The sequence below is a fragment of the Flavobacterium sp. PL11 genome, from assembly GCF_035985025.1.
Lineage (GTDB): Bacteria > Bacteroidota > Bacteroidia > Flavobacteriales > Flavobacteriaceae > Flavobacterium.
Genome location: NZ_JAXCIA010000028.1, coordinates 1 through 47,853 on the forward strand (window position 1 = coordinate 1; position 47,853 = coordinate 47,853).

A 47,853-nucleotide genomic window follows, 5' to 3' on the forward strand; every position below is an offset into this window, starting at 1 on the left:
AAATGATCGAATGGAAATAAGCTATTATAATTTTATCAGGTCACTTCGAGTGTTTTTGGCTATCGAGATTTTGAATAGAAAAGAAATGATGTAGCTAAAAAAGTACCGAGAAGTCGATACATTTTTATACAACCGCTAGCGCTAACGTATAAAAACACTCGAACAGACGGGCGTTCATCATGTCTAATTAAATGATCGAATGGGAATAAGCTATTATAATTTTATCGCGTCACTTCGAGTGTTTTTGGCTAGCACAATTATTAACAGGAAAAAATTCTCGTAGCCAAAAAAGTACCGAGAAGTCGATACGTTTTTATACAACCGCTAGCGCTAGTGTATAAAACACTCGAATAGACGGTGGCTTATCATGATGTTTTGTTGAATAATGGAATAAGAATACGTTGTCAGTTTTATCGCGTCCCTTCGAGTGTTTTTGGCTAGCAGGATTTTGAATAGAAAAGAAATGATGTAGCCAAAAAAGTACCGAGAAGCCGATACATTTATATCCAACCGCTAGCGCTAATGTATAAAAACACTCGAACAGACGGGCGTTCATCATGTCTAATTAAATGATCGAATGGAAATAAGCTATTATAATTTTATCAGGTCACTTCGAGTGTTTTTGGCTATCGAGATTTTGAATAGAAAAGAAATGATGTAGCCAAAAAAGTACCGAGAAGTCGATACATTTTTATACAACCGCTAGCGCTAACGTATAAAAACACTCGAACAGACGGGCGTTCATCATGTCTAATTAAATGATCGAATGGAAATAAGCTATTATAATTTTATCAGATCACTTCGAGTGTTTTTGGCTATCGAGATTTTGAATAGAAAAGAAATGATGTAGCCAAAAAAGTACCGAGAAGTCGATACATTTTTATACAACCGCTAGCGCTAATGTATAAAAACACTCGAACAGACGGGCGTTCATCATGTCTAATTAAATGATCGAATGGAAATAAGCTATTATAATTTTATCAGGTCACTTCGAGTGTTTTTGGCTATCGAGATTTTGAATAGAAGAGAAATGATGTAGCCAAAAAAGTACCGAGAAGTCGATACATTTTTATACAACCGCTAGCGCTAATGTATAAAAACACTCGAACAGACGGTGGCTTATCATGATGTTTTGTTGAATAATGGAATAAGAATACGTTGTCAGTTCTATCGCGTCACTTCGAGTGTTTTTGGCTAGCAGAATTTTGAATAGAAAAGAAATGATGTAGCCAAAAAAGTACCGAGAAGTCGATAAGTTGTGATTTCATATCATCTAAAAAATATTCTTCACAAATAAATAGAGGTAAATCTTTTGATTTATTTTAAACAAAAAAAAGACCTCAATTTCTTGAAGCCTTTTACTTTATAAGGAAACTTTATTTTTAACTACTAATCTAAATCCTTCTCCATGAATGTTTAGAATTTCAACATCTTCATCCAGTTTTAAGTATTTTCTTAATTTGGCTATATAAACATCCATACTTCTAGATGTAAAATAATTATCATCTCTCCATATTTTAGTCAATGCTAATTCTCTTGGCATTAGATCATTCTCATGTAAAATGAGCATTTTTAATAGCTCATTTTCTTTTGGAGATAATTTTATTGGCTCTTCTTTATTAAAAGTTAAGAAACGAAGTTTAGAATTCAAATGGAATTTACCAATGTTAAATTCAAACTGTACTTGCTCTGGTTTAGTATCAGATGATTTTCTCTGAATTATTGCCTTAATTTTCATTAATAAAACTTCAGAGTCAAATGGTTTATTAAGATAATCATCAGCTCCAGCTTTATATCCTTTTAACACATCCTCTTTCATAGATTTAGCTGTTAAAAATATGATAGGCACTTCGGTGTTTTTTTCTCTTATTTCTTTGGCTAATGTATACCCATCTTTATACGGCATCATCACATCTAGAATACATAAATCGAAAGTGTCTTTTTTGAATTTCTCAAATCCTTCCATCCCATTTTTAGCTAAAGTGACATCAAAGTCATTTAGCATTAAATAATCTTTTAAAACTGCTCCAAAATTAAGATCATCTTCAACTAGAAGAATTCTTTTATTTACATTTTCCATATTTTTAATTTATTAATGGTAATTTTATTATAAAGGTACTGCCTTTTCCCTTCTCGCTTTCCACATATACTTGACCGTTATGGTCGTCTACTATTCTTTTTACATACGCTAATCCTAAGCCGTGTCCTTTCACATTATGTATATCACCCGTGTGTTCTCTATAAAATTTTTCAAATACTCTTTTTTGAGCCACTTTACTCATTCCTAATCCTTTATCCTTAATTTTGATAATAATCATATCCTTTATATTCTCCGTAGTAATTTCAATATAAGGAATATTAGGCGAATATTTTATTGCGTTCTCTAAAATATTGACAATGACATTAGTAAAATGAACATCATTGATTAAAACAGTATTTCTTAATGCATGAAAATGATTGATTACCGTTCCCTGTCTATCTTCTAATATTAAATTTACATGTTCAATTGCATCATTAATTACTTCGTGCATATTGTGTGATTCTTTTGCAATATCTAATTCTCTTTTCTCTAATTTAGAGATACGCAATACATTTTCTACCTGTGCATGCATTCTTTTATTCTCATCTTTAATCATTTGCAAATAGCGCAAAACCTTTTCTTTATCGTCAATAATTTTTGGATTTCTAATAGCGTCCAAAGCTAAATTGATAGTCGCAATAGGAGTCTTAAACTCATGTGTCATATTATTAATAAAGTCATTTTTAATCTCAGATATTTGACGTTGTCTTATTAATTGATTTAAAGCACTGGTATAAGCAATCAAAATAATCAATGTAAAAACTATAGAAAGAATAGTAATACTAACTAATTCAGATAATAAGAATTTCTTTTTTAAAGGAAAGGTAACCAATAATTCATACCTACTATTTCCTTCATTATCAGAAAATATAGGCATTGAATAGGTTGTTTCTTTATCGTATTTAAAATTCTTGGACTCTACTTTAGTTGCTTTACTATTGTTATGAACACTAAATTCAAATGTGGTATTTACACCAGAAGCTAAAAGTTCTTTTTTTATCAGCGCATTTAATATTTCTTTAGAAACGCGTTCCTCAATGGGTAAAACAGCAGCAAAATCTTTATAATAAATTTCAAATGAAGCGTTATCTAAGACATCTAAATTTCCTGATTTCTCAATTCGTACATCTGGTATTAAACTTCTAGTCACTGAGGATTTATCTAATGATTTATCATTATAAACCTCTGTCACTCTCTTAGAACTAAAACTTTTGAAATTATCGCTATTAAATTTTTTATCAAAGAACGTTGGCGAAATATTATAATCTTCAGAAATGATGCTATTTGAATAAATAATAGTTTTTTTAGTCTTTGGATTTTTTTGAATATAATAGAATTCTAAAATATCATTCTTCTCTGGAATTTTTCCTGTACTGTCTTTAAGCTGATTTATTTTATCGTAAAAATTATAAGCTTCCTGTTTTTGTATTTTATTAGCAACATCACTAATTACTTGCTTTACATGAAATTTAAATTGCTCGTCATTATTTTTAAAAGAAGTATTAAACCAATACACTTGAACAAGGATAATCCCAATTAAGGATAAGCTCATTAATAAAACTAATAATCTAAAAAAAAGTTTGTTCATTTAAACAAATTTATGATTTTAACAATATATTAAATAATGCATTAACCAAACATTAACATTTAAGACTGTTATTGTTTAATCCCTATTATTTTAAGAATTTCGGTAGCTTGTTGTTTAGCAATATCTAAATTACTATTTTCAATTACAAAGTCGCTCTTGGCAATTCGCTCTTCATCAGTCCATTGTGCTTTCATTCTTTTTAACACATTTTCACGAGTGGTATTATCGCGGGCAATAACACGCTCGATTCTGGTCTCAACAGCTGCTGTTACTGAAATAACATAATCACAATTTTTATAATTCCCACTTTCAAATAAAATTGCCGCTTCATAAATAATAAATTCTACATCCTTTTTTGTCAGTACCCAATCTTGAAAATGTTTCTTAACCGCTGGATGAATAATTGAATTCAGTTTTTTTAAGGACTCTGGATCGTTAAACACAATTTGGGATAACTTTTCTCTATTAAGAACTTCCCCATCAAAAATTGCATCACCAAATGATGTTCTAATATTTATCATAATTTCAGATGTTTGCATTAATTGCCTAGCCTCATCATCAGCAATATATATTGGTACACCCAAGGACTCAAAATATTTAGCCACTGTGGTTTTACCACTTCCTATACCACCCGTTAAACCTATAATTTTTGTCATATTATATCTTAAAGAATAATTCAGGAAATGCTTCCTGAGGTTTTTGTTTTAAAATAATTACTTTAAAGTAAGATTGTATAAATCCTATACCATAGCCGTAAAACTGTTTCCAAACTGCTATTATGGATAAATAGCCAATTTTTATGCTTTTATTTTGATACGTTGACACTATAAATAGCATTAAAAAATACAAAAAATACAACTGCAATAATAAATCAATATTAAAAAATAGCATCAATAGAAACGCTACTAAGAATCCCATAATAAATACCGAAGGAAAAAAAAAGGTAACTTTATTGTATTTAGGATACCAACTATTTAATATTGGTCTCGCTTTTCCAAACTTATTCACTTGAACAGAGAATTTATCCCAGTCAATTCTACGTTTGTGATAAACATAAGCAGCGGGGAAAAGTCTGGATTCAAAACCCAAATTCCATAATCGAATTGTTAAATCAGGATCTTCACCGGGATGAATATTTCCAAAACCCTGCGATGCTTCAAAGGCTTTTTTAGACAATCCCATATTAAAACTTCTCGGCTGAAACTTGCCTACTTTTTCTGATCCACCTCTTATTCCGCCAGTAGTTAGAAAGGAAGTCATTGCAAAGTTAATTGCTTTTTGAATATCCGAAAAACTATCTAAAGCTTGATCTGGCCCACCAAAACAATCGACATATTCCCGCTTTAAAGCATGATCAACTTCAGTTAAATATTGTTTTGGAATAATGCAATCGGAGTCAAAAATAATAAAGTAATCTCCCGTGGCTTTTTTCATTCCATAATTTCTAGAAGCACCAGGACCAGAATTACTTTTGTAATAGTAAGAAATGTCTAGTTGGTTACCATATTTCTCGGCTACATCTTTACATAATAGCGTGGACCCATCCTCAATTAAAACAATTTCAAAAATCTCTTTATAAGTTGAATGCGTTAAACTTTCTAAAAGTTCATCTACTTCATCAGGTCTATTGTAAACGGGAATTATTAAGGAAAACAACATAAATTAGGGAATATATTTTTATGGGAATAGACTTGAAAATTCTAACAAATATAAACTTTATCGATAAAAAAACCACCAACTACAAGTTGATGGTTTTCCTAATATTTAAACTTAAAATTTATATGTTGTTATTATGTAATTTAATTAAGCGATACTTTCAATAAGCATCATTTCATTAGCATCCGCTTTATAATCTACGCCTTCAACATCAAACCCAAATAAGTTATAAAAATCTTTTCTATATCCTTCTAAATCTCCTATTTCACCAAGATTTTCACTTACTGCTTCATTCCATAACGTCGCTATTTTGGCTTGCACATCGGGACGCATTTCTAAATCATCAATGCGAATTCTACCTTTTTCATCTACAGGCACTTCATTGCCAGTAAACAATCTATCTTGATATAAACGTTGAATTTGTTCAATACAACCTTCATGAATACCTTGCTCTTTCATTATTTTATACAACAAAGAAATATATAAAGGAATTACTGGTATTGCTGAACTAGCTTGCGTTACTAAGGCTTTATTCACAGATACAAAAGCTTTTCCAGCAATAGCTTTTAAACTTTCAGTGATAGAAAACGCTGTTGCTTCTAAATGATCTTTAGCGCGACCAATTGTTCCTTTTCTATATACAGCCTCAGTTAATGATGGTCCAATATATGAATAAGCAACTGTTGTAGCTCCATTAGCTAATAAGTTTTCGGCTTTTAAAGCTTCAATCCACATCGACCAATCATCACCACCCATTACAGCAACAGTATTTTCGATATCATCACCACTGCTGGGTTGAATTGATATTTCAGAAACTATTCCAGAATGAAAATCAACCGTTTTATTTGTAAATGTATCCCCTATTGGTTTTAGCGTCGAGCGATGCAAAACTCCCGTTTCAGGATGCATACGTACTGGTGAAGCTAAACTATAAATTACTAAATCAACTTGACCTAAATCAGCTTTGATTAATGCTAAAGTTTGTTTTTTTATCTCATTAGAAAAAGCGTCACCATTTATACTTTTGGCATACAAACCGGCTTTATGTGCTTCTGTTTCAAATGCGGCAGAATTGTACCAACCTGGAGAAGCTGTTTTCCCTTCTGCTGGTTCTTTTTCAAAAAATACACCTATAGTGGCTGCGTCACAACCAAAAGCACTTGTAATTCGAGAAGCTAAACCAAAGCCTGTAGAAGCACCTATTACTAAAACTTTTTTTGCGCCATCAATAGCTCCCTTAGATTTTATATATTCTATCTGATTTTTAACATTTTGCTCGCATCCTTTCGGGTGAGATGTCGTACAAATAAATCCTCTCATTCTAGGTTCAATAATCATATATGGTATTCTTTGAATTAAGTAAAATGTATCAATTTCCAGGCTTTCGCCAAATTATTTAAAAAGACAAATATAACAGAAAATATTAGTTAAGCAACGCTTTAGCATGATTTAAGGCTGATTCAGAAACCGTAGTTCCTGATAACATCTGGGCTATTTCAATCACTCTATTTTCATCACTTAATAATGTTAATTCAGATTGTGTATCATCACCCACTGTAGATTTAGCTACTTTAAAATGAGCATCACCTTTAGCGGCAATTTGTGGTAGATGCGTTATTGCAAATATTTGCATTTCACCACTCATTTGCTTCATAATTTCTCCCATTCGAATTGCAATCTCACCAGATACTCCCGTGTCAATTTCATCAAAAATAAGAGTAGGCAATTTTGAATATTGCGCTAATATTGCTTTTACAGCTAGCATAATTCGTGACATTTCGCCGCCTGATGCTACTTTTTTAAGCAATCCAAAATCAGATCCTTTATTAGCCGAAAATAAAAACTGAAGTTCATCTTTTCCATTTGAAAAATAAACTAGACTTGGATTTAAATCAATTTTAAACCGAACATTTGGCATTCCCAGTGTTCCTAAAATCGCAATCAACTTCTCTGATAATAAGGGAATTGATTTTAGTCTGTTTTTATTGATTTTAACGGCTAGAGAATCTAAACTTTTTACTTTTTGATCAATTGTTTTAGTCAGTTTTGCTATTTCTTCTTCCATATTTCCAAGTTCTAAAACTTGATTTTCCAGATTATTTTGAATTACCAGTAATTCATCAACTGATTTTACTTGATGCTTTTTTTGCAAATTAAAAATAAGCTGTAGCTTTTGACTAATCAACTCCAACTGTTCGGGATCACTCATCACTTTTTCTGAACTGCGATTTAACTCCTCGGAGACATCATCAAATTCAATAGTAATACTAGAAATTCTTTCTAACAAAGCATTGTATTCTGGCGCAAAAGGAGCAATTTTTTGTAGTGAAATTTTAATCTCTTTTAAATTATTCAGTACACCCAAATGTTCATCATTGGCAATAGCCAAAGCCTTATCGATAGATTCTTTAATAATTTCAACGTTATTCAGTTGTTCAAAATCAGTTTCAAGCGTTTCTTGTTCACCTGATTTCAATTTGGCTATCACTAATTCATTTAATAAAAATGTATTGTACTCTTGCTCTTTATTAGAATCGCTTTGTTTCTTAAGCAGCGTATTGAGTTTTGTATTATCTGATTTATAGGTTTTTAATAAAGTTTGATACTCGATAACCAATTCCTTATTAGCAGCAATTGCATCAATAATATTAAACTGGACATTTTCATCAGAAAGTTCTTGAGTTTGCTGTTGCGAATGAATGTCTATCAAAAACAAACTCAATTCCTGAAGTTCTTGCAAATTTACTGGACTATCATTTATAAAAGCCCTAGATTTCCCCGATGGTAAAATTTCACGTCTAATGATCGTTTCATTTTCATAATCTAAGTCGTGAGCTTCAAAAAAAGGCTTTAAATTATATTTAGAGATTTCAAAATGCGCTTCGATGATGCATTTTTCTTCTTTATTTTTTAATGAAGTTAAATCGGCTCTCTTTCCTAAAACGAGTCCAATAGCCCCTAAAATTATAGATTTACCCGCACCCGTTTCTCCAGTAATTGTAGAGAAACCTTTAGAAAAATTGATTGTCAATTTTTCAATTAAAGCGTAGTTTTTTATCGAAAGTGACGTTATCATTTATTTATTTTATTTTGTAATTAGGTGTAGCAGGATCTATTAATATTTAATTTCTGCCCATTTACTTGCATTCAATGGTGATAATTTATTCAAATTATCTGTTAAGTCAGATATAGTAATATTTGGCCCGCCTGAGAATATCGATACAATCTCATCTGATTTGGCATCAAAAAACACTCTGGTCATATAAGCATTTGGCCGTGAATTATTCAATTCAGACAAATTTGATAAAGCAGTTTTAATTTTTTCCTTTGCCTTTTTTAAGTCGTTTGTCATTAAGTCTAAACCTGTGTGATAGTCAAACATAGTATTTCTAATTTGGCTAAATGTGGGCGATAATAAATCATTTATTAAAAAATAACGACTTTGTAATCCATCCGATTGACTCCAACCTTTTGCACCACTTTGCTGAGCTACATTAGATATGTTTTGAGCAATTTTAAGCAAAGGATTTCCGCCTTCTAAAATAAATGTATCGTTATCTATACCTAAAATTAAATAACTGTAAAAAGAAAGAACAGAAACTAAATTAGATTCATACACATCAGCATTAACAACGAGATTCTCAAATTCAGTATATTTAAAATTAAAATCTTTATCGTTATAATTTAGAACAGGCGAAGCGTAAGAGGAATTGTAAATAGGTCTTGAGGATTGCACTTGAATAGTTGCTGTAAATTGATCTGAATTATTTTCTAAGATCGTTATGTACATGGAGCAATTTACTTTTTCATTCTGTTTTACAGAAACGCCAGTCCAATCTGTCTTATTTAAAAACTCTGTTATTGAAGTCTCTAAAGTTTTAAAAACTTGCTGATTGGTTACGCTCAATTGACGAGAATCGACTGTTACAACACAGTTTAATTGCTGCGACTGTGTAAAGCCAAATACAAAAAACAGTAAAAAAGTAATTAATTTATTCATTTATACTTTAATTTTTAAATCGTTCTGAAATCAAAATTTTTGATTGTAAAGCTATAACCGCTATTAAATACTATCAAAATGCTTTACAATTTTATTCAAAATATCAGCAGCAACAGCTTCTTTAGATTTTAATGACAAAGCTTCAATAGCGAAATCTTTATCTATAAAAGTGACTTTATTTGTTGGTTTTCCAAAACCAGCACCCTCATCTCGCAAAGAGTTTAAAACAATCAAATCTAAGTTTTTTTTCTGAATTTTAAGCTTTGCATTTTCTATTTCATTTTCTGTCTCCAGAGCGAAACCGATCAAGTACTGATTTTTTTTCTTAACCCCTAATGATTTCAGAATATCTTTAGTTTTCGCTAATTCGATTGTAAAATTATCATCAACTTTCTTTATCTTTTGACTGGCAATATGTTTGGGTTTATAATCAGCAACTGCTGCTGCAGCTATCGCTACATCAACATCGCTATAATAATCGTGACAGGCAACATACATTTCATGTGCAGTAACTACAGGAACAAGCCGTATCTTTGAATTGATAAATTTACAATGAGTTGGTCCTGAAATTAGAATTACTGTCGCACCAAGATTAGCGGCACATTCTGCAATATCAAATCCCATTTTACCTGAAGAATGATTTCCTATAAAACGTACCGGATCAATAGCTTCGTATGTGGGACCTGCAGTAATCAATATTTTTTTCCCTTTTAGTGGCAACTTACTATTAAGATCTGCTTCAATAAAAGCTACTATATTTTCAGGTTCAGCCATGCGACCTTCGCCAGATAATCCACTTGCTAATTCACCAGATTCAGCAGGTATAATTGTGTTACCATACTGCATTAATAAATCAAAATTCCAAGTGGTAGAAGGATGTTTATACATGTCTAAATCCATTGCAGGGGCAAAATAAACTGGACATTTAGCAGATAAATAAGCGGCAACTAATAAATTATCGCAAGTTCCATTTGTCATTTTAGACAAGGTATTTGCAGTTGCCGGAGCAATAACCATTACATCCGCCCAAAGTGCCAATTCTACATGATTGTTCCACTTTTCATTTTCATCGTCTTTATTATAGAAGCTAGAAAATACTGGATTTTTAGATAATGTGGAAAGAGTAAGTGGTGTTATAAAATCCTTAGAAGCAGGTGTCATTATCACTTGGACATGTGCACCTGCTTTTATGAAAAGTCGTACTAAGGATGCTGTTTTATAAGCGGCAATTCCACCAGAAATACCTAGTAAAATTTTCTTACCGTTTAAAACTGACATCGTACTATTATTTATTAGAATCTCTATGATAGATTTTACCGTCTAACCATTCTTGAACTGCAAGAGCATGTGGCTTAGGAAGTTTTTCGTAAAATTTAGAAACCTCAATTTGCTCCTTATTTTCAAAAACTTCTTCAAGACTATCATTATACGTTGCAAATTCTTCCAACTTTTCTGTCAATTCTTTTTTAATTTCAGAATTGATTTGGTTTGCTCTTTTAGCCATAATGGTTATTGCTTCATACACATTACCAGTAGGTTCTTCAATAACACTTTTATTATATGTTATTGTATTTACTGGAGCATTCGTCTTTTTTAAATCCATGACTTTATTTATTTAGTAAATTTTTGTAAATCTTTTTCTATTCGAACTAACATTTGGTCAGCTTCTTTTTTATATTTTGTTTCAGCATTGAATTTTATTAAATTCGCTTGTGCTGTTTTAGCAACATTCAATCTCTCTTCCATTTTAGAAGGAATGCTGTTAATCCCTAATTGGTAGGCAGAATCCAACTTGTAATACAAAGCATCTTCTTTAAAGGGAGTTCCGGGATAGTCTGCAACAAAATTATCTAAGGCAACAATAGCTGCTTTAAAATCAGAAATGGTATTGTATCCCTTTGCATTTTCATACACTTTTTTCTCTATTTTTTCGCTTAAAGCTTTAACTGTGCTGTTAGCCTCAGCTAAATACGGAGAGTTTGGATAATTGTCAATAAACATTTGTAATTTATCCAGAGCTTTATTAGTGTCCGTTTGATCTAAGCTGTAAACTGGTGACAACATACTGTGACTTTTTGCACCTAAATACGCTGCTTCTTGTACCTTCTCACTCTTAGGATATCCAGAGACAAAACTTTCAAATTGATACGCTGACAATGTGTATTGTTTTGTTTTATAATAAGATTGCGCAAACATATAAAACAATTTCTCAGCTTGTGGTTTTCCCCGGTAAGCAGGAGCTATTTGTTCAAAAATTCGAATTGCTTTTGAATATTTTCCTGCATCATATAGAGCAGTGGCCATCTCAAATTTAACGGCTACATCTTCAGATTTTAAAGCTTTTTGATACTCATTACAAGAACTAAATAGAACAACAAGAAGTATTACAGATACTATTTTTTTCATTTTTTTACTTTTACAATGATTTCTTAGTTAAAATTCCCACGAAATCATACCGAAGTTTCGGTGGCAAATTTAGTTAATAATTTAGCGACTTCAAAATATATTTGTCGTTTATAAATACAGTCTTTTTTATACCTGATTATTAATTTTGTTGACAAAATTATTTAGTCTTTCCGCTAAAGAATCATCAACTTTAACTAGCGGCAAACGAACCGTATTTTCTGAAATTCCCAATGAGAGAAACACTTGTTTGATTCCTGCTGGGTTTCCTTGTTCGAAAATCATATCAATAGATTCTGATAAAAGGTATTGGTATTTAAAGGCTTCATCTACTTTTTTATTCAAACCTAAACGAATCATTTCCGAAAATTCTTTTGGAAAACCTTGACCTATCACTGAAATTACGCCTGCACCGCCAGCTAAAACTATTGGTAAAGCAATCATATCATCACCAGAAATAACGAGAAAGTCTTTTGGCTTATCTTTTATTAATTGCATCGCTTGTACAATATCACCTGCGGCTTCCTTAATGGCTACAACATTTTTAAAATCATTAGCTAATCGTAAAACTGTTGCTGGTAACATATTACTTGCAGTTCTTCCAGGAACATTATATAAAATCACAGGAATAGACGAAGCTTCAGCAACCGCCTTAAAATGCTGATAAATTCCCTCTTGAGTTGGTCTATTGTAATAAGGTGAAACAGATAAAATAGCTACAAATGCTGATAAATCACGTGTTTTTAACTCGTGAACTACTTCCATAGTATTGTTGCCTCCTACTCCTAATACTAGAGGTAAACTCCCATTATTAGCTTCGATAACAGTGCGAATGACTAATTCTTTTTCGTCCTGAGTCAAGGTAGCGTTTTCTGCTGTTGTGCCTAGTATTACTAAATATTCAATTCCTCCATCGATAGAAAAGTTTACAATTTTTTTTAATGCTTCCGTATCTATTGAAAAATCTTGCTTGAAAGGTGTTACAAGTGCTACACCAGTCCCTATTAATGATTGCATAATGAGATTTATAATTTGTTTAATAATTTTAAATATTTGAATAATTCATTTATGAAAATTGTGTGGTTTTCAATTTTAGTTTTGATCATAAAATGATTAAATCTTTTGTCTATTGTCGCGAAACCAACTTTGAAGTTTGCTTTAGAGTCGTGAGTTATTTTGAGTAAAATTGCCTTTTCTACATTATAATAACTTAGTAAGAGATCAAATTTTTGATTAGCAAAATTTTTCATTTCTTGACTTTTCATTTCACCATTCCAATAAAGTTGTGATCCAGTAATTACAGTAAAATTCCTTTTTTGATCACTTTTTTCTTTATCTAAATAAGCCAGTGTTGTTATATTATCTGCTAAAACTCCGTTTGAGATTAATTCCTTTATTACTTTTTCTACTTCTAGAAATGAACTGATATCAATTAGTAAACCCACTCTCTGAATCGTACCATCTGGAAAATTTGTATCTAAATTATTTACACTTTTTTTTAATGTTTTTTTTAGCATTAATTCCTTCAAATGATTTAAAAACATATTACTTTTACTTGGTTACAAAATTAATTAATAAGTCACATTTAAAATGGTAAATCTAAAAAAGTATAATCGAGTTTCTAAACTTTTTGTTATATTCTTAACATTATTTTTTGCTTTTTCTTGTAGTAAAAAAAATTACTCTATTACAAAGATTGAGGGAAAACGAATTCAGATAACTGAAAAACAAAATCAAGTTCCTGAAATTGAGAATTATATTAAACCGTATCGCGAACATATTAATAAAGACCTCGACAGTATTCTTGCGTATTGTCCAGAAACCTTAGATAAAAGTTCTGGCAAATGGCAAACCACTATTGGAAATTTAATGGCTGATGTATCACTAATGCGTGGCAATCTAGTTTTTCAAAATAGAGAAAAAAAAAATATTGATATTTGTTTGTTGAATAGTGGCGGAATACGATCTATACTCCCAAAAGGAAATATTACAGCTAGAAATGCTTTTGAAATTATGCCTTTTGAAAACAGTATGGTTGTTATCGCGTTAAAAGGAGAACAAGTTCTTGAATTAGTTGATTTTTTTATTGCCGATAAAAAAGCTCATCCGCTAGCTGGAATTACTTTTACAATTGATAAAACAAACAAACCAAAAAATATTTTGGTTCAAGGAAAACCTATTGCTAAAGAAACTATTTATTATGTAGGGACCAATGATTACTTAGCCGATGGAGGCGATAATATGAATTTTTTTCAGAAAGGAATTCAAAAATATGATTTGGATTATAAATTAAGAAACATACTAATAGATTACTTTAAGCAAGTAGATACAATCCCAGTTTTAAAAGATAATAGAATAATTGCTGAATAAGTAAAAAAGTACCACGTGAAGAGTCCAGAGCAACGCAGACTTTGTTAATTATTAAAGTGATATCCTTTTTTAAACTAAAAGATATAGATATAGCGAAAACTGTAAAAAGCGAAGGGAAAGGACCAATTAAATAGCTCCAATTTATATTTAAAAAATAGAACGAGCACAAAATCTTAAAAATGAAAAGAAGAGAATTTATAGAAAAAACAGCTGCAAGTTCAGCATTGATAGGTTTAGGAGTATCATTAAGTAGTTTTAGTACTGCTGATACAAAACAATTAACAGTTTTGCATACTAATGATGTTCATAGTTATATTGATCCTTTTCCTGCTGATCATCCAAGAAATGCTAATATGGGTGGCGTAGAGAGAAGAGCTGCATTGATAGAAAGTATTAGAGCAGAAAATCCAAATGTATTATTGCTTGATGCTGGAGATATTTTTCAAGGCACACCTTATTTTAATTACTATGGCGGCGAATTAGAATTTAAGTTAATGAGCATGATGAAATATGATGCAGCCACTATAGGTAATCATGATTTTGACAATGGTATTAATGGCTTGTATACACAAATGCCTCACGCAAAATTTGAATTTATATCCGCTAATTATGATTTTAAAAATACGGTTATGGATGGTTTAGTAAAGCCATATAAGATTTTTAACAAAAACGGCATTAAGGTTGGTGTTTTTGGTTTAGGCATAGAATTACAAGGTTTAGTAGACAAAAAAATGTACGGAGAAACTGTGTATAGTGATCCTGTAGCAGTTACTCAAGATATGGTCAGAATATTAAAAAAGGAGAACAATTGTGATTTGGTAATTTGTTTGTCTCATATTGGTTATAATTATAGAAATGAACCCAATAAAATTTCTGATATGAAATTAGCAGCCATTACTAAAGATATTGATTTAATTATTGGAGGCCATACTCATACTTTTCTCGATAAACCATCAATAGTTAAAAATCTTGATGGCAAAGACGTTGTTGTAAATCAAGTGGGTTGCTATGGAATAAACTTAGGCCGAATTGATTTCTATTTTGACGCTAATAAAAATAAAGTAAACGAGGGAAGATCAATTGTAGTTTAAATAAAAATTATTTAGTTGAAACATCTTGTATTTAACTATACCCATTTTCAAAAGTTTATAAAAAATATATTTGAATAAAATGCCTACAAAGTTAATTAGACTTTATAGGCATTTTTAATTTGTAACCTAATCAAATGGTCAAAAAATATAACTGAAAATAGCGATGAATTGATATGCTGTTTTAGGGAATAAAGAACGATGAATTTCACTTACAAATCGACAAAATTTCCAATTTTACATTAATTATTCTTTTGTCATAATCAAACTTTTATATTTTATAGTATTAAGTTACAGTAACAGTATACTGTCGCATTTAAGTGTCGTCGTTTATTAACTATATGACCTTAAATTGATCAAAAAATTATAATATAATCTTATGTTAGAGAATAAATTTAAAACTTAAATGATTTATATGCTTAAAAAAAAGATATTATTTCTTCTAATTACTTATCGTGAACCACAAGGGATCTAATGAAATTTAGTAGTAAAATTATTTTAATTAATTAATTCCATAAATTGCACTTCAGATATAATAGGAATATTGAGTTTACTTGCTTTTTCTAATTTTGCTGGTCCCATATTATCACCTGCCAATACATAATGCGTTTTAGCAGAAATAGAACTTCCTACTTTACCTCCATTATCTTCAATTGCTTTTTTTAAATCATCTCTAGAGAATTTTTCAAAAACACCCGAAACTACAAATATTTTGCCTGCGAGTTTATCAGTTGCATTGGGATTTATTTTTTCAATAACTGCAAGTTGTATTTCATGGCTTTTTAATCTTTCAATAATAATTCTATTTTGTATATTATCAAAAAATTCAATTACACTTTGAGCAATTCGTTCTCCAATCTCATCGACTAAAACTAAATTTGGCAAAGTAGCCTGACTTAATGCATCAATATCTTTATAATGCTTTGCCAGTTTCTTAGCTACAGTCTCACCCACAAAACGTATTCCTAGCGCATATAAAACTCTTTCAAAGGGAATATTTTTAGAGTTTTGCACCCCAGCAACTAAATTTTCAGCTGATTTCTGTGCCATACGCTCTAATGGCAAAATTTGTTCAACCTTTAACTCATATAAATCAGCATAATTATTTATCAATCCATTTATAAAAAGCAGTGCTACAGTTTCTTGGCCTAAACCATCTATATCCATTGCTTTACGCGATATAAAATGCTGAATTCTACCTATAATTTGTGGTGGACATCCATAAAAATTAGGACAATAATGATTGGCCTCTCCCGCATTACGAATTAGCAAAGTATCACATTCAGGACAATGTGTAATATATCTAGTAGGCACTGAATCTGCTTCTCTTTTACTTAAATCTACTGCAATAATTTTAGGTATAATCTCGCCACCTTTTTCTACAAAAACAGTATCATTTACACGAATATCTAATTTCTCAATTTGATCTGCATTATGTAATGAAGCTCTTTTTACCACTGATCCTGCCAGTTGTACACCTTGCAAATTAGCAACTGGAGTTATGGCTCCTGTACGACCCACTTGATAGGAAATGGAATTCAACACTGTAGAAACCTGTTCAGATTTAAATTTATAAGCAATTGCCCAGCGCGGAGATTTAGCGGTATAACCTAATTCATCTTGATGGTTAAAGGAATTTACTTTTATAACTACTCCATCCGTTTCATAAGGAAGGTCGTGCCTATGAATATCCCAATAATCAATAAAAGTAAAAACTCCTTCTAAATCACGAGCTAATGTAGCTTCTTTTGGAGCTTTGAATCCCCAATTTCTCGCCGTTTCTAATCCTTCAAACTGTGACTTAAAAGGAAGATTGCTACCCACTAAAAAATACAGTAAGCAATCCAACGGACGTTTAGCTACTAGAGCGCTGTCTTGTAATTTTAAACTACCTGAAGCGGTATTTCTAGGATTTGCATAAGGAGTCTCTCCTATTTCAATTAACTCCTGATTCATTTTGTTAAAACCAGCAAACGGTAAAATAATTTCCCCACGTATATCAAATTTTGCTGGAAAATTACCTTTTAACTTAAGAGGAACTGATTTTATAGTTTTAATATTATTAGTGACATCATCACCTTGAAAGCCATCACCGCGTGTAACAGCTCGTTTTAAAAATCCATCTTCGTAAGTAATACTGATCGATGCTCCATCATATTTTAGCTCACAGGTGTACTCTAAAGGCACATCTCCTAATACTTTTTGGATTCGCTTTTCCCAGTCAATTATTTCCTCTTTGGAGTATGAATTGTCAAGAGAATACATACGATGATCGTGAGCAACGGTACTAAAATTTTTAGTTATCGATCCACCGACCCTCTGCGTTGGAGAATTTTCATCAAAATATTCAGGATTGTTGCTTTCAAGCTCTTGTAATTCTTTAAGTTTTAAATCAAATTCATAATCGGAAATAACAGGTGCATCTAAAACATAATAGTTGTGGTTGTGCTGATTTAATTCGTTTCGTAAACTTTGAATTGTTTTTTGGATGTCCATATAATATAAAAATTGGCTATTTTAGTTTCTGTAAAAGCGTACTAAAATAACCAATTTAAAAATAAAAACAATATAATTATGATTCGATAATCGAATTAATTTGTTTGTATAAAAGACCATCGCTTAAAAATGCTCCTTGCTGAATTAATGCAAAAATTGAGCTATTGCGATCCTCGGTAAATTCTTTCTTTCCAACCTTCATTTCGATTGTATCGGTAAACATATTATCGCTAAGCCACTGCAGCCCCTCACGTGTAAAAAAGTCAATATCAGTAACAACCGACTTTAAAACAATAGATTGAACATAAGTATCAAAACAATGGAAAAGGAAAATGTGATTTTTCGAAAAATGTTCAAGATAATCTGCTTTTGTTAAAACACCTTCCCAAACTAAATCAGAGAAAACATCTAATTCTTGCTCAGCAACTTCGGGTTTGTCTTTTTTAATGGTATCCCATTCTGCTTTATCAATTGCTTGAGTAGCTAGAAAGGTACTGAACTCTTGATGTAGTTCTTCAAATTGTTCTTTTGTTAATCTTGAGTATTTCATAATAATAATTTTGTCGCCAAAGCGCAAAGGCACTAAGTGATTTTATATGATTTAAAATGGTAATAACTTTATTACTAATAATAAAAATAATCTATTCGATATAAATTTAATTATAAATTTTTGCTTTTGCCCATGACATCAAACAAAAAAATCCCGATTTACATCGGGATTTAAATCTATACAAATAGAAATTATGCTTTCTCAGCAACAATTTCGTAATCTAATTCTACAATTACATCTCTATGTAAACGAACGCTAGCGTTGTATTTACCAGTACGTTTAACGATACCGCTTGTGATGAATTTTCTATCTACTTGTTGTCCACCTTTTGCAAGAGCATCGGCAATATCGATATTTGTGATCGAACCAAATAATTTTTCTCCACCTGCTTTTGCAAAAATTTTGATTTCGATAGCTCTTAAAGCTGCAGCTACTGCTTGTGCATCTGATACAACTTTAGCTTCTTTGTGTGCTCTTTGTTTAAGGTTTTCAGCTAATACTTTCTTTGCAGAAGAAGTAGCTAAATGGGCTTGACCAGTTGGGATTAAAAAGTTACGACCGTAACCATTTTTAACTGATACAATATCATCTTTAAATCCTAAATTTTGAACGTCTTGTCTTAAAATAAGTTCCATGTTGTTGTCCTTTATTATAGAAGTTAGTCCCGATAGCTATCGGGACAACAACTTAATTATTAATTATTATTTTAGTAAATCCGCCACGTATGGCATTAAAGATAAGTGACGTGCTCTTTTGACAGCAACTGAAACTTTTCTTTGAAATTTTAATGAAGTTCCTGTTAAACGACGAGGAAGAATTTTTCCTTGTTCGTTTACAAACTTCAATAAGAAATCAGCATCTTTATAATCAATATATTTGATACCTGATTTTTTGAAACGACAATACTTTTTTTGTTTGTTTGTTTCTATGTTCAAAGGCGTTAGATATCTAATATCCCCGTCTTTTTTGCCTGAAGCCGATTGTTGTAGTGTAGCCATGATTACGCTTTTTTTGCTTTTAATTTAGTTCTTCTTCTCTCAGCCCAAGAAATTGCATGTTTATCTAAACTTACAGTTAAGAAACGCATAATTCTTTCGTCACGTCTAAATTCAGTCTCAAAAGCAATAAGAACTTCTCCAGCTACTTTGAATTCGAATAAATGATAAAAACCAGATTTTTTGTTCTGAATTTCGTAAGCCATTTTCTTTAGGCCCCAGTCTTCTTTAGACACCATTTCTGCTCCTCTACTAGTAAGAAAATCTTCAAATTTGCTTACTGTTTCCTTTACCTGTGTGTCAGATAAAACGGGATTTAAAATGAAAACAGTTTCATAATGATTCATAAATTTGTATTTATTTGTTATTTTGGGTGCAAAAGTAATGATTATTTATTAACTCACAAACCTAATGATCATATATTCGATGATTATTGAAATTATTTAGATAAAATGATCAACTTAAATAAAAAAAAAGTATGTTTACAAAGCCAAATCTCTAATATACTATTTATGAAACTAAACTGTGTCGTAGTAGACGATAGTTCCATACAACGAATGACTATTGCAAAACTCGTTAATAACCATCAAAATTTACATCTTATTGGTGATTTCTCAAATGCAATCGAGGCCAAAAGTTGTATGTCTGTCCATAATGTGGATTTGATATTTCTTGATATTGAAATGCCCGTAATTAATGGTTTTGCATTTCTTGACGGACTAAAAGTTAAACCACAAATCATCTTTATCACTTCCAAGGCAGAGTATGCTATGAAAGCTTTTGATTATGACGCAACTGATTATCTTCAAAAACCAATTGTAGTAGATCGGTTTAATGCAGCAGTAAAAAGAGCAATCGATTTTCACTTACTGAAAAGAGATAATAAGGAAGAAGAAGGTGAACATATATTTATTAAAAGTAATCTAAAAAAACTTAAAATTTTCACCTCAAAAATAAAATGGATTGAGGCTTACGGCGATTATGTAAAGGTAGTCACCGAGGATGATAGTAATCTGGTACTTTCGACAATGAAATCATTTGAAAATGATCTCTCTAAGGAAAAATTTGTAAGGGTACATAAATCTTATATTATTAACATTGATAAAGTAGAGCGTTTTAATAGCAAATTTGCCGAAATTGGACCTACCAAAATTCCATTAAGCCGTCATAAAAAAGAGGATTTAGTAAAAGCACTTTCCTTTACTTAGATTCCGTTAAATCACAATATATACCGATTCATCTTCACTGTCTTTCGACAAAAGATGAGTCGGTTTTTTTCTAGTAAATTCTGTAAACAATTTTAGCCTATATAGTTTTGTTTATCTAATAAAAATCTACGTTTATTGTCACTTTTATAGCTCTATATTGAGAGACTGCCTCAAAACTATTCAACATTTTTTGAATGGCAATCTTAGTATTTACTAGTGAAACATTCATCGGTATTTTTATAACGATAGTACGAATGTATTCATTTCGTATTCTACTAATTACAGGTTCCTCAGGTCCTAAAACAGGCATTTCCAAATTTTGACTCATAACTTGGTACAACCATATTGATCCTGCTTTTAGCCTTTCAAAGTCCCGCTGTTTTAAAGTAACTTTTATTATTCGGAAATAAGGTGGGTATTTATAAATTTTTCGATCGTACAATTGCTCGGTAAACATTGCCTCATAATTATTAAAGGTCACTTGCTGTATAGTATTGTGTTCGGGATTATAGGTTTGTATAATCACTTTTCCCTGCTTCTCTGAGCGGCCAGCTCTACCTGCAACCTGAGTAAGCATTTGATACGTACGTTCAAAAGCTCTAAAATCAGGGTGATACAGCATATTATCAGCATTCATAACACCTACTAAACTAACATTATCAAAATCTAATCCTTTAGCTAGCATTTGTGTTCCTACTAAAATATCAATTTCTCTGTTTTTAAAACTATCTATAATTTTTTCGAAACCATATTTTCCCCGTGTGGTATCCTGATCCATCCTTCCTGTTTTGGAATTAGGAAATAAAGAAAGTAGTTCTTGCTCAATTTGTTCTGTACCAAAACCTTTAGTTGTCAATTCTACACTTGAACATGCTTGACAATGCGTAGGTTTTGCCATAGAATATCCGCAATAATGACAGCGCAACTGATTTTTATGCTTATGATAGGTTAAACTTACGTCACATTGCTGACAATGCGGAACATGGCCACAAGTAATACACTCAATTATGGGAGAATAACCCCTTCTGTTTTGAAATAAAATTACCTGTTCGCCTAATGACAAAGCAGTTGTAATTTCCACAATTAGAACATCACTAAAATGTCCAGTCATTCGCTTCCTAAAATACTTATCCTTTAAATCAACTAATTCAATATTGGGCATTAATACGTTTCCGTAGCGTTTTGAAAGTGCTACCAAACCAAATTTTCCTGATGTAGCATTATAATACGTTTCAATACTGGGCGTTGCTGATCCTAATAAAACTTTTGCTTTAAAAGAATGAGCTAAAACTATTGCAGCATCTCTAGCATGATAACGTGGTGCAGGATCTACTTGCTTAAATGTTTGTTCATGTTCCTCATCAACAATTATAAATCCTAGATTGTTAAAAGGTAAAAATAAAGCCGACCGCGCTCCTATTACTATTTGTGCTTTATCTGAATTATTTAATACTTGGGTCCAAACTTCGATACGCTCATTATTGTTATATTTAGAATGAAAAATAGCTACTTTATTTCCAAAATAATTTTGCAATCGTCCTACAAGTTGTGTGGTTAATGCTATTTCTGGTAACAAATACAAAATTTGTTTATCAGTTTTTAGATATTCCTCGATAAGCTTTATATAAATTTCTGTCTTACCGCTTGAAGTTACTCCATGAAGTAAACACACCTCTTTGTGAAGAAAACGCTCTTTAATAGCGACAAAAGCATTATTTTGCTCCTCACTTAATTGTAATTGTTTTTTACTTACTTGTCCATTAAATGTAACTCTGTCTTGCTGTAAAAAATATTCTTCTAAAATTTCTTTCTCAATTAATGCCTTAATAATTGCTGGGGAAGATTTTGATTGTTCAACAAGCTTTTTTACTGAAATTGCTTTTTTTTCTGATGCACTTAATTGAAAGTATCGCATCACGACTTCCTTTTGTTTGCTGGCATTTCTTAAAATTTCTAGCAAATCATTCAAACCTTGATTGGAATCATATTTAGGATGCAACCGCACATAACGTACTAATTTAGGTTTATAACTCTCCTGAATTTCCTCTTGAAGAACTAAAATATTTTTGTCAATCAATTTTTGTATAACAGGAAAGATATTCTTTTTGTTTAAAATCGCAATTATATCTTGTACTTTCAACGAGCTTTGCTGTTGCAACGCTTCATAAATAAGAAACTCATCATCTGAAAGCAGACTAGTATCGATAAAAGAATCAGTTTTTTGCGAAATTAAAGTTTCGCTTTCCAACAAAAGCGCGCTTGGCATTGCACCACGATATACGTCACCTATAGCGCACATATAATAAGAAGCAATCCACTGCCAATGCGCAATTTGGATTTTAGTTACTATTGGTTTTTCATCCAGTATTTGGTGAATTTCCTTGGCTTCATATAAAACTGGTTTATTTTGATGAAGCTCAATAGCTAAAGCGGTGTAAATTTTACTTTTTCCAAATGGTACAGCAACTCGCATACCTATCTTTAAATAATGAAATTCAGCTTCAGTTACACTGTATGTAAAGGTTTTAGCTAATGAAAGTGGTAAAATTACTTCTACGAAATACATCGGTTATGAATTATTCGTTATATGGAATGGTTTATTTTTAATAGATCCTACTGAAATCTTTGAACTTTCGTACTATTATTTCTCTCTATACCAATACTGCGTTCTACCAAATAATGAAATCCCAATATATCCTCGTACTTTTAATTTGTCTTCTGATTCAAGCGTTATAAAACATTTATAAAGCTTGCCTGTTTTAGGATCCAATATTTTACCTCCAGCATATTCAGATTTATCTTTTTTTAAACCTTTGATGACAACTAATCCTATAATTGGTTTATTTTTATCATCACCACTGCAATTACTGCAGATTTTTTTGCGATGTTCAGCATCAAGTATTTCTACGACTTTTCCATAAATTTTGCCTGAGCGTTCATATACTTCTACAATTGATATAGCCTTGCCGGTCTCATCATCAATAGTTTTCCATTTTCCAATTACAGTAGAATTTTGACCGTATGAAACCAAAACAATAAGCAGCAGCAGAGTAGTATAGAAATTTCTCATTTTTTAAATATTTAATTTTTATTATTGGCTTTTAATTTATTGACAGTCCCGTTTAACTCAAATCCTAAAAGCAAAATCATACAATTGATCCATATATAAAACATCAACACTAATAATGTTCCTATTGATCCATATAATTCATTGTATTGTGAAAAGTTTTTAACCCAAATTCCAAATAAATATGAATCTAAGATAATTAAGATTGTTGTAAATACCGATCCTATGGAAATAAATGCTCTGTGATTATCATGTTTTGTTCCAAATTTGAATAGTATTGATGTGGTTATTAAAATCATTACTATAACAAATGCATATCTTCCTAAAACAATCAACTGAATTTGATCGCTAAAAACTGTCTGTTGAAGTACTACTTCAAAAACTACAATTGTTGAAACTGTTACAATAAGCAATAAAGATAATAACAAAGACATGGCTAGAGCTACGAGATATTGCTTGATAAAACCTCTTTTAATAAGAACATGACGCGAGGTTTGAAAGCCACCTAAAATTCCGTTTAATCCATTTGCCATCAAAAAAATAGAAAGAATAAAACCAGAGGATAATAAGCCTGAATCACTATTATTAAGAATATCAGTTATTATTTGATAAATCGCATCATAGGTATTTGGTGGAACTCCATCTTTAACAAAAATTAGAAAATCTTCTTGAAATCCCTCAATAGGTATAAATGGAATTAAATTTAATATAAACAGTGCAAATGGGAAAAGCGCCATAAAAAAGCTAAATGCAATAGCGCTTGCATGATAGGTAAGCGCACTTTCGATGATACCTAAACCGTATAGCTCAAGTAAATCATACAAAGACAAACCTGCAAGCCACGGAAGTTTTATTCTCTTCATTACATGGACAAGATTCCGCACAATAGGGATTCTTTCAAGTTTACCTTCAATTTCTATACTCATATTGCTTTGAGGCTCAAGTCCATGTTGTATACTGAATGTGTCAATGCACCTGAGGAAATATAATCAACTCCACATTCAGCATATTGTCGAATGGTGTCTTCATTAATATTCCCCGATGATTCTGTCAAACATTTATCGCCTATCAAAGTTACCGCTTTTTTTGTATCTTCAAAGTTGAAATTGTCAATCAAAATTCTGTACACGCCGTCACTTGCTACTATTTCTCTAATTTCATCTAAGTTTCTAGCTTCAACAATAATTTTAAGATCGAGATTATTTTCTTTTAAATAGGCTTTTGTTTTGGCTATAGCCAAAGTAATTCCGCCAGCAAAATCGTTATGATTGTCTTTCAACATCACCATATCATACAAAGCAAAACGATGATTTTCTCCACCACCTATTTTTACGGCCCATTTTTCGCAGGCTCGAAATCCAGGAGTAGTTTTACGTGTATCTAAAATTTTGGTATTTGTTCCCTTTAGCAAATCAACGTATGCTACTGTTTTTGTTGCAATTGCTGACATTCGCTGCATTGAATTTAAAACAACACGTTCTGATTGTAATATTGATTGCGAACTTCCCTTAACATAAAAAACAACATCGCCTTTTTTTACTGCGGTTCCATCTTCTATAAAAGTTTCTATTTGTAAACTTGCATCCACATATTCAAATATCATTTTGGCAAAAGCTACTCCAGCAATGATTCCATCTTCTTTAACAAGTAATTTTGCTTTTCCACCGGCAGATACAGGAATACAGGCCAGAGAACTATAATCCCCTGAGCCTACATCTTCTCTAATAGCATTTTCTATTATTATTTTTAACTCTTTTTGGAATTGCTCTTCAGTAATCATTTCATAAAATTTATAGAATACGAAAGTACAGCATATTTAATGAAATCGAAAATTTAGACCTTTAGTTATTTTTAATAAGTACTCACGATCACTCTTATTTTTCTAATTTTACATTGTTGAACAGCTTATAAAGTTTACTAATTAATAAAAGTAATTTTTTAAATTGGTAGATCAGCATTTAAAATCTTACATTTGAAAATAGAAATTTAAATACTTTTTTATGAAATATTTAATGAGCGTAGTTTTAGTCTCAACAATTCTTTTGACTTCTTGTAAAGATGAAGTAAAAACAGACAGTATCAAAACGACACCAAATACCGTAGTTCCTTTTACTGAGGTAGGTAATCAAATGCGATCACAACAACCTGCAAGTGCAGATCAAGCTACTGTTGGAACAAGTGACACTGGAACAAGTGACACTGGAACAAATCCTGCACACGGACAACCTGGACATCGTTGCGAACTTCCTGTTGGAGCACCATTAAATGCTCCCGCATCACCTGCTAAAGCTGCTGCAACACCTGCTGCTGCCCCAGTAACAGCTATTGCAGTTCCAAATGCTGGAACTCAAAATCCTATTACAACAACTCCAACTTCAGAAGGAATGAACCCTCCACACGGACAAACAAATCACAGATGCGATATCGCAGTTGGCGCTCCATTGCCGAAATAATAATTTTATTATTTATAATAAATCCGACACTAATGAATGATTTAATACTATTTGAATTTAATTCAAACAGCGACCTCAGCAATTGGCAAGTAGTCAATGACGGAGTGATGGGTGGAAAATCTAAAAGTCAATTTTATCTCAATGATAAAGGCGAAGGTCTTTTTGAAGGCAAAATTTCCCTTGAAAATAATGGCGGATTTTGTTCTGTAAGATTTGTATGTGATCCTATTTCTATCCCTGATAGTACCTTTTTTAGTATTCGCTTAAAAGGGGATGGTAAACAATATCAGTTTCGGGTTAAGTCTAAAAAAAACGATGCGCAATCTTACGTTTACCCTTTTCAAACATCTGGGGAATGGGAAACAATAAAAATTCCCGTAGAAGCATTATATCCTGCTTTTAGAGGACAAAAATTAACAATGCCAAATTATAATGGTGCACGATTAGAAGAAATTGCTTTTTTAATTGGAAATAACGAAGCAGAAAGTTTTAAGTTATTGATCGGTACGATTGAAGTGCAATAATAGTTTTATTCCAGAATTTAAAAATATGAATATCAAGTTAATTGCTATTGGAAAAACTGATAATAAAGCTTTACAGACTTTAATTGACGATTATACCAAGCGTTTAAGTTTTTATATAAAATTTGATTTAGAGATAATTCCCGATATCAAAAATGTAAAAAATTTATCTGAAAGTCAGCAGAAAGAAAAAGAAGGCGAACTTATATTATCTAAAATTACCCCTACTGATCAACTTATATTATTAGATGAAAATGGAAGAACTTTTTCCAGTGTCTCTTTTTCCAGTGAGTTACAAAAAAAAATGAACACAGGGGTTAAGACTTTAGTTTATGTAATTGGTGGACCTTACGGTTTTTCAGATATGGTTTATACTAAAGCGCAGGGAAAAATTTCATTGTCATTAATGACCTTTTCACACCAAATGGTACGTTTATTTTTTATCGAACAATTATATAGAGGTTTTACAATTTTGAAAAATGAACCCTATCATCATCAGTGAAAGTTGGAAGATAGAAGATGAGGAACGAGGTACGAACTTGAAAGCACGAGGTATGAAGGTGGAATTATGAGGTACGAGGTTAGAAATACGAAGCACTAAATACTAGGTACGAAATAATAGGGACGAAATACATGATTTGTTGTCTATACTATTAAGTTCAGATTATAGATTCAACTTTGTCATTCTGACGAAGGAAGAATCTTTGTTTGTTGCTCGACTTTGTTGAGATTGCTTCGCCTATTGGGCTAAACTCTTGAATCCTACTTCGTCGGAATAAAAAAACAATAATTTTATTTGATTATTATCCTCAGTTTAATGACGTTGGGCATAAGGTACGAAGGTTGAGGTACAAATTACGAATCACGAATTACGAATTACGAAACACAAATTACGAATCACGAATTACAAAATACGAAATACGAAATACGAAATATGAGGTCAATGCCATTGAGTTAAGCTTTTAGCTCTTCAACTTTGTCACTCTGATGAAGGAAGAATCTTTGTTTGTTGCTCCGCTCTATTGAGATTTTTTAACCTGACCAGGTAAAGTTAAATAACATAACTCACAGAAATGACAAAAACAATAATTAAAATTAGTCATTATACTCATCTTGCTTTAAAAATCCTAGTGCTACAATTTGATAGAAAATAAAAATTTTTACTTAATTATAATAAATTCTGGTTTTAAAACTTTTTTTTAGATACTTTTAAAAAACGGAAATCCTTTTATAAAACATATTCATTGATGAATTTCATATCTGTGTTCATTTAAATTAAACATCTAGTAATACCTTTATCTAGTACTTTTAAAGGAGTAATAAAAAAATTTCACCAACTATAATGATGTTTTAATAAGCATAACTCGAGAACTTGTAATTAAAAATTTATGTTAAAAAAATTTGAAAGTAATCAGGAATGTTTACTTTAGATCAATATAAACTTAATTAATTAACAATGAAAAACCTATCTAAACTTTTTACAATTTCAATTTTTTTATTAGTCATGATCTCATGTGATGATGATAATGATTCAAACAGTGGTCCGAGCATAACAACTTATACTGCTACAATAAATGCTGCCAATGAGGTTCCTACAAATAATTCTACAGCAAAAGGAACTGCAACGCTTTTATTTAACAATACTACCAAAGTGTTTACTGTCACAGTTACTCATAATGTGGCGTCACCAACAGGAGGACATATACATAAAGGAGCGGCAGGTACAAATGGTGCTGTGATTTTTCCTTTTACTAGTTTAACTTCTCCTTTTACATACGCTAGTGCTGCACTTACTGCTGAGCAAGAAGCTGATTTAATGGCAAATTTATATTATGTGAATTTACATACTGCTGCTTTCCCTGGTGGAGAAATTAGAGGCCAACTTATGAAAGGGGCTACAACTGGTGGAGGTAAATAATTTAAATCAGTAGTAATTTTAAAAGTCAAAAGGTCTTACTTTTTTAAAAAAGTAAGACCTTTTGACTTTTACTTATCTGTAGAATTTATAAATATTCAAAATTGAAGCTTATAATTTATAACACTCTGCAAAATTTTTTATTTAAAAAATGAACTCTTGATTTTCATCAATTTTTAAAGCTTTTTTATTTACTTTGATAGTTTTAATAAATACTTTGTTCTCAATATAACTTCCGAAACTACTATTTTTATCGAAGCATAAAATAAATGGACTATCATTTTCAATAGGCATATAACTAAGATATTTTTGCAAATCTGCTTTTGAAATTATAGAATCATTTACTACCAATTTATCTTTATAAAAATATATTTTTAGACTTCTTGATAATGGTTTCTCCATTTTATAAAACACATCCGTAAAAGGAATAAAAGCTAAGTTTCTACCAACCGTATCGGCATAAGAATAATAATTTTCTGCTTTTTCGTTTTTATGTGCTTTTTCTTCACGCTTTTTTTGTTGCAATTTCATCACTTCAGGAATCACTAATCTTAGCGGTAAGCGCTTATCTACATTTAAAATCCAATTAGTAGAAATGATACTATTTTTTCGGTTGACTTCCACTAATGTATCTTTCTCATTTGTTCTATAAAAAATATAAATTGGTGATAAATCATTTACCTCTTTAACAATAGTAAAATTTGATTTTGGCAATAATACGTCTTCTTTATTTCCACAGGAAAATAAGGTCAATAAAGCAAGCAACGACAAATATTTCATAATTATGAATTTATTTTATTATACAAGATAACGCATTCTACAGCTTCTTTTACATCGTGCACTCTCAGAATTTTGGCTCCTTTAGTAAGTGCTACTGTATTTAAAACTGTGGTTCCGTTTAAAGCACTTTCTGAAGTACCATTTGTCATTTTATAGATCATTGATTTTCTAGAAACACCAGCAAGTAATGGTAATTCTAACATTTTGAACAATTCTATTTTTTTTAAAACTTCGTAATTTTGATCTAAAGTTTTAGCAAAACCAAAACCAGGATCGACTATAATATCATTGATGCCAAAAGTTCTCGCCTGAGCTACCCTTTCTGAAAAATAAAAAAGGATTTCTTTTACAATATCCTCATAATTAGTCATGCTTTGCATCGTCAACGGATTACCACGCATGTGCATCATTATGTAAGGAACGTTATACTTACCAATAATTTCAAACATTTTGTGATCGAGCTTTCCTGCCGAAATATCATTGATAATTGCTGCGCCACTTTCTATAGAAGCTTTAGCCACTTCGCTTCTAAAAGTGTCAATGGAGATATACGTTTCTGGAAAATGTTGCATTACTAAATCCACCACAGGAATAATTCTAGAAATTTCTTCTTTTTCGGAGACAAAATCAGCGTTAGGTTTACTCGAGTATGCACCAATATCTATAATATCAGCAGCCTCTTGCAGCATTTTCTCAACTTGAGAAAGGATTTCAACTTCGTTTTTATACTTTCCTCCATCATAAAAAGAGTTAGGTGTTATATTTAAAATACCCATTACCTTTGGCGTTGATAAATCCACCAATGTTCCTTTGCAGTTAATAGTCATTCGTTTATGTTTTTAAAGAGATCAAAATTCTACTTTCCAAAATAAATATACTATTTTTGAAAAATTTTGAATACAAATATACATCAATAATGAAGAATACCTCAAAGGAATATGATAGTGTTATTGGAATATGTCGCGCACTATTTATCAATAAAATGCAAGATTATGGTTGCGCATGGCGCATATTAAGATTGCCTTCGGTAACGGATCAGATTTACATAAAGGCACAACGTATTAGAAGTTTACAGGAAAACGAGATCCGTAAAATTGATGAAGATGAAACTGGGGAATTCATTGGCATCATTAATTATTCCATTATGGCATTGATACAGCTAGAATTAGGCGTAGTTGACCAACCCGATTTAATTGTTGAAAGAGCCACTGAATTGTATGATACAAAAATACGAGCGACTAAGGAATTGATGGAAAACAAAAATCACGATTATGGTGAAGCATGGCGCGAAATGCGAGTAAGTTCCCTAACTGATTTAATTTTACAAAAACTTTTACGTATAAAACAAATTGAGGATAACAAAGGACAAACATTAGTTTCTGAAGGCATCGAGGCTAACTATCAAGATATAATTAATTATGCTGTTTTTGCTTTGATTTTAATGGATTTTGGAAACAATTAATTTAGGCAGAAGTTTTTAAAAATTAAAAAAAAGATTAATTACAAGGTCCGGTGTGGAACTTTAACACAAAATACTATTTTAAAAATAAGAGCATTTGTTTTTTAAAGAGTAGAAAAAATACATTTGACCAATTATTGGCAAACAAAAAAACATTAAAATGAAAAATATAATCACTCAGTTTTCTCGAATATTTGTTGGAATATTATTTATTATTTCGGGACTGATTAAGTTAAATGATCCTATAGGATTCTCTTATAAATTAGCAGAATATTTCAGCGAACCGGTATTTAACATGCCTTTCTTCGTTCCTTTATCATTAGCGCTAGCCGTATTTTTAGTCATTCTTGAAGTGGTTTTAGGTGTTATGTTGCTCATTGGTTATAAAACAAAATTTACAGTTTGGAGTTTACTATTGTTAATCGTTATGTTCACTTTTCTAACTTTTTACTCCGCTTATTTTAATGTTGTCAAGGATTGTGGATGTTTTGGAGACGCATTGAAGTTAACTCCTTGGCAATCATTTACTAAAGACATTGTACTTCTTTTCTTTATTCTTATACTGTATTTTAACCAAAATTTGATTAAACCTCTTTTTAATAAAACGACTCAGAATGTTGTTTTTTTAGGCAGTATTGTTTTGTGCGCAATTTTAGGATTTGTAGTTTTAAAACATTTACCTATTATTGATTTCCGACCTTACAAAGTGGGCAGTAATATTCAAGAAGGAATGCTAGTCCCTGATGATGCTGAAAAGTCAGTAGTTGAAATGATTTTTATTTATAAAGTAAATGGTGTTAATACAGAATTTGCTGAAAAAGATTTAATGAATATTCCCGAAGGAGCCGAATTTGTTGATCGAAAGGACAAAGTTATCACAGAAGGTTATGTCCCTCCTATTTTTGACTTCACTATGGAAAAAGATGATTCTGATTATACAAGTGAATTTTTAGAAGCTCCTAAAACCATGTTGATTGTCGCTTACGATTTACCAAATGCTGATAAAAATGGATTGGCTAAAATGGAAAAATTATATCTTGAAGCTAAAGCTAAGGGATATAAAGTGGCTGGAATGACATCTTCTTTACCAGAAGAAATTGATAAAGCTAAAAAAGAATTTGGATTGACGTTTGATTTTTATTTTTGTGATGCCATTACATTAAAAACAATTGAAAGAGCAAATCCAAGTATTGTGATTCTCAACAAAGGCACTGTGATGCAGAAAGCGCATCACAATGATTTATCTCATTTAAAACTATAATAATATCTTGAAAATAAGCATTAAAGCTTTTAGAATTTTAAAGTTTAGTTTATTTATCATGGATTTAAAATCAAATAGTTTCTCAACTTATCAACTATATCGATAGTAAATGGAATTGTAGATTTTCAAAATTTATAATAAACTATCAATTCCAATTTTTTTTCTAACTTTACTAAAATTATATAATATGAAAAAAATAATAGTAGCTTTATTTGCTTTTGCAGCATTTTCATGTTCAAAAAGCGATAAAACAGAATTCTCACAGGAAGCTTTATCAGAAACGCTGTTAGCAACAGATGGCAGCCAAGTTGCATTCAAGGATATTTTAGAAAAATACAAAGGAAAAACTTTAGTGATTGAAATATGGGCTTCATGGTGTGGCGATTGCGTGAAGGCAATGCCAAAAATAAAAGAATTACAAGCACAAAATCCTAACGTTTCGTATTTATTTATCTCAATGGATAGACAAGCTGCAGCGTGGAAAGAAGGTCTTGTAAAACATGAATTGCAAGGAGATCATTTTATGGCAAATGACCAAATGAAAGGTGTTTTTGGAAAAGCGGTTGATGTAGATTGGATTCCAAGGTATATTATTGTTGACAAAAATGGTAAAATTGTTTTATACCGCGCTATCGAAACTGATTTTGAAAAAATTAATCAAACTTTGAAAGAACTGAAATAATACTTTCACTGTAGTGAGATCCGTTACAAAATTAGACTAAAATAAGAATCAAGCATAACCCAACTAAAATGAGAAAAAAGATTGTTGCAGGAAACTGGAAAATGCATAAAAATGCAGAGCAAACAGAAGATTTATTAAATGAATTAATAGCAAAAATACCAACAAATACTGACGTACAAATTATTGTAGCACCTACATTCGTAAATTTAGCTTCAGCTGTAGATCATTTAGAATTTACTAATATTGATGTGGCTGCTCAAAATGTGCATCAAGCAGAAGCAGGTGCTTATACCGGCGAAATTTCAGCAGATATGTTGAAAAGTGTTGGCGTAAACACCGTTATCCTTGGACATTCAGAACGTAGAGCTATTTTTAATGAAACAGATGCATTAATCGCTAATAAAGTCGATACTGCTTTAGAGCATGAAATGACTGTTATTTTTTGTTTTGGAGAGGAATTAAAAGATCGCCAAACTAAAAATCATTTTAATGTAGTTGAAAATCAATTAAAAGATGGTTTGTTTCATATCAATGCTAATAATTGGGAAAAGATAGTTTTGGCTTACGAACCAGTTTGGGCAATTGGAACTGGTGAAACAGCTTCGCCTGAGCAAGCACAAGAAATGCATGAATTTATAAGACGCACTGTGCTCACTGCATTTGGGCCTGATATTGCTGATAACGTATCTATCCTTTACGGAGGAAGCGTTAAACCTGATAATGCAAAAGAAATTTTCTCAAAACCAGATGTAGACGGCGGTCTTATAGGTGGAGCAGCGCTAAAAGCAGATGATTTTGTAGCAATTGTAAATGCTATTTAAATTAAATTTATAAAAAATAAAAAAAGCGGTAAATTTTTAAAATTTACCGCTTTTTCATTAAATTCCTATTTCGACTTGGAAACGCATATACCAATTATTTTTAGTACTTCCACTGTAATAATCTAAAGTATCAAAGGTTAACTCGGTTTGTAATTTAAAATTATGTTGCCATATATATTTGGTTAAACCTAAGGTATATTGCTTGGTATTAGGTGCAAGAGTCTGAATATCTTTTCCCATTTTTTGAGTAGAATATCTTCCTATAATTTCATAATTAGATGGAAAATTGTAACTCAACTGATAATCAAAACCATTTCCTACATAAGCAAAATTCGATTGAGAATTATTTAATGGATTAATTGTAACGGCATTTCTTGATGTGTTTCTAGACATATAACTTGACATTGCTGCCCACCCATTGTATTTTAAGATGGCGTCCAGCATAAAAGATTTCATGGTGCGCTCTTCAAATAAATCATTCCCTAATTGACCTTGAGTTCTCCTAGCGTGATTATTTTGCTGGAAAGCACCAGAAAGTAATAATTTCGCTGTTTTTTCTCTAATAATGTCTCCTTCAAAATAAGCTCCATCTTTGCTAAAAGCACCAAATGGTAATAACTCCATCTTTCCTGTAAAAGCAAGACCAGCATCAGCGTTACCAGTTATGTTACGACCTTCGCCAGTAGAAAGTGCTGTTTTTAAATTATATGAAAATTTATCTTTATACTCATTTAAATTATGAACTTGAAATCCAAAATCTCTATCAATTGTAAATCGAGCATTATTTATGGAGCGATCTGTCAATTGTAACGCTCCAGAAGAATTCAATCTCTGACGATTTCCAGGTAATTTAGTTTGTCCAAAACTGATATTCCAATGCTTATTTGGCCTGTAAAAAACAACCGCGTCACGAATGATATTAATATTTTCACCTTCTCTAATTTCGCCAACATCGCCAGGTGCAAATGAAAGTTGAATGGCATATAAGAATTTTGGATTACCCACAAAGCCGTCTAATCGCAAGCGGAGACGCCTAATTTGCGCATCATAAGCGCCATCCTTGCCATCGTTCTCGGTATATGTAACCCTGTTTTGCATTCGGAATCGAATGTTAACTTGGTATAAACTATCGGGAGATGTAATTCCTATTCCTTTACCAAAACTGAAATAAGGAAGCGCTGATAGTTTTAAATCATTACTTTGCTTAGTTTGCTTTATATCCTGTTGTGAAAAGCCTGTAAAGTTAATAAGCAGTAAAAAATAAAGGATGGTTTTTTTCATTGTTATTTGTGTGTTTACCACAAAATTAAAATAAAAATTGATTTACAAATGCGATTTGGTAAGTGATTGTTACCTTTGCAAAAAAAATAAGATGTCAAATATATATATAGGCTATCATTTTACTATTGAACCAAAAGATTTGGGTTCTGAGATTCTGATAGCGGAGCTTGGTGAAAGAGCATTTGAGAGTTTTACTGAAACAGAAACGGGAATTTCAGCTTTTGTACAAAAAGATTTATGGGATGAAATGATTCTTAATGACATACGTATTTTACAATCAGAGGAATTCACGATCGATTATACTTTTGAAGAAATCGAGCAAGTAAACTGGAACGAAGAATGGGAAAAAAACTTTGAAGCAATTGACGTTGATGGCAATTGTCATGTTCGTGCTCCTTTTCATCCTAAAACAGCTGCTGAATTTGACATCATTATTGAGCCAAAAATGAGTTTTGGAACCGGACATCACGAAACCACTCACATGATGATCCAGCATTTACTAGCGATGGATGTAGCCGGAATGAAAACGCTTGATATGGGTTGCGGAACCGCAATTTTAGCGATACTTGCTGAAATGAAAGGTGCAAAACCCATTGATGCAATTGATATTGACAACTGGTGCTATTTGAATTCTATGGAAAATGTAGAACGCAATAATTGTACTCATATTACAGTTTATGAGGGAGAAGCAGCATTACTGAAAGGCAAAAAATACGATTTAATAATTGCGAATATCAATAGAAACATTTTGTTGAATGATATGCAAAGTTATGTTGATTGTTTGAATCCAAGGGGAACTTTGTTATTGAGCGGTTTTTATAATGAGGACATTCGCTTTATCGACTCTTCTTGCACAGAGAAAGGATTAACTTTTGTTAAAAAACTCGAAAGAAACAATTGGGTATCTTTAAAATACGTAAATTAGTTTATCTATTTTTTTAATAATTACGAAAGTATAAACACTACAAAATGAGTACTAAAGAAAAAGTAAGAGAAAGAGTAAGTGTCAAAGAAGCGATACAATTAGATAATGAAATCGTAGTTTACAATGATGACGTAAATACTTTTGACCATGTTATAGAAACACTAATGCGCGTTTGCGAGCATGCTCCTGAACAAGCTGAACAATGCTCATTAATTATACACTATAATGGAAAATGCACGGTAAAAACAGGTTCTTTCGAAAAGTTAAAACCTCAATGTACGCAATTATTAGAAGCAGGATTAAGTGCCGAAATAATCTAAGAATTTACATATTTTTTTTCCATAAAATTTGTGGTAAATAATTCAAAAAAACTCTTTTTATTCTATAATTGAATAGAAAAGAGTTTTTTTTATGGAAAATACTTAAAAGAAGTAGTAAAGAAATTTACAGATCTCCAATTTAATCGTTCATTTTATTTTTTAATTATCACACTTTTTAAAAACGAAAAAGTAAAAGATGCAAAGTAGCAACTTGTTAAAAATATTTATCGGTTTGAGCATTATTTACTTAATCAACGTTACAGTAGGACGCGTAAATATTGCGTGGTTTTTAAAACCTTTTTTACTTCCTTTACTTCTTATCGCAGTTAAGTTACATAATGACTTTCTCAGTAAAAAACTATTATTAACTGCATTATTATTTTCATGGATTGGTGAGCTATTTCTACTATTTGCTGCTATGGCAGACATTTATTTTATTGGAGGATTTATCGCTTTTTTACTTTCGTACATTTTTTATATTCTTTAATTTAACAAGCAATTAAAGATATATATCAAAAAAGCAAAATGATTTACTGGATTGGAATTACCCCAATCATCATTTATTTAGCGGCAATGATGTTGATTTTGATGCCTTATTTAGGTCCATTATTCATTCCTGTATTTGTCTATGAAATGACAATTTGCATCATGTTAGTTTTTGCTTTATAAGGGTTTCTAAATTGGCATAAGCCAGCAAATAGCTATATTTCAATATGAGTTATTTTTTTTGTGGCTTCCAGTAGTATTTTAGTATTTGATAAATTTTATGTTGCTATACAGAATAACGCATTTTTTATAATGTCAACTCACCTGACAGGGCAATATTTAGTAGTACGTGGTATTTTACAATTAAACAAAAAAAGCTGCAAATTCTTTAGAAAATGCAGCTTTTTAACTTGTTGAAATCACGATTAATGAGGTAATTTATTTTTTAAAACTCCATACAAATAAGTTCCTAAAAGCGCTCCAAAAAGCACTATAAAAACAGTCCAGAAACCAGCTCCTATTAATATAAATATAGGTCCCGGACAGGAACCAACTAGTGCCCAACCTAACCCAAATAGAATGCCACCGATCCAGTAACGGGCGGATCCTTTTTCTTTGTCTTCAATAACGATTGCTTTTCCTTTTATATCTGTTATATTTTTTCTTTTAATCAATTGTATTCCAATTACTCCTGTCAAAATTGCTACTGAAATAATTCCGTACATGTGGAAGGATTGAAATTGGAACATTTCATAAATACGATACCAAGAAACAGCTTCTGATTTGGTTAGAACTATTCCGAAAATAAATCCAACTACTAAGTATTTTAAAATGTTTTTCATGCTTTTTTTTCTGATTTGTAAAATTTGATTATTAAAGTATTATTTCCCTATAATTATTGGTAATAAAAAATGTGCCATAATCAATCCGCCAATAAAGAATCCAACAACCGCTTTCAAGGAAGGAATTTGTAAATTACTTAATCCCGCAATGGCGTGCCCTGAAGTACAACCGCCAGCGTAGCGCGAACCAAAACCAATTAATAAACCTCCCGTTAAAAGAATTAAAATAGTTTTTGGTGATTCTAAAATTTCTAGTCCAAAAAGGGCTTGTGGCATCAACTTCCCGTTTGGTGCGTCAATTCCCATTTCACCTAGTTGGTAGATAGTTTGCGGACTTATCGAAACATTTGATGGATCACTCATAAAATTGACAGCAACAAATCCACCTATCATAGCTCCTATAACAACCACTAAATTCCAACGCTGTGCTTTCCAGTCAAAGTCAAAAAAAGAAACTTTTTTTCCTAAACCAGCTATTGAACATAACGAACGTAAATTAGAAGACATTCCAAAGGTTTTTCCAAAATAAATTAAACTTAGCATTATTAGACCTATTATAAATCCTGAAACGTACCAAGGCCACGTATGAAACACAATTTCCATCTTTTGTTTTTTGACAAATATAGGTTGCATTTTCATAAAAAAAAAAGAGTTTGTACATGAAAAGCACTGATTACAAAGCTATTTTATGTGCAATAGTAAAAGAAATAACTCCATATAATATAATGGAAAAATTACATTTCTAGTCAAGTGTGACTTATGTTACCGTATGCCCTATTTTGTCACTATATCTTTGCTTCATAATCAAGATAAAGCAATTATGAAGAAAATAAATTTTATACTACTCTTAGGAATTCTATCCATTTCTACTTTAGGATTTAGTCAAGATACATTGACTATTTCTAAACAAGATATTTGGTTAAAAGCATCCGATAAAAATCTCCAAATCAAAATGGTAAATCAAGATTTTAAATCGGCACAAGCGGATTATAGACAGTCAAATTCACTGTTTTTACCTAGTATCACCCTCGCTCATACTGCTATATCGACCACAAATCCTTTAATGGCTTTTGGATCTAAATTAAATCAGGAAATTTTAACAGCTTCTGATTTTGATCCAGCGAGACTAAATAATCCAGCAACAACAAAAAACTTTGCAACAAAATTTGAAGTCTTACAGCCTTTAATTAATGTAGATGGAATTTACGGAAGGCAAGCAGCAAAGGCAAAAATGGAAGCTTTCGCTTTACAAACAGAAAGAACTAAAGAATATTTAGAACTTGAAGTTAACAAAGCTTTTATGGAATTGCAATTGGGTTATAAAGCGGTAACTGTTTTAGAAAAAGCAAATAAAACGGCTGATGCCAACTTGAAATTGATAGAAAACTATTTTAAACAAGGTATTCTTCAAAAAACAGATTTACTTTCAGTACAAGTACGTGTAAATGAAATTAAAAATCAATTACAGTATGCTAAAAGTAATGTGCAAAATGCTTCTGATTATTTGGCTTTCCTTTTAAATGAAGACAATACAAACAAAGTTTATAAACCAATTGAGGAATTAGAAAATTCGATTGTCATCGAAAGTATAAATACTACACTTTCCAACACTAGAAAAGACGTACAAGCGATGGATAAATCATCCGAGGCTTACGCAAAAATGCTACAATCGAGCAAAATGAACTTTTTACCTAGGTTAAATGCTTTCGGAAGTTACGAATTGTACGATGACACTTTATTTGGAACTAATGCAAAAGGATACTTAGTTGGAGCGCAATTGTCATGGAGTTTGTTCGACGGTTATAGATCGATAGGAAAAATGGAAAAGGCGAAAGCAGAATTCCACAAATCAGAGATTGAAACCCAACAATACAAAGCTAAAAGCCAAATGGAATTGAGCAAAGCCAGCCGACAGCTAAAAGATGCTGAAAACAAGGTGAATCTTTCTAAGCTGGTTTTGGAACAATCACAAGAAGCTTATCGTATTCGTAGCAACCGTTTTACTCAAGGATTAGAAAAAACAACCGACTTGTTACAATCAGAAACACTGATGTTTCAAAAAGAATTAGAATTTTTACAAGCTGTCTTTGAATATAATTTCACTCAAAACTATTTACAATTTTTAACTAAATAAAATAATAAATGGTAATGTCAAAAATCACATATCGAATTTTATCCTGCAAGGTTTTCAAAACCTTGTAGGTATTAGAGAATTAAAATATTGTTATTCTAATCATTCAAAGCATACCTGCAAGGTTGAAAGAAACCTTGCAGGATACCAAAAAATCAATAAAAATAAAACTATGAAAAAGATATTTATACCCGTAATAGCCTTGTTAATTTTAGCTTCTTGTAACAGCGAAAAGAAAGAAGAGATTGTAAAAGAACCTGCTATCGCTGTAAAAGTAAGTGGAGTTTCTGAAAACACTAATAGTCCGTTTGTAACTGCAAGTGGAAAGATTGAAGCTAAAAATAGCGCTAACTTAAGCACTAGAATGATGGGATATGTAACTAAAGTTCATGTGCAAGTGGGTCAAAAAGTAAATGTGGGACAGTTACTAATGAGCATTAACAATACGGATCTTCAAGCTAAAAGAGCGCAAGTAGATGCCAGTATTCTTCAAGCTACAGCAGGTTTTAACAGTGCTAAAAAAGATTACGATCGTTTTGTTAATTTGTTCAAACAGCAAAGTGCTTCTCAAAAAGAATTAGATGATATGACGGCGCGCTACGAAATGGCTAAGGCAGGATTAGAAGGTGCAAAACAAATGAGAAATGAAGTCATAGCGCAGTTTAATTACTCTAATATCACAGCTCCATTTACGGGAGTAGTAACCAATACTTTTGTAAAAGAAGGTGATATGGCAAATCCAGGAATGCCGTTAATCAGTGTTGAAGGTGCATCTAAATTACAAGTTATAGCAATGGTTTCTGAAAATGATATTGCTGCAATTAAAAAAGGAATGCCAGTTAGCGTTTTAGTTAAATCCTCTAATGAGAAATTAAAAGGAAAGGTAAGCGAAGTCAGCATTTCGGCTACTAATACTGGAGGACAATATTTAGTAAAAGTAGATTTAGATAAAACAGATGCTACCGTACTATCAGGAATGTTTGTGAATATTCAGTTTCCAATTGAAAATAAAGTAAACTCATCAAAAAGCGAAGTGCTTTTAGTACCAGAATCAGCTTTAGTAAAACAAGGACAATTAACTGGAATATATACCGTAGGAACTGGAAATGTAGCCATATTGAGATGGTTGCGTATTGGGAAAAGTTTTGGAGAACAAGTTGAAGTTTTATCCGGTCTTTCGGCTGATGAGCGATATATCGTTTCGGCAGACGGAAAGTTATACAATGGAGTTCCTGTGAGTGGTCAGTAGCTCAGTGGTCAGTGAGTAGTGCTTAGTGTTCAGTACAGATAATTAAGAAGATTTTGTCATTAATTCTGCGTGAGGGATAGTAGTGAAAATCCTTTTTGTATCGTTGATAAACGAGACAAAAAGATTGTAACGGATAGCCCGACCCGACCTTTTGGGAGGGTCACGCCCAAATAAATAAAAAACAATGCAAGAAGGTATTTCAGGTAAAATAGCCAGTTTTTTCATGAACTCAAAACTCACCATCTTATTGATGATTGGTTTGATGATTATTGGAGTTTATAGTTCGTTTTTAATTCCTAGGGAAGAAGAGCCGCAGATAAATGTACCCATGGCTGACATTTTAGTTGGTTATCCAGGTGCGAGTCCGTCAGAGGTTGAAAGTCGTGTGGCAAAACCGTTGGAGAAAATTATATCTAACATAAAAGGCGTTGAACATGTGCATACAATGGCGATGAACGGTCAGGCGATGTTGATTGTTCAGTTTTATGTAGGTCAAGATGTGGAGCGTTCGTATGTAAAATTATACGATGAATTAGCGAAACATGAGGATATGTTCCCAAAAGGAGTGTATAAACCAATGGTGAAAACACGTTCAATTGATGATGTTCCGATGTTAGGGATTACTTTATGGAGCGAAAAAGAAGATGCTTTTCAAATTCGCCAAATTGCTGAAGAAGTAACTTCGGAGATTGAGAAAATTAAAGATGTAGCCATTACCAAAGAAATTGGCGGTAGTAATCGTGCGTTAAAAGTAGTTTTAGACAAAGATAAAATGGCCGAAAATGGCGTGGATGCTTTGGGAATAATGCAAATGATTCAAGCCAATAACGGCAGTTCACAATCAGGTGGTTTTGTTCAAAATGATCAAGAATACTTAGTGACTACTGGCCAATTTTTATCGAATGCTGAGGATGTAGAAAATTTAGTGGTGGGTATTAATAAAAATATGCCTGTCTATTTAAAGCAAGTAGCTAAAGTGCAAGACGGACCGGAAACGCCTCGTAGTTATGTTTCTTTTGGGTATGGCAAAGCCAATAAAAAATTTAAAACGGCAAAATCAGAATATCCTGCTGTTACGATCTCTATAGGAAAAGTAAAAGGAGCTGATGCGATGAAGATTTCGGAGAAAATCCTTAATAAAGTGGAGTTATTGAAGAAAGATTTAATTCCTGATGATGTTCATGTTGAAGTAACTAGAAATTATGGTGAAACAGCCTCAGATAAAGTAGGCGAACTTTTATTTCACTTATTTATTGCGATTGTTGCAGTGACTGTTTTAGTGATGTTAGCTATGGGATGGCGCGGTGGATTAGTGGTGTTTTTCTCGGTTCCATTAACCTTTGCACTGACTTTATTTAGTTATTATTTATTGGATTACACTTTAAATAGAATTACACTTTTTGCCTTGGTTTTCGTAGTGGGAATTGTGGTTGATGATAGTATCATTATTGCAGAGAATATGCACCGCCATTTCAAGATGAAGCGACTGCCGTTTAAACAAGCAGCTATTTACGCGATAAATGAAGTAGGAAATCCAACAATATTAGCCACTTTTACAGTTATTGCAGCGATTTTACCAATGGCTTTTGTATCAGGAATGATGGGGCCTTATATGAGTCCGATGCCTATTGGCGCTTCGATTGCAATGATTTTATCGCTATTTGTAGCCTTGACAGTTACACCGTATTTAGGATATCATTTACTTCAAGAAAAAGATACGCAAGAACATAAAGAATCAGAAGGATTAGAAACAAGCCGTATTTATAAAATATACAATAAGCTAGAAAGACCATTATTAGAAAGTAGTCCGAAAAGAAGAATTTTATTAGCGGTAACAGTTATTTTATTAATTGGTTCGGTTTTTATGTTTTTTACAAAATCGGTGGTGGTAAAAATGTTGCCTTTTGACAACAAAAATGAGTTTCAAGTAGTGATTGATATGCCAGAAGGAACTACACTAGAGCGCACAACTGTTGTCACTAAAGAAATTGCACAGTACTTATCAGCAAGACCAGAAGTGGTAAATTATCAAAATTATATTGGCACCTCTGCTCCTATTACTTTTAACGGATTAGTGCGTCATTACGACATGCGTGGCGGTAGTAATATGGCTGATATTCAAGTTAATTTACTACACAAGGAAGAAAGAACGATACAAAGTCACGCCATTGCGAGAGATATGCGAGCCGATGTTCAGAAGATAGCTAAAAAATATGGTGCAAATGTGAAACTGATTGAAGTGCCACCAGGACCGCCAGTTTTATCAACGCTAGTTGCTGAAATATATGGAGGGCCTAATTATGATGAGCAAATAAAAGTTGCAAAGCAAGTAAAAACCATTTTAGAAAACACCGCTGATGTAGTCGACATCGATTGGATGGTTGAAGACAATCAAGTGGAATACAAACTTGAAGTAGATAAGGAAAAAGCGATGCTTAACGGAATCGCTCCGCAGCAGGTAGTGGGGAATTTAACCTATTTATTAAAAGAGTATCCTATTGCAAATTTATATGATGAAAATTCAAATGATAATGTAGCCATTGTTCTTTCGCTTGATGATAAAGACAAAACGAGCTTACAAGATATTCAGAATTTAAAAATTAAAGGAAGTCAAGGCAATATGATTCCAATAAGTGATTTAGTAAAAGTAAAAACCGATACTTTACAAAAAACTATTTACAGAAAAGATCAAAAACGAGTAGTTTATGTAACAGCTGATATGGCTGGAGCACTAGAAAGTCCGGTATATGCTATCCTAGGAATGAGCGAACAACTCACTAAAATGAAAGTTCCTAAAGGCTACAAAGTCGAAGAACTGTATATGGAGCAACCTACTGACGAAAGTAATTTTACCATAAAATGGGATGGAGAATGGCAAATTACCCTGGAAGTATTCCGTGATTTAGGAGTTGCATTTTTAGTTGCAATAGTCATTATCTATATGCTAATTGTAGGATGGTTCCAGAACTTTAAAACACCAATTGTAATGATGTTAGCTATTCCGCTATCGTTGATTGGAATTGTTTTTGGTCACTGGTTGTTAGGTGCTTATTTCACAGCGACTTCGTTTATTGGGATGATCGCCTTAGCTGGTGTAATGGTTCGAAACTCGGTACTACTGATTGACTTTATCGAAATTAGATTGGAAGACGGAATTCCGTTGAAACAAGCAATTATAGAAGCTGGAGCTGTGCGAACCTCTCCTATTTTGTTAACCACAGGAGCAGTAGTTATTGGAGCATCTATTATATTGTTTGATCCATTGTTTCAGGGATTAGCGATTTCATTAGTGTTTGGAGCAATTGTTTCTACAATTTTAACATTGCTAGTAGTACCATTAATTTATTACATTGTAGAAAGAAAAAAATGGGAATCCTCTCCCAACCAATCTAAAGTTGGGGAGCAAGAAACAGAGTCTTCTACTAAATTATAAAGAACATTTATTAACGAAAAGCTGTTGAAGCTTTCGACTGTGGACTTTGGACTTTGGACTTTGGACTTTGGACTTTGGACTTTGGACTTTTAAAATATAAACTATGAAACTACTTATAATAACTGCTGTCTTAGATTTTGAAAAAGAGATTAAGCAAATGCTAAAAAAAGTTCATGTAAAAACCTTTACTTATAAAGAAGTAAAGGGTTTTACAGATCTTTCAGAAGAAGCGATTGAAAGCAATTGGTTTGCATCTGACATAACTGAAACAGAGTCTATACTCTTTTACGCTTTTGTAAAAAAAGAAAATATTGATCCCTTATTTGATTTGGTTAACGATTTCAATACTAAACAAGTGACCATGTCAAACATTCATATTGCTGTACTCAATATCGAAAAATCAAATTAATAACAAATAAATTAAGAGGATGAGATTACTTCATTCCTCGCACTAACATTATGAAAAACAGAATAGTAAGATTCGTAGCGGGAAGCTTTATATTAATTAGTTTGCTTTTATCAATATATGTAAACCAAAATTGGTTATGGTTTACTGCATTTGTAGGAGCTAATTTATTACAGTCATCTATTAGTAAATGGTGTTTGATGGATACTATTTTAGCAAAATTAGGAGTGAAGGATTAGTTTTGTGCGTGAATAGCAACTCGTGATTCGTGATTGGTGATTCGTCATTCGTGATTCGTCATTCGTGATTCGTCATTCGTGATTCGTCATTCGTGATTCGTGAATAAAGAATAGTAATTGGTTTTTAGCATTTAAGACGTACGAATAAATTATAATTTTAGAAATAGAATTATTGAATTATGATTATAGATTAAAACATGTGAATTATTTTGATACTTCAATTGACAAAAAAAACATATTGTAATCGATAGAATTTAAAGTTCTGATTATCTTTGTAACTCTAAATAATGAATTGTTAAAACAATTACAAATTATTTTTAATGTTACAGAATTATGAACAATATGAAAAAATCCATTCTCTTGATCGCCCTTTTTATTGTTACTTCTTCTTGTGTAAGCACTAAATCTACTTTAAAAAACGTTGATGATAATGCGCCAAATTTAGTGCTTTCACGAGAAAATACTTTTGTGATTACAGAATATAGCACCGATAAAAAATACGGTTATAATGCCGATTACCCTGTTAATATTTTTTTCCAAAACACGAGAAATGAAACCGTGAATCAAGAGCGTTTTCTAAATGCTTTGGCCGGGCCCAAGGGCGAAAAAATAAATTTTTCAAAATTAGAAAGTTGCTGTCCTTTTCCAACAAAGAGAACCGACTTAGGCGCGGGTTTTCTTGATGTCTATGAGTTAAAATGGGAAGGTCAAAAAAAACCAATCAAACTGTATTTGAATATTTATGAAAAAGGAATTTTGATGGTTCCAGTTGGGTTTAGTTTAAAGAAAAATTAGAGTTTTAAACAGGATCCATTAAATTTATTTTCAGATAATAAGGACACTCATAACCAGTGTAAATTCTCTACCTAAAGCTTTTTTTCGTGGTACTGTTTCATTTCTCGCAATAACCATTGGTAACGCTCCGATGCTTCGGGAGCAGGACACGAGCGCAGCGAACTGACGAAGTAAATAGCTCCAAATAAAAGCAGAAACCATAAACTAGAGTCATAAAACCTAACTATCTTTGCACTCTCAAAAAACAACTACTATGAACATAAACAATATTCCCCAAATTAAACATACTGAAAGTGGTAACTTCTTCCTATTAGCTGGTCCTTGCGCTATTGAAAGCGAAGAAATGGCTATGCGAATTGCTGAAAAGCTAGTTGGCATCACTGATAATTTACAAATTCCTTTTGTTTTCAAAGGATCTTTCAAAAAAGCAAATCGCTCTCGAATTGATAGTTTTTCAGGAATTGGCGATGAGAAAGCGCTTAAAATTCTTAGAAAAGTTTCAGAGACTTTTAAAGTACCAACAGTTACTGATATTCATACGAATGAAGATGCTGATATGGCTGCTCAATATGTTGATGTTTTACAAATTCCTGCTTTTCTAGTACGGCAAACAGATCTAGTTGTGGCTGCAGCAAATACTGGAAAAGTAGTCAACCTGAAAAAAGGACAATTTATGAGTCCTGAAAGCATGAAACACGCGGTACAAAAAGTATTAGATTGCCAAAATGAAAATGTAATGGTTACCGATCGAGGAACGATGTTTGGTTACCAAGACATGATTGTTGATTTTAGAGGTATTCCTACTATGCAGCAATACGCTACAACAATTCTTGATGTTACGCATTCCTTACAACAACCCAATCAATCTGCAGGTGTAACGGGCGGAAGACCTGATATGATTGAGACTGTAGCTAAAGCTGGTATCGCTGTGGGAGTTGATGGAATTTTTATAGAAACCCATTTTGATCCAGCTAATGCAAAAAGTGATGGTGCTAATATGCTGCATTTGGATTATTTTGAATCCTTAATGATAAAATTAGTGGCTATCAGAAAAACAATAAATACATTTTAAATTAAACATACAATTTCATTGAAAAATAAATTTTTATTATTCGTATTGTTCGGATTTTCTAGTAACACTTTTGCTCAAGAGCAAATCAATATACAAGATAAATATACTGAAAATAACAAAGGGAAATTCTTTGTGTCATGGGGAGGAAATAGAGATAACTATTCTAAATCTGATATTACCTTTAAAGGGAAAGATTATAATTTTACTATTAAAAACGCCGACGCACATGATAAGCCAAAAGGTTGGCATGTTGATTACGTGAACCCAGTAAGAATGACGATTCCACAAACTAATTTTAGATTGGGTTACTTTATTTCTAATAAATATAGTGTTGCTATAGGTGTGGATCACATGAAATATGTGATGGCTCAAGATAAAGCTGTTAAATTGAATGGGTTTTATCCAAACCCAGGAACTTACGACGAACTACTGCCAAATAATCAGATTCTTTTGACTGAAAAATTTTTAACCTATGAACATACAGATGGGTTAAATTACGTTAATACTGAAGTGTCGAGACACGATGATATTTCAAAATTGTTTAGACTTCCCAATATTGATAAAGTACAAATTAATGTTACAGAGGGCTTAGGATTTGGGATGCTTTATCCAAAAACAAACACCATGTTACTAGGTAAACAACGCCACGATGATTTTCATGTTTCAGGTTTTGGAACCTCTTTGAAAGCGGGTTTGAATGTTACATTTTTTAAACACTTTTATATCCAAGGAGAATTAAAAGGGGGTTATATTAATATGCAAGATATCAGAACCACACAAAGTATTGAAGATAGTGCCTCACAAGATTTTTTCTTTTTTCAAAGAATAATAGCTTTTGGAGGAATATTTAGAGTTTAATTAAATGTTGTAGTTCCGCAGTTGCATAAAGGTTTACAGATTACAGAGAAAAATTATAAAAGAGGATGCCAGCATTGGTAGCCTCTTTTTTTATACTGTTTAATTCAACAATTTAATAATCTATTTATATTTTGTCGTTTCATTGTGGTTTATCTTAGATTAATAGTTAAATTTGAAAAGTCTGGTTATTTTTTTTTAATTAATAAAATTTCAGCAATAAGGGTAAATCTTCTGCTTTCACTCAATTTAATTCAATAAATATAAAATTTTAATGAAGGACACCAATCTAAATATTGAGAAAGAAAAAATTTATCATTTTGATAATTTCTGGCTCTTCGCCTAAATTAGTGGAATTATATATTTTAGGCATTTCCTAAATAATACACCATCTTTATGAAATGCTGCGAATTTCTATAACCTCTT

Annotated in this window: 49 protein-coding genes; 23 read left to right on the forward strand and 26 right to left on the reverse strand. The window is 31.8% G+C overall.

From position 1 onward, the window contains the following. Positions 1–1,363: 1,363 nt before the first annotated feature. The 12 genes from RCH18_RS13095 to RCH18_RS13150 form a co-directional block, all read right to left on the reverse strand. Positions 1,364–2,080 carry a response regulator transcription factor gene (locus tag RCH18_RS13095; RefSeq protein WP_326937213.1) on the reverse strand — a complete coding sequence of 239 codons (717 nt, stop codon included), beginning with the start codon at positions 2,078–2,080 and terminating at the stop codon, positions 1,364–1,366. Between the two features lie 4 nt (positions 2,081–2,084). Continuing rightward, entirely contained in the window at positions 2,085–3,668 is a 1,584-nt protein-coding gene (locus RCH18_RS13100) for a sensor histidine kinase (protein WP_326937214.1), read from the reverse strand. 68 nt (positions 3,669–3,736) lie between these two features. After that, complete coding sequence (coaE, locus tag RCH18_RS13105) at positions 3,737–4,324, reverse strand: dephospho-CoA kinase (protein WP_326937215.1); 588 nt, start codon at positions 4,322–4,324, stop codon at positions 3,737–3,739. A 1-nt stretch (position 4,325) separates the two neighbouring features. Beyond that, the gene (locus tag RCH18_RS13110) at positions 4,326–5,327 is read right to left on the reverse strand and encodes a glycosyltransferase (RefSeq protein ID WP_326937216.1); all 1,002 of its coding nucleotides are present in this window, start codon (positions 5,325–5,327) and stop codon (positions 4,326–4,328) included. Positions 5,328–5,471: 144 nt separating this feature from the next. Beyond that, positions 5,472–6,662: an enoyl-ACP reductase FabV gene (fabV, locus tag RCH18_RS13115; RefSeq protein ID WP_326937217.1), complete on the reverse strand. Its 1,191-nt coding sequence runs from the start codon at positions 6,660–6,662 to the stop codon at positions 5,472–5,474. An 85-nt stretch (positions 6,663–6,747) separates the two neighbouring features. Then, a complete protein-coding gene (gene recN / locus RCH18_RS13120; RefSeq protein WP_326937218.1) occupies positions 6,748–8,400 on the reverse strand; it encodes a DNA repair protein RecN in 1,653 nt (550 codons plus the stop codon). 39 nt (positions 8,401–8,439) lie between these two features. Further along, a complete protein-coding gene (gene porD / locus RCH18_RS13125; RefSeq protein ID WP_326937219.1) occupies positions 8,440–9,324 on the reverse strand; it encodes a type IX secretion system protein PorD in 885 nt (294 codons plus the stop codon). A 63-nt stretch (positions 9,325–9,387) separates the two neighbouring features. Further along, complete coding sequence (gene coaBC / locus RCH18_RS13130) at positions 9,388–10,602, reverse strand: bifunctional phosphopantothenoylcysteine decarboxylase/phosphopantothenate--cysteine ligase CoaBC (RefSeq protein ID WP_326937220.1); 1,215 nt, start codon at positions 10,600–10,602, stop codon at positions 9,388–9,390. Positions 10,603–10,609: 7 nt separating this feature from the next. Then, complete coding sequence (locus tag RCH18_RS13135; RefSeq protein ID WP_073017603.1) at positions 10,610–10,927, reverse strand: DNA-directed RNA polymerase subunit omega; 318 nt, start codon at positions 10,925–10,927, stop codon at positions 10,610–10,612. 8 nt (positions 10,928–10,935) lie between these two features. Beyond that, a complete protein-coding gene (locus tag RCH18_RS13140) occupies positions 10,936–11,730 on the reverse strand; it encodes an outer membrane protein assembly factor BamD (RefSeq protein WP_326937221.1) in 795 nt (264 codons plus the stop codon). Positions 11,731–11,856: 126 nt separating this feature from the next. Then, positions 11,857–12,744 carry a 4-hydroxy-tetrahydrodipicolinate synthase gene (gene dapA / locus RCH18_RS13145; protein WP_326937222.1) on the reverse strand — a complete coding sequence of 296 codons (888 nt, stop codon included), beginning with the start codon at positions 12,742–12,744 and terminating at the stop codon, positions 11,857–11,859. Between the two features lie 8 nt (positions 12,745–12,752). Further along, positions 12,753–13,271 (reverse strand): DUF6913 domain-containing protein, encoded by a 519-nt coding sequence (locus tag RCH18_RS13150; RefSeq protein WP_326937223.1) that lies wholly within the window; start codon positions 13,269–13,271, stop codon positions 12,753–12,755. 46 nt (positions 13,272–13,317) lie between these two features. Between RCH18_RS13150 and RCH18_RS13155 the strand changes: the two genes are divergently transcribed. Together RCH18_RS13155 and RCH18_RS13160 are read left to right on the forward strand one after the other, a co-directional pair. Further along, the gene (locus RCH18_RS13155) at positions 13,318–14,097 is read left to right on the forward strand and encodes a 5'-nucleotidase (RefSeq protein ID WP_326937224.1); all 780 of its coding nucleotides are present in this window, start codon (positions 13,318–13,320) and stop codon (positions 14,095–14,097) included. Between the two features lie 179 nt (positions 14,098–14,276). Beyond that, the gene (locus RCH18_RS13160; RefSeq protein WP_326937225.1) at positions 14,277–15,188 is read left to right on the forward strand and encodes a bifunctional metallophosphatase/5'-nucleotidase; all 912 of its coding nucleotides are present in this window, start codon (positions 14,277–14,279) and stop codon (positions 15,186–15,188) included. Positions 15,189–15,683: 495 nt separating this feature from the next. Here RCH18_RS13160 and ligA read toward each other — a convergent pair whose 3' ends face one another. From ligA to rpsF, 5 genes are all read right to left on the reverse strand, one after another. Further along, positions 15,684–17,681, reverse strand: coding sequence for an NAD-dependent DNA ligase LigA (gene ligA, locus RCH18_RS13165; protein ID WP_326937226.1), 1,998 nt, complete (start codon positions 17,679–17,681; stop codon positions 15,684–15,686). Between the two features lie 76 nt (positions 17,682–17,757). Beyond that, positions 17,758–18,231: a DUF6495 family protein gene (locus RCH18_RS13170; RefSeq protein WP_326937227.1), complete on the reverse strand. Its 474-nt coding sequence runs from the start codon at positions 18,229–18,231 to the stop codon at positions 17,758–17,760. Between the two features lie 191 nt (positions 18,232–18,422). After that, positions 18,423–18,866 (reverse strand): 50S ribosomal protein L9, encoded by a 444-nt coding sequence (gene rplI / locus RCH18_RS13175; RefSeq protein ID WP_326937228.1) that lies wholly within the window; start codon positions 18,864–18,866, stop codon positions 18,423–18,425. Positions 18,867–18,932: 66 nt separating this feature from the next. Continuing rightward, entirely contained in the window at positions 18,933–19,229 is a 297-nt protein-coding gene (gene rpsR, locus RCH18_RS13180; protein WP_326937229.1) for a 30S ribosomal protein S18, read from the reverse strand. Positions 19,230–19,231: 2 nt separating this feature from the next. Further along, the gene (gene rpsF, locus RCH18_RS13185; protein WP_326937230.1) at positions 19,232–19,573 is read right to left on the reverse strand and encodes a 30S ribosomal protein S6; all 342 of its coding nucleotides are present in this window, start codon (positions 19,571–19,573) and stop codon (positions 19,232–19,234) included. A 165-nt stretch (positions 19,574–19,738) separates the two neighbouring features. Here rpsF and RCH18_RS13190 point away from each other — a divergent pair, with 165 nt between their 5' ends. Then, the gene (locus RCH18_RS13190; protein WP_326937231.1) at positions 19,739–20,434 is read left to right on the forward strand and encodes a LytR/AlgR family response regulator transcription factor; all 696 of its coding nucleotides are present in this window, start codon (positions 19,739–19,741) and stop codon (positions 20,432–20,434) included. A 115-nt stretch (positions 20,435–20,549) separates the two neighbouring features. Here RCH18_RS13190 and priA read toward each other — a convergent pair whose 3' ends face one another. From priA to nadC, 4 genes are all read right to left on the reverse strand, one after another. Next, positions 20,550–23,000: a replication restart helicase PriA gene (priA, locus tag RCH18_RS13195; RefSeq protein WP_326937232.1), complete on the reverse strand. Its 2,451-nt coding sequence runs from the start codon at positions 22,998–23,000 to the stop codon at positions 20,550–20,552. Between the two features lie 75 nt (positions 23,001–23,075). Next, complete coding sequence (locus RCH18_RS13200) at positions 23,076–23,504, reverse strand: DUF2147 domain-containing protein (RefSeq protein ID WP_326937233.1); 429 nt, start codon at positions 23,502–23,504, stop codon at positions 23,076–23,078. Between the two features lie 11 nt (positions 23,505–23,515). Then, on the reverse strand, positions 23,516–24,427 hold the full coding sequence (locus RCH18_RS13205) for a YihY/virulence factor BrkB family protein (protein ID WP_326937234.1): 912 nt from the start codon (positions 24,425–24,427) through the stop codon (positions 23,516–23,518). After that, positions 24,424–25,281 carry a carboxylating nicotinate-nucleotide diphosphorylase gene (gene nadC, locus RCH18_RS13210; RefSeq protein ID WP_326937235.1) on the reverse strand — a complete coding sequence of 286 codons (858 nt, stop codon included), beginning with the start codon at positions 25,279–25,281 and terminating at the stop codon, positions 24,424–24,426. Before nadC ends, RCH18_RS13205 begins: the two co-directional genes overlap by 4 nt. Positions 25,282–25,501: 220 nt before the next feature. Between nadC and RCH18_RS13215 the strand changes: the two genes are divergently transcribed. From RCH18_RS13215 to RCH18_RS13230, 4 genes are all read left to right on the forward strand, one after another. Next, positions 25,502–25,954, forward strand: coding sequence for a hypothetical protein (locus tag RCH18_RS13215; protein ID WP_326937236.1), 453 nt, complete (start codon positions 25,502–25,504; stop codon positions 25,952–25,954). Positions 25,955–25,986: 32 nt separating this feature from the next. Then, positions 25,987–26,478 (forward strand): CIA30 family protein, encoded by a 492-nt coding sequence (locus tag RCH18_RS13220; RefSeq protein WP_326937237.1) that lies wholly within the window; start codon positions 25,987–25,989, stop codon positions 26,476–26,478. Between the two features lie 25 nt (positions 26,479–26,503). Continuing rightward, positions 26,504–26,977, forward strand: a complete 474-nt coding sequence (gene rlmH / locus RCH18_RS13225; RefSeq protein WP_326937238.1) for a 23S rRNA (pseudouridine(1915)-N(3))-methyltransferase RlmH — start codon at positions 26,504–26,506, stop codon at positions 26,975–26,977. A 954-nt stretch (positions 26,978–27,931) separates the two neighbouring features. Next, positions 27,932–28,393: a CHRD domain-containing protein gene (locus tag RCH18_RS13230; RefSeq protein WP_326937239.1), complete on the forward strand. Its 462-nt coding sequence runs from the start codon at positions 27,932–27,934 to the stop codon at positions 28,391–28,393. Between the two features lie 141 nt (positions 28,394–28,534). Here RCH18_RS13230 and RCH18_RS13235 read toward each other — a convergent pair whose 3' ends face one another. Next, positions 28,535–29,170 (reverse strand): hypothetical protein, encoded by a 636-nt coding sequence (locus RCH18_RS13235; RefSeq protein ID WP_326937240.1) that lies wholly within the window; start codon positions 29,168–29,170, stop codon positions 28,535–28,537. Between the two features lie 2 nt (positions 29,171–29,172). Next, positions 29,173–29,997: a dihydropteroate synthase gene (folP, locus tag RCH18_RS13240; protein WP_326937241.1), complete on the reverse strand. Its 825-nt coding sequence runs from the start codon at positions 29,995–29,997 to the stop codon at positions 29,173–29,175. 89 nt (positions 29,998–30,086) lie between these two features. Between folP and RCH18_RS13245 the strand changes: the two genes are divergently transcribed. From RCH18_RS13245 to tpiA, 4 genes are all read left to right on the forward strand, one after another. After that, the gene (locus RCH18_RS13245; protein WP_326937242.1) at positions 30,087–30,632 is read left to right on the forward strand and encodes a DUF1599 domain-containing protein; all 546 of its coding nucleotides are present in this window, start codon (positions 30,087–30,089) and stop codon (positions 30,630–30,632) included. A gap of 157 nt (positions 30,633–30,789) precedes the next feature. Continuing rightward, entirely contained in the window at positions 30,790–31,890 is a 1,101-nt protein-coding gene (locus tag RCH18_RS13250) for a BT_3928 family protein (protein WP_326937243.1), read from the forward strand. A 187-nt stretch (positions 31,891–32,077) separates the two neighbouring features. Next, positions 32,078–32,572: a TlpA family protein disulfide reductase gene (locus RCH18_RS13255; RefSeq protein ID WP_326937244.1), complete on the forward strand. Its 495-nt coding sequence runs from the start codon at positions 32,078–32,080 to the stop codon at positions 32,570–32,572. A 68-nt stretch (positions 32,573–32,640) separates the two neighbouring features. Beyond that, complete coding sequence (gene tpiA / locus RCH18_RS13260; protein ID WP_326937245.1) at positions 32,641–33,393, forward strand: triose-phosphate isomerase; 753 nt, start codon at positions 32,641–32,643, stop codon at positions 33,391–33,393. A 57-nt stretch (positions 33,394–33,450) separates the two neighbouring features. On the opposite strand, the gene RCH18_RS13265 is transcribed toward tpiA, so the two are convergent. Beyond that, positions 33,451–34,674, reverse strand: a complete 1,224-nt coding sequence (locus RCH18_RS13265) for a porin (protein ID WP_326937246.1) — start codon at positions 34,672–34,674, stop codon at positions 33,451–33,453. A 91-nt stretch (positions 34,675–34,765) separates the two neighbouring features. Here RCH18_RS13265 and prmA point away from each other — a divergent pair, with 91 nt between their 5' ends. The 4 genes from prmA to RCH18_RS13285 all read left to right on the forward strand — a co-directional run bounded on the left by prmA (position 34,766) and on the right by RCH18_RS13285 (position 36,588). After that, entirely contained in the window at positions 34,766–35,599 is an 834-nt protein-coding gene (gene prmA / locus RCH18_RS13270) for a 50S ribosomal protein L11 methyltransferase (RefSeq protein WP_326937247.1), read from the forward strand. 44 nt (positions 35,600–35,643) lie between these two features. Next, positions 35,644–35,919, forward strand: a complete 276-nt coding sequence (locus tag RCH18_RS13275) for an ATP-dependent Clp protease adaptor ClpS (protein WP_326937248.1) — start codon at positions 35,644–35,646, stop codon at positions 35,917–35,919. A 196-nt stretch (positions 35,920–36,115) separates the two neighbouring features. Next, positions 36,116–36,406, forward strand: coding sequence for a lysoplasmalogenase family protein (locus RCH18_RS13280; protein WP_326937249.1), 291 nt, complete (start codon positions 36,116–36,118; stop codon positions 36,404–36,406). A 38-nt stretch (positions 36,407–36,444) separates the two neighbouring features. After that, positions 36,445–36,588, forward strand: coding sequence for a hypothetical protein (locus tag RCH18_RS13285; protein ID WP_326937250.1), 144 nt, complete (start codon positions 36,445–36,447; stop codon positions 36,586–36,588). A gap of 242 nt (positions 36,589–36,830) precedes the next feature. Here RCH18_RS13285 and RCH18_RS13290 read toward each other — a convergent pair whose 3' ends face one another. Continuing rightward, positions 36,831–37,247, reverse strand: a complete 417-nt coding sequence (locus tag RCH18_RS13290; protein WP_326937251.1) for a DUF6691 family protein — start codon at positions 37,245–37,247, stop codon at positions 36,831–36,833. 39 nt (positions 37,248–37,286) lie between these two features. After that, positions 37,287–37,850 (reverse strand): YeeE/YedE family protein, encoded by a 564-nt coding sequence (locus RCH18_RS13295; RefSeq protein ID WP_326937259.1) that lies wholly within the window; start codon positions 37,848–37,850, stop codon positions 37,287–37,289. Between the two features lie 217 nt (positions 37,851–38,067). On the opposite strand from RCH18_RS13295, the gene RCH18_RS13300 reads away from it, so the two are divergent. The 8 genes from RCH18_RS13300 to RCH18_RS13335 all read left to right on the forward strand — a co-directional run bounded on the left by RCH18_RS13300 (position 38,068) and on the right by RCH18_RS13335 (position 47,430). Further along, positions 38,068–39,381: a TolC family protein gene (locus RCH18_RS13300; RefSeq protein WP_326937252.1), complete on the forward strand. Its 1,314-nt coding sequence runs from the start codon at positions 38,068–38,070 to the stop codon at positions 39,379–39,381. A gap of 169 nt (positions 39,382–39,550) precedes the next feature. Continuing rightward, positions 39,551–40,627, forward strand: a complete 1,077-nt coding sequence (locus tag RCH18_RS13305; protein ID WP_326937253.1) for an efflux RND transporter periplasmic adaptor subunit — start codon at positions 39,551–39,553, stop codon at positions 40,625–40,627. 184 nt (positions 40,628–40,811) lie between these two features. Beyond that, entirely contained in the window at positions 40,812–44,060 is a 3,249-nt protein-coding gene (locus tag RCH18_RS13310) for an efflux RND transporter permease subunit (RefSeq protein ID WP_326937254.1), read from the forward strand. Positions 44,061–44,163: 103 nt separating this feature from the next. Then, complete coding sequence (locus tag RCH18_RS13315; protein WP_326937255.1) at positions 44,164–44,469, forward strand: hypothetical protein; 306 nt, start codon at positions 44,164–44,166, stop codon at positions 44,467–44,469. A gap of 50 nt (positions 44,470–44,519) precedes the next feature. Further along, positions 44,520–44,705, forward strand: a complete 186-nt coding sequence (locus tag RCH18_RS13320) for a YgaP family membrane protein (protein ID WP_072991228.1) — start codon at positions 44,520–44,522, stop codon at positions 44,703–44,705. Between the two features lie 342 nt (positions 44,706–45,047). Beyond that, positions 45,048–45,500, forward strand: coding sequence for a 2-dehydro-3-deoxyphosphooctonate aldolase (locus tag RCH18_RS13325; RefSeq protein ID WP_326937256.1), 453 nt, complete (start codon positions 45,048–45,050; stop codon positions 45,498–45,500). Between the two features lie 253 nt (positions 45,501–45,753). Then, positions 45,754–46,572, forward strand: coding sequence for a 3-deoxy-8-phosphooctulonate synthase (kdsA, locus tag RCH18_RS13330; protein ID WP_326937257.1), 819 nt, complete (start codon positions 45,754–45,756; stop codon positions 46,570–46,572). 18 nt (positions 46,573–46,590) lie between these two features. Next, complete coding sequence (locus RCH18_RS13335; protein ID WP_326937258.1) at positions 46,591–47,430, forward strand: hypothetical protein; 840 nt, start codon at positions 46,591–46,593, stop codon at positions 47,428–47,430. Positions 47,431–47,853 lie beyond the last annotated feature (423 nt).

Coding starts and splice junctions, on each gene's coding strand:
- RCH18_RS13300 (WP_326937252.1), top strand. CDS start 38,068: ATGAAGAAAATAAATTTTATACTACTCTTAGGAATTCTATCCATTTCT.
- rpsR (WP_326937229.1), bottom strand. CDS start 19,229: ATGGCTACACTACAACAATCGGCTTCAGGCAAAAAAGACGGGGATATT.
- RCH18_RS13325 (WP_326937256.1), top strand. CDS start 45,048: ATGAAAAAATCCATTCTCTTGATCGCCCTTTTTATTGTTACTTCTTCT.
- RCH18_RS13295 (WP_326937259.1), bottom strand. CDS start 37,850: ATGGAAATTGTGTTTCATACGTGGCCTTGGTACGTTTCAGGATTTATA.
- RCH18_RS13230 (WP_326937239.1), top strand. CDS start 27,932: ATGAAAAACCTATCTAAACTTTTTACAATTTCAATTTTTTTATTAGTC.
- RCH18_RS13100 (WP_326937214.1), bottom strand. CDS start 3,668: ATGAACAAACTTTTTTTTAGATTATTAGTTTTATTAATGAGCTTATCC.
- coaE (WP_326937215.1), bottom strand. CDS start 4,324: ATGACAAAAATTATAGGTTTAACGGGTGGTATAGGAAGTGGTAAAACC.
- RCH18_RS13190 (WP_326937231.1), top strand. CDS start 19,739: ATGAAACTAAACTGTGTCGTAGTAGACGATAGTTCCATACAACGAATG.
- RCH18_RS13315 (WP_326937255.1), top strand. CDS start 44,164: ATGAAACTACTTATAATAACTGCTGTCTTAGATTTTGAAAAAGAGATT.
- kdsA (WP_326937257.1), top strand. CDS start 45,754: ATGAACATAAACAATATTCCCCAAATTAAACATACTGAAAGTGGTAAC.
- RCH18_RS13320 (WP_072991228.1), top strand. CDS start 44,520: ATGAAAAACAGAATAGTAAGATTCGTAGCGGGAAGCTTTATATTAATT.
- RCH18_RS13110 (WP_326937216.1), bottom strand. CDS start 5,327: ATGTTGTTTTCCTTAATAATTCCCGTTTACAATAGACCTGATGAAGTA.
- RCH18_RS13095 (WP_326937213.1), bottom strand. CDS start 2,080: ATGGAAAATGTAAATAAAAGAATTCTTCTAGTTGAAGATGATCTTAAT.
- porD (WP_326937219.1), bottom strand. CDS start 9,324: ATGAATAAATTAATTACTTTTTTACTGTTTTTTGTATTTGGCTTTACA.
- RCH18_RS13135 (WP_073017603.1), bottom strand. CDS start 10,927: ATGGATTTAAAAAAGACGAATGCTCCAGTAAATACAATAACATATAAT.
- RCH18_RS13290 (WP_326937251.1), bottom strand. CDS start 37,247: ATGAAAAACATTTTAAAATACTTAGTAGTTGGATTTATTTTCGGAATA.
- fabV (WP_326937217.1), bottom strand. CDS start 6,662: ATGATTATTGAACCTAGAATGAGAGGATTTATTTGTACGACATCTCAC.
- dapA (WP_326937222.1), bottom strand. CDS start 12,744: ATGCAATCATTAATAGGGACTGGTGTAGCACTTGTAACACCTTTCAAG.
- coaBC (WP_326937220.1), bottom strand. CDS start 10,602: ATGTCAGTTTTAAACGGTAAGAAAATTTTACTAGGTATTTCTGGTGGA.
- RCH18_RS13280 (WP_326937249.1), top strand. CDS start 36,116: ATGCAAAGTAGCAACTTGTTAAAAATATTTATCGGTTTGAGCATTATT.
- rpsF (WP_326937230.1), bottom strand. CDS start 19,573: ATGAATCATTATGAAACTGTTTTCATTTTAAATCCCGTTTTATCTGAC.
- RCH18_RS13160 (WP_326937225.1), top strand. CDS start 14,277: ATGAAAAGAAGAGAATTTATAGAAAAAACAGCTGCAAGTTCAGCATTG.
- priA (WP_326937232.1), bottom strand. CDS start 23,000: ATGTATTTCGTAGAAGTAATTTTACCACTTTCATTAGCTAAAACCTTT.
- RCH18_RS13310 (WP_326937254.1), top strand. CDS start 40,812: ATGCAAGAAGGTATTTCAGGTAAAATAGCCAGTTTTTTCATGAACTCA.
- RCH18_RS13220 (WP_326937237.1), top strand. CDS start 25,987: ATGAATGATTTAATACTATTTGAATTTAATTCAAACAGCGACCTCAGC.
- RCH18_RS13265 (WP_326937246.1), bottom strand. CDS start 34,674: ATGAAAAAAACCATCCTTTATTTTTTACTGCTTATTAACTTTACAGGC.
- RCH18_RS13140 (WP_326937221.1), bottom strand. CDS start 11,730: ATGAAAAAAATAGTATCTGTAATACTTCTTGTTGTTCTATTTAGTTCT.
- RCH18_RS13245 (WP_326937242.1), top strand. CDS start 30,087: ATGAAGAATACCTCAAAGGAATATGATAGTGTTATTGGAATATGTCGC.
- RCH18_RS13215 (WP_326937236.1), top strand. CDS start 25,502: ATGAAATATTTAATGAGCGTAGTTTTAGTCTCAACAATTCTTTTGACT.
- RCH18_RS13235 (WP_326937240.1), bottom strand. CDS start 29,170: ATGAAATATTTGTCGTTGCTTGCTTTATTGACCTTATTTTCCTGTGGA.
- folP (WP_326937241.1), bottom strand. CDS start 29,997: ATGACTATTAACTGCAAAGGAACATTGGTGGATTTATCAACGCCAAAG.
- rlmH (WP_326937238.1), top strand. CDS start 26,504: ATGAATATCAAGTTAATTGCTATTGGAAAAACTGATAATAAAGCTTTA.
- RCH18_RS13250 (WP_326937243.1), top strand. CDS start 30,790: ATGAAAAATATAATCACTCAGTTTTCTCGAATATTTGTTGGAATATTA.
- prmA (WP_326937247.1), top strand. CDS start 34,766: ATGTCAAATATATATATAGGCTATCATTTTACTATTGAACCAAAAGAT.
- RCH18_RS13255 (WP_326937244.1), top strand. CDS start 32,078: ATGAAAAAAATAATAGTAGCTTTATTTGCTTTTGCAGCATTTTCATGT.
- recN (WP_326937218.1), bottom strand. CDS start 8,400: ATGATAACGTCACTTTCGATAAAAAACTACGCTTTAATTGAAAAATTG.
- RCH18_RS13155 (WP_326937224.1), top strand. CDS start 13,318: ATGGTAAATCTAAAAAAGTATAATCGAGTTTCTAAACTTTTTGTTATA.
- RCH18_RS13205 (WP_326937234.1), bottom strand. CDS start 24,427: ATGAGTATAGAAATTGAAGGTAAACTTGAAAGAATCCCTATTGTGCGG.
- RCH18_RS13170 (WP_326937227.1), bottom strand. CDS start 18,231: ATGAAATACTCAAGATTAACAAAAGAACAATTTGAAGAACTACATCAA.
- ligA (WP_326937226.1), bottom strand. CDS start 17,681: ATGGACATCCAAAAAACAATTCAAAGTTTACGAAACGAATTAAATCAG.
- RCH18_RS13275 (WP_326937248.1), top strand. CDS start 35,644: ATGAGTACTAAAGAAAAAGTAAGAGAAAGAGTAAGTGTCAAAGAAGCG.
- nadC (WP_326937235.1), bottom strand. CDS start 25,281: ATGATTACTGAAGAGCAATTCCAAAAAGAGTTAAAAATAATAATAGAA.
- RCH18_RS13200 (WP_326937233.1), bottom strand. CDS start 23,504: ATGAGAAATTTCTATACTACTCTGCTGCTGCTTATTGTTTTGGTTTCA.
- RCH18_RS13305 (WP_326937253.1), top strand. CDS start 39,551: ATGAAAAAGATATTTATACCCGTAATAGCCTTGTTAATTTTAGCTTCT.
- rplI (WP_326937228.1), bottom strand. CDS start 18,866: ATGGAACTTATTTTAAGACAAGACGTTCAAAATTTAGGATTTAAAGAT.
- tpiA (WP_326937245.1), top strand. CDS start 32,641: ATGAGAAAAAAGATTGTTGCAGGAAACTGGAAAATGCATAAAAATGCA.
- RCH18_RS13150 (WP_326937223.1), bottom strand. CDS start 13,271: ATGTTTTTAAATCATTTGAAGGAATTAATGCTAAAAAAAACATTAAAA.
- RCH18_RS13285 (WP_326937250.1), top strand. CDS start 36,445: ATGATTTACTGGATTGGAATTACCCCAATCATCATTTATTTAGCGGCA.